Source organism: Cytobacillus horneckiae, assembly GCF_002835735.1.
In the GTDB taxonomy this organism is placed as follows: Bacteria; Bacillota; Bacilli; order Bacillales; family Cytobacillaceae; genus Cytobacillus; species Cytobacillus horneckiae.
The window spans coordinates 1-41,892 of sequence record NZ_PISD01000042.1 but is presented as its reverse complement, the minus strand read 5'-3'; the positions used below and the strand labels follow the sequence as shown (position 1 = coordinate 41,892).

Below are 41,892 nucleotides of genomic sequence, written 5' to 3'. Positions count from 1 at the left end.
TGGTTCTTTAATTGGTTCTTTGCTAGGTTGTTTAGCTGGTTCTTTAATTGGTTCTTTTTCTGGCTCCTCGCCAGCACCTTTACCAGCACCAGGGCCTTCACCAGCACCAGGACCTTCGCCAGCGCCAGGACCTTCACCAGCACCAGGGCCTTCACCAGCACCAGGACCTTCACCAGCACCAGGACCTTCGCCAGCGCCAGGACCTTCACCAGCACCAGGACCTTCACCAGCACCAGGACCTTCACCAGCACCAGGTCCACCGCCAGCACCAGGACCTTCACCAGCACCAGGGCCGCCGCCAGCACCAGGACCGCCGCCAGCACCAGGTCCACCGCCAGCACCAGGGCCTTCACCAGCACCAGGTCCACCGCCAGCACCAAATTTTTGTGCTGTGTATGAATATGTGATTGATTCAAATGTACGATTATCGACTGCACCAGTTGGATTCAATCCATGTTGTTTTTGAAAGTATTTAACGCCGCGAACAGTTGCCTCGTTATAATGTCCAGTTATTTTACCTTCATAGCTGCCAAGTGATTTTAACATCCCTTGAACAACATATACATCAGGACCGTGTGCACCTTTTCCAAAGGCAAATCCTTGAGGAGCCATTGCCAAAATCAACATGAATGTTAATAATAGCGCAATACTAATTTTTTTAACCGTATTTTTATGCATTTGACCACATCCTTAAGCTTGTTTTTATTTGACAAACTTAATATCTCCAATATTTTAATATCTTCATTATGTTAATTTATCCCATTGGTATGTATGGTTATAAAAAAGAACCCCCTTGAGATTTCAAGGGGGAGTTCACATCTTGTCATATTTATTAATCAGCTACATTTTCAGCAAATTGTTTTTCCCTCCACATAAAGGTAATGCTAAGGCCAATAAACATAATGACTGCTGCAAAAAGGTATGGATAATGAATGTTTAAATCGAAAAGTATACCTGCTGCAGCTGGGCCGGCAATATTTCCTAGACTTGTATAGGTAGAGTTCATACCAGCTACAAATCCTTGTTCTTTTCCAGCTGATCTGGATAGGAAAGTGGTTAGGGCAGGGCGAAGTAAATCGAATGCCAAGAAAATAAGACAAGTGACAAGCAAAACCATCCAGAAGCCTGAAATGACAGTAGATGCAGCGGCTAGTATAACTCCTGTAATTAAACAGATTTGAATCAGTTTCTTTTCTCCTAGCTTATCGACCATTTTACCGAACATAAACACTTGGAAAACTACACCGAAAATAGAGCTAATTGTAATTATTAACGCAATATCCTTTGGAGTAAAGCCGAATTTATGATCAGAAAATAAACTGAAAACAGTCTCGTATGCAGATAAACCAAAAGCAAGGACGAAGACAATAATGAAAGCAATAAAATATAACGGGTTAAAGGAGCGTTTTAAATCTCCAAAAAAGTTGCTTTGCTTGGAGTTGCTCGATAGTTCTTCCATTTGTTCCTTTGTTAACGGCTCTTTCAATATAAATAAAGAAAGAATACAAGCTAAAAAGGCAATTCCAGCTGCGAAGAAAAATGGCAGGCGGATGCCAAACTCTGCAATAAAGCCGCCGATTCCTGGTCCGATAATAAATCCGGTGCTAATGGCTGCCGAAACATACCCCATTGCTTTCGGGCGTTCTTTAATTGTCGTTATATCAGCAACATATGCTGTCACTCCCGGCATAATAAATGCTGCGCTCATACCGCCAAGAATTCTTGCAAAATAAAGCACAGAAACATGAGTGCCAAGGCCGAAAATTAATTCTGATACAGCGAAAAGAAATAATCCGAAAGTAATTATTTTTTTTCGTCCGTACCTATCCACCCAACGGCCAGCGAAAGGGGAGGTAATTAATTGGGCAACTGCAAATACAGCAACAAGATAGCCCATTGTACTGCCTGATAAGTGCATAATATTCATAAACGACGGCATAACAGGGATAATCAACCCAATACCTAAAAAGGCAATGAAAATATTGCTTAAAAGGATAATTAATACCATCTTTTGTTCTTTAATTGGTTTTTGTACCATAAATAAACACCTCTTTTTCGTCTATCAATGATGTGAAATACCCCTCCAAAACACCCGCCAAGAGGCATTCAGTTTTTCTAACAGCCGATGTTCATCATTTCCGTAAACAAGCTCAATCAAAATGGAATCGACGACACCTAAAAAAGCATATGTGGGTATTTTTGCAGAAGGTGCGATGATTAACTTTGCATCCATCCATTCCTGAAACTTATTTTCTAAAATACCCTGGACTTTTTCTTCAATATCAATGACTTCCATATCAATATCTTTTTGAAGATGGGCCGGTGGAAAAAAGGAGATGCGCAGCCAAAATTTCAGCTGTTCATTTTTTTGAAAAAGATCTATAACAAGCTGCAAAAACCCGTATAAGTCTTTTTCAGGATGAGAAGAATCGATGCTGCTGAAGTATTCCAGTTTAGAAGAAAGTTCCGTTTCCTTCGCATCATGTAACACTTGAAGAAAAAGGTCATCTTTTCCTTTAAAGTGCGCATAAATGGATTGTTTTTTCATGCCAACGTCTTCTGCTATTTGAGAGAGGGAAGCTCCTTCATACCCATGGATTGTAAAAAATTTTAGAGCTGCCTCTTTTATTTCATCACTTTTCAAGAATTATCACCTCTACCTCTTTAACGAACGTTCGTCAGTTATCTTAGCAAATCTTAGCTGTAAAGGCAAGAAGATTTTATATCCATCACGTAGGTTGAAAATGGTAAAGCTTCTAAGGGTTAGATAAACTTCAGAACCAAGTATTTCTGGCTCAAATATTACTGTTATATTAGAAGGATTTATTTATACATTGCTCATTGGTTGAAGGTTTCCCTTTACAATATATTGAAATATTACCTTGACAGATATTTTACTATTGTGATAAATTAATTTTAGTACTCTAATACATTAGCGAGATAAAGTTATTTTAAAAAATAAAGGTGGTATTCGTCGTGAAAAGAAAATTTGCATTTAAACTTATATCAGTTTTTATCATTTCTCTTTTGGCAGCATGTTCTAGTACTTCTGCAGGAGAGTCAGAATCAGATCAAAAAACAATTGTAATCGGTATAGATGATAAATTTGCACCGATGGGTTTTAGAGATGAAAATAATGAAATTGTCGGATTTGATATTGATTTAGCTAAAGCGGTCATTGAAAAAATGGGCGCTACTCCAAAATTCCAGCCCATCGATTGGAAAACAAAAGAATCTGAATTAAGCAGTGGACGCATTGACTTAATCTGGAATGGCTACACCATAACAGATGAAAGAAAAGAAAAGGTACTATTCACAAAACCATACTTAAGCAATGCACAAGTTGCTGTAACAAAGGCTGATTCAGAGTTAACCGAATTACATGATTTAGAGGGGAAGGTTGTTGGATTGCAGTCATTGTCATCCGCAGCAGATGCATTAAATGCAAATGACATTAGCAAGAATGTAAAAGAGATTACGGAGTTCTCTGATAATGTGCTTGCTTTAAGTGATTTGAAGAGCGGGCGATTAGATGCAGTTATTATTGATGAAGTCGTAATAGATTATTATATGACAAAAGAAAAAGATACATTTAAAATACTTGATGAATCACTCGCACCTGAAGAGTACGGAATTGGTGTGAAAAAAGGCAATGAACAATTATTAAATGAGCTGCAGTCGGCACTTGATGCATTGATAGAGGATGGTACGGCTGGTGAGATTTCAAAAAAATGGTTCGGTGAAGATCGCTTATTAAAGTAAAGCGGCGAAAAGCAAAGCAGGATTTCTTAAGGAAACCTGTTTTGCTTTTTCATTAATAGTAGAATATTCGTTTAGCCTATTGGAAATTAGTAAAAATATTGCACAAGGAAAACAAAGGCACACGCCTAACTAGGCGTATTTCCGGTTTTTCTAAGAGGAGCTTTCTTATGTCTTTTGATTATATCCTTTCAGTTCTAAAACCAATGCTTGAAGGCGCACAGGTGACTATTCTTTTATTCCTGATTGCGATTGTTATATCGATACCCTTTGGCTTCTTGCTGACACTTGCTTCCAGAAGCAATATTAGAATGATCTCCTGGATGGCTCAAGGATATATTTATATCATGCGTGGGACGCCGTTGCTATTACAGCTATTATTCATCTGTTTCGGTTTGCCGATGCTGCCGGTTGTTGGAGAATATTTGGTCCTTGACCGCTTTGTAGCCGCGTGTCTCGGATTTATTTTAAATTATGCTGCCTATTTCGCAGAGATATTCAGAGGGGGGCTATTGTCCATAGATAAAGGCCAATATGAAGCATCGCAAGTGCTAGGCATGAATAGATGGCAGACATTAACGCGCATTATCATTCCACAAATGTTCAGAGTGGCGTTGCCCGCTGTTGCAAATGAATCGGTTACTTTAGTGAAGGATACCGCTTTGCTATATGCTGTCGCTGTTCCAGAACTATTGCACTTTGCGCAAACCGCAGTTAATAGAGATTTTACCATCCTTCCCTTTTTCTTAGCGGCCATTATTTATTTACTAATGACGCTTATACTTTCATTATTCTTTAAATTCCTCGAACGCAGATTTAAGTTCGAATAGTTGGAGCGGTGTTCATGTCAATCATTACGGTATCAAATTTGAAAAAGTCATACGGCGATTTAGAAGTCTTAAAAGGAATCAATTTTAATGTGGATAAAAATGATGTAGTAGCAATCATCGGTCCTTCAGGATCTGGAAAGAGCACGATGCTTCGCAGTCTTATTCATTTAGAAGAAATAAATGATGGAACTATTTCTATTGATGGACAAGAGCTTGTGAAGAATGGAGTATATGCGAAAGCGCACGATTTAAAGCAGATTACTAGCAAAATGGGGATGGTGTTTCAGCATTTTAACCTTTTTCCGCATTTGACAGTGAAGGAGAACTTAGAGATAGCTCCAAAAATGGCGAAAAAAGAAGCAATAAAAGTGATTCAGCAGCGCAGCGAGGAGCTTTTACACAAGGTAGGTCTAACGAGTTGGGCTAAGTCATATCCGGCAAAGCTGTCAGGTGGGCAAAAACAGAGAGTGGCCATTGCAAGAGCATTGATGATGGATCCTGAAATTTTATTATTTGATGAACCGACCTCAGCGCTAGACCCTGAATTAACTGGTGAAGTTCTCCAGGTCATGAAAGACCTCGCCCAGGAAAAAATGACGATGATTGTTGTGACGCATGAAATGGGTTTTGCCAAAGAAGTAGCAACAAAGGCGATTTTTATGGATAATGGGGAAATCGTTGAGTCAGGCGAGCCTGGAGCTTTATTTACGAACCCTCAGTTTGACCGGACAAAGGCATTTTTGCAAAGAAGTTTAAGCAGTTAAATATCTGCACTTAATCACATTGGCCACGTTTGAAAAAGGAATCTCAAAAAGAGATTCCTTTTTCATTAAACATCAAAAAATTCTTTAGCTTTTGCAATAAACTCTGTTTCTTCTTCAGGAACATCTTCTTCATAGAAAATGGCATCGACTGGGCAAACGGCTTCGCATGCACCGCAGTCAATACAGATAGTAGGATCGATTAAATATTGATCCTCCCCTTTTTCAATACAATCAACTGGGCAAGAATCCAAACAATCTGCAGCTTGTTCTTCAATACACGGTGATGTGATGACATAGGACATAATTTCTCCCTCCAATCATTATGATTTCCGGCTAAAGATGATGCAACCAATCAATTAATTTTGCTTCTTCTAAGGCTATAAATTAGATATTTATATATGTTTTCCTCCCAAATTTGATAATTAAACCAATATTTAAAATATTCTAGTGAAATTAATAAATAATTAGGTTTATGTCTATTCAACATAAGCCTATGAAACATATCCTATTTTGTATGATTGAAAAGTCTGCAAGAGAAGAATGATCTGGAATATTTACAACCTATAATTATTAATACCGCTATGATGTACCACGGACACAAAGCACAAATAATTAATTACAAACCAACAACAGTCGTAGACTTGAATGAGGGTTTATTCATGTCAAGCGTACGGAATGAACAATTTTAATAGAGGTTTCAGCCTCCATCAACACCGGCTTCTGTGCCAAGCCGGTAGCTAAGTATGATAATTCCTGATTGATTCTATTTGGGATTTACGCTTTCATTTTTTGCCTATATATGTTCATTCAAACAAATATTTGATTAAAACCTTTGACAAACACCTTGTTAGTTTCATAGACTAAAAGTAAGTCAATCAAATGGATGTTTGAATGGGGTGCAAAAATGGTTCAAAAATTGAAGAAAGAAAACGATGTTTGTGAAACATTTTGCTATGATGAAGAAAAAGTAAATCGGGTGCAGCCTAGAATAGATGAAGTTAGTGGATTAGAGCAATTGTTTAAAGCGCTATCAGATGCCACGCGCATAAAAATCGCTTATGCACTAACAATAGAGGAAGAACTGTGTGTATGCGATGTGGCGAACATTATCGGTTCTTCGACAGCTACAGCTTCTCATCATTTAAGATTGTTAAAAAATATTGGCCTGGCTAAATTTCGTAAGGAAGGGAAGCTTGCCTTTTATTCTTTAGATGATGAACATGTGAAGCAATTGATTCAAGTAGCTTATACCCATCACAAGGAGGGTGTGCGAACTTGAGTAGTGAAGCAGAAAAAAATGACTATCGTATAGAGGGATTCTCTTGTGCGAATTGTGCAGGAAAGTTCGAGAAAAATGTATGCAAACTTCCAGGCGTGAAGGAAGCAAAGGTGAATTTTGGCGCATCAAAATTATCTGTTATCGGAGAGGCTTCTGTAGCAGAGTTAGAAAAAGCAGGGGCATTTGAGAATTTAAAAGTTATTCCTGATAAAAAAAGAGAGGCAAAGGTCTATCGCGTGGAAGGCTTCTCCTGTGCCAATTGTGCAGGAAAGTTTGAGCGGAATGTAAATGGCCTTCCTGGTGTAGAGGAAGCAAAGGTAAATTTCGGTGCATCAAAAATCTCAGTTGTAGGTCAGGTATCTATCGCAGATTTGGAAAAGGCTGGTGCTTTTGAAAACTTGAAAGTCCATTCCGAAAAAAATAATGAGCCTACTGAGAGTGAAGCAAAAGATGAGAAAATACCTTTTTATAAAAAATATCAAACACTGCTTTTTGCTGGCTTATTCGTTTTATTAGGATACCTATCATGGTTTGTGAACGGCGAAGATAATCTCATTACCATTCTTCTCTTCTTAGCAACGATATTAATAGGCGGAATTCAGCTTTTAAAAATTGGTTTGCAAAATCTTATTAGGCTTGACTTTGATATGAAAACATTGATGACAGTTGCTGTTATCGGTGGAGCTATTATTGGTGAATGGGGAGAAGTGGCGGTAGTAGTCATTTTATTCGCAATCAGTGAAGAGCTAGAACGGTTTTCAATGGACAGTGCACGGAACTCTATCCGTTCATTAATGCAGATTGCTCCTAAAGAAGCACTTGTTAGAAGAAATGGACATGAACAAATGATTCATGTAGAAGATATTGAAGTCGGCGACATTATGATTGTTAAACCGGGACAGAAGATTGCCATGGATGGCGTGATTGTAAGCGGTCATTCTGCAGTTAATCAGGCGTCGATTACTGGTGAGTCTGTTCCTGTAGAAAAGAAAATGGATGATGAAGTATATGCTGGAACGCTAAATGAAGAAGGGTTTCTTGAAGTGGAAATTACTAAGCTTGTCGGTGATACAACGATTTCGAAAATCATCCACTTAGTTGAAGAGGCGCAAGGTGAACGTGCCCCTGCCCAAGCTTTTATTGATAAGTTTGCCAAATACTATACACCTATTATTATGGCAGTTGCAGCACTTGTCGCGATCTTGCCGCCATTATTCTTTGCTGGAAGCTGGGAAGCATGGATTTACCAAGGCCTTGCCGTTCTTGTTGTTGGCTGTCCATGTGCATTGGTCATCTCCACACCAATTGCCATCGTATCAGCAATCGGCAATGCAGCTAAAAAAGGCGTACTCATAAAAGGCGGCATTTATCTAGAAGAAATGGGTTCTATTAAAGCCATTGCTTTTGATAAAACGGGTACATTAACGAAAGGTGTCCCTGCTGTTACAGATTACGAAGTAATAGGTGAAAGCAATGATGACCGAAACATTCTTTCATTTATTTCCGCATTGGAAAATCGTTCGCAGCATCCACTTGCTTCAGCAATATTAAAAAAAGCAGACGATGAACATATTGATTATAAAAATATCTTAGTTGAAAATTTTTCATCGCTGACAGGTAAGGGAATTAAAGGAGAAATTGAAGGAATACCTTATTTTATAGGCAGTCCTAAACTTTTCAATGAACTCGGAATTAATAATAAGCGTATAGAAAATAGAGTGATGGAACTTCAGCAGCAAGGGAAAACAGCTATGGTATTTGGCACAGATCAAGTAATTATCGCTGTAATAGCAGTCGCTGATGAAGTCCGCGAATCGAGTAAAGAGGCGATAGAAAAGCTTCATGCACTCGGAGTGAAAAAAACAATCATGCTGACTGGTGATAATAACGCAACAGCTAATGTCATCGGCCGCTATGTCGGAGTATCGGATATTCAAGGTGAATTAATGCCAGAAGACAAGTTAACCAGTGTAAAGCAGCTCCGTGAAAAATACAGCCATGTAGCAATGGTCGGAGACGGTGTCAACGATGCCCCGGCACTTGCTGCATCAAATGTAGGCATAGCGATGGGCGGTGCCGGAACCGATACGGCATTGGAAACAGCAGATGTAGCATTGATGGGCGATGATCTAAGAAAGCTGCCATTTACAATAAAGCTAAGCCGAAAATCACTTAGAATTATCATTGCCAATATTACATTTTCATTAGCAATAAAACTTTTTGCCTTACTATTGGTCATCCCTGGATGGCTGACACTATGGATTGCGATTCTTGCTGACATAGGCGCCACGCTCATTGTTGCTTTAAACAGCATGAGATTAATGCGAGTAAAGGAATAATAATAGTATACAAAGCCGCCTGCTCTCAGGAAAGAGTAGTGCGGCTCTTTGTTTTGGCTGATGAAAGGAATGGCTTACGCTCCTTAGCTTTATTTTTACCTCAGTTGGTCTATCAAAAATAAGTTGTAGTAAAAATAGGGAAGGACAGCTAATAAAAACTGTCCTTGCTTATGCTTTTATTTCATCATAGATGAATTTAAAGTCTGCTTTAGTAAATATCTTCGGTACTGGATAAAGCGGGTTTGCCTCTGCAAATGCGCGGTCAACCATCTTTGGTATATGATGATCTTCAATTACCGATAGCTTTTCTGGAATATTCATTTTAGAATTTAATCGTTTTATTTCTTCAGTAAACTTGATAGCTTTTTCTTTAATTGTGTGATGTTCATCGGTTATCTTAATTAGATCAGCAAGTTCAGCTAATCTCTTATAAGCGGTTTCACCATAATAATCTAATACGTAAGGCAGGATGACCGCATTTGCCAGTCCATGCGGCACGGAATAGAATCCTCCTAATGTATGGGCGATGGCATGCACATTGCCCACATAGGCTCTTGTAAATGCAAGGCCAGCAAGATAGGAGGCTTTCAACATGTTGGCTCTTGCTTCCAAGTGATCACCTTGGGTATAAGCGGTATACAGATTCTCAAAGATAAGCACAATAGCATCTTTTGCATATTTTTCTGTTTCTTTTGTATTGCTTTTACCAATATAGGCCTCTACCGCATGAGTGAGGGCGTCCATTCCAGTTGTTGCAGTGATATGCGGAGGCAAACCAGTTGTCAGCGCGCAATCAAGCACGGCATAGGCTGGTATTAATGATAGGTCCATGATTGCATACTTTTCATTTGTGATCGGGTTCGATACAACAGCGGCCAGTGTTCCTTCACTGCCGGTACCGGCTGTTGTCGGTACGGCGAAAAGCGGTGGAAGGTTCTTGCGTATCTTAAAAAGTCCTTTCATATCCGGGATGCTAACATTTGGCTTCGCTATACGTGCACCAATTCCTTTCGCACAATCCATTGCCGATCCGCCGCCAAAGGCAATGATGGCCTGACAATTTGATTCTATATAGAGTGAGCGGCCTTCTTCAATATTTTCAATCGTCGGGTTTGGGACTGTTTTATTATAAATAAAGTAATCAATCCCTTCTTCATCCAAACCTGCTAGTAAAGGCTTGAATAAACCTATTTCCGTTAATCCTTCATCTGTTACAATAAGTACTTTTTCGATAGTTTCTTCTTTAATGATTTTAGGTAGCAGCATGGAGCTGTCCTTTCCTTCTAAAAGCTTTGGGGTGTTCCAATTTAGAAGATTTATCCCGATCCGCATACCAGCTTGAATGCTGCGATAATAGAAGTTTTTCATATTATTAATCTCCTTTTATTCTTGTTTCTAAAGGGATTATTCGTGATGTATAGAATCAATTATATGATGAATAGAACGTAAAAGACGGAGAAAGAATGAAAACCTTAACCTTATAAATAAAAAAAACACTCCTCCAATTTAATATTGATGAGAAAGAAGAGGATGGCATGCTCTATGTATTTGAAGATGAACCTGTTCAACTAAAAACGATTAATGCTACAAAATTCTATGAAAAAAAAATCCCCTTAAACATTAGAAAGGGGATTTTGCTGTTTACTTAACAAATTGTTTAATCAGCTCTTTATTTTTTTGTTTGAAAATTTCATTATGTGAGGAGACCATCCCAGATTGATGAGCTTCAGGTTCTATAAATTTCTTTGCTTTGTTGACGGCGTTGGCAGCATCTTGAAAAGCGCCTGCTATTAAATGCACCTTGCCTTCATGCATCAAAATATCGCCGGCAGCATAAAGGCCGGGAACAGAGGATTCGCTTCTGGCGTTTCCGTCGATATAAAAGTCATCAACCATGCTGATGTCCAGTTCACAATTATTTAAAAGCGCGGAATCGCGTTCATAGCCATGATTGATGACTACATCATCAATTTTTAATTCTGTCACTTCGCCTGTTTGATGATTGGTCAGCTCCACACTGGCAATCTTCTCATGATTGTCAGAAGCAATCAATTTAGAAATGGATGTATTATAAAAACATTCCGCTGTGCTGCTTTCCAGTTGCTGTACTTGAGATTCGTGACCGTTCAAAGCGTCTTTTCGATAAGTTAAATACACCTTTTTAGCAAATGGCACTAGTTCATTTGCCCAATCAATCGCCGAATTCCCGCCGCCCGAGATGATGACAGTTTTATCTGTAAATCGTTTTAATGATTTGACTGTATAGTGCAGGTTTGATACTTCATATTTTTCCGCACCCTCGATTTGCAGCTTTTGCGGCTTCAAAATCCCGCCTCCTACAGCGACAATAATCGTTTTAGAGAAATGCGATTGGCCAGATTCTGTATGTAATATGAAGGAATCATCCTCATTTTTTGATATTTTAACGACTTTTTCATTTAATACAATTGTAGGGTCAAATGTCAGGCCTTGGGTAATGAGTTGTTCAATCAGCTTTTCGCCTGGCACTGGAGTTAGACCGCCTACATCCCAAATCATTTTTTCGGGATAGACATGAATTTTGCCACCAAGCTGAGGCTGATATTCAATGAGCTTAGTCTTCATTGATCTTAGGCCGCTATAGAAGGCAGAGTATAATCCCGCCGGACCGCCGCCAATTATCGTCACATCATACAACTCATGCTGTTCCATTACTATTTCCCCCTAATCGTGCAATTGATTATCATTCTCATTTAAGAATACAACTTTTCAATTAGAAACACAATATGTTTTGCAAACTTTATATTGGCAGATTTATAAAAAGGGCAATAATAGCGCTGGCAGCACCTATTATTGCCCTTCATATTACTCCCTTACCCTAACAACTAATAGCATCATAAATGATATAGCTACGATGGCAATGACCCATAACCAAGCCATTATCATATTGCCGGAATCAATCGCGATATAAATAGCAATTGGCAAAGTCTGCGTCTCACCAGGAATATTCCCGGCGAACATAAGTGTTGCACCGAATTCTCCGAGGGCGCGCGCAAAGCTCAAAATACTTCCAGTAATTAAGGCTTTTGAAGCGAGAGGAATGGAAATAAGGTAGAAAATTTTCCAATCGCTTGCTCCGTCAACGCGTGCGGCATTTTCAATATCCTTGTCTACACTTAAGAAGCCCGACTTAGCGGATTGATACATGAGCGGGAAAGCAACTACAATGGCAGCAATGACAGCTGCCCACCATGTGAAAATAATCGGGCGGTCAAATAACCAGGTAATCGCTTGTCCCGCCCAACTGTTTTTTCCAAAAATGACAATTAGAAAGAAACCAACGACTGTTGGCGGAAGGACCATTGGCAGCATTAGGATGGTCTCTGCAATCGCCTTTCCTTTAAACTGCTTTCTTGCGAAGAACCGGCCTGCCATTGTTCCAGTTACAACCACGATGATACCCGCAATAACAGCAATCTTTAGAGAAACCCATATAGGACTAACAAACTGTTCGGAAACGAGATTATTGAGCAGTAAATCCATAATTCTCAAACACCTTTATTGCTTTATCACTTCTTAAATACTTATAGAACTTATGCGCTTCTTGGTAATTTTTAGAGTCCTTGATGACACCTACAGGATAGATAATGGGTGCATGTGTGTCAGGCTCAGCTGTGGCGACAATTTTTACCTTATCTGATACAAGCGCATCTGTTTTATAGACAATGCCAGCACGTACATTTCCTGTTTCAACATAGGATAAAACCTGTCTAACATCCTTAGCAAAGACCATTTTAGATTCGATTTGGTGCCATATCTTCATATTTTCCAAAGCTTCTTGGCCGTATGCACCAGCTGGAACGGTTTCCGGAGTTCCGATCGATATTTTCTCCACTTCATCCTTTACAAGATCTGCAAAATTTTCAACAGTAGAATCATCTTCAGGCACAACAAGGACAAGTTCATTTCCTAATAAATCGCTGCCGTCTTCCTCAGCGATATTGCCTTCTTCGACAAGTAAATCATATTTATCTTCTGCAGCAGAGAAGAACAAATCGACTGGTGCTCCTTGAGAGATTTGCTGTTGCAGCGACCCGGAGCCAGCAAAGTTAAAACTTAATTTTACTTCTGGATTTTCATCTTCATATGAAGCTTGAATATCTTCCAATGCATCCTTTAAGCTGGCAGCTGCAGAAATGGTTAACTCCACATTTTGTTTTTCTGCATCCGTCGAATTTTCAGTTGATGAACAGGCAGCAGTAAAAACAAGGCAAAATAAAATGATGATACTTAACTTCATATTTTTTAACATGATTGTTCCCCTTTTGTATCTTATGATTAATTATAACTAGTTATATATTAATATAATTAGTTAGAAAGTTAAATTGTTTTTTCAACTAAAGAATCGTTTTTTCTGTTTCACTATCAAATAGATGAAACTTTCGGAAGTGCGCAGATAGAAGAAGACGTGATCCTACTTTATTGTTATAATCAGGATCTGTTTTGATGGCGATTGATTGACCTGCCATACTTGCGTTAATAATAGATTCCGACCCAAGGCGTTCAATTGATTCAATTGTAGCGTAAAACTGCGGTGCGGCTTCATTTATTGATATATCTTCTGGACGCAGGCCCACGGGTGACTTGTCCGCTTGAAGGAAGCTCCACCGTGTTAAGCGAAACCTTATCTTTAAATCCGTCTATTCTAAGTCCTTCTGCAGTAGCTGTTGCGGGAATTAGGTTCATTGCAGGCGAACCGATGAAGCTTGCAACAAACATATTTTCCGGCTTTTCGTACACATCCTTAGGGGTGCCGATTTGCTGAATTTCTCCTTTATTAAGGACAACGATTCTGCTGGCCATTGTCATTGCCTCTGTTTGGTCATGGGTCACGTAGATTGTTGTAGTCTGGAGTTTTTCGTGAAGCTTATTAATTTCTGCACGCATTTGCACTCTAAGTTTTGCATCAAGGTTTGAAAGGGGTTCATCCATTAGGAAAACCTTTGCATCTCTTACAATGGCTCTTCCTAATGCAACACGCTGCTTTTGTCCGCCGGATAATTCAGCAGGCTTACGATTAAGAAAGGATTGCAGTCCAATAATATTAGCTGCTTTTTTGACGCGCTCAGCAATTTCATGTTTGGTAAGCCTTCTCATCTTTAATCCAAATGCCATGTTTTGATATACTGTCATATGAGGGTATAATGCATAGTTTTGAAAGACCATGGCGATGTCACGATCTTTTGAAGAAACATGATTCATTTTTGTTCCATCGATATAGAGATCGCCATCGGAGATATCTTCCAGACCTGCAATCATTTTTAAAATAGTAGATTTTCCGCATCCGGACGGTCCGACTAGTACAATGAATTCTTTATCTTTAATATTCAAATTAAAATCTTTAACAGCTTTTTCGCCTTGATTGTAGATTTTACTCATGTTTTGAAGCATTAGGTTAGCCATTAATTGTTCATCCTTATATCTTTAATATAATTATATATAACTTATTATAATTAAAGATAACTAAAAATGTTAAGTGCTTTCCAAAAAAAATTGGAGTGATATGATGAGTGACAATTCTTCTTATACAATAGAGGAGGTATCGCAATTATTACGGGTATCCAAATTAACGGTTTACGATTTAATTAAGAAAGGTGATCTGCCTGCTTATCGAGTAGGTAGACAAATGAGAGTCGATCACGATGACATAGAGAAGTATAAATCTAAAAATAAGACGGGTGCACGCAATGAACGGAACCCTCCAAAAGAACAAGGGCAAACTGCTCGCCAAACAAGTCAAATCATAATAAGCGGACAAGATATCGCCTTAGATATGTTAAGCAAGCATGTTGAAAATCATACGAGCTTTTCGACATTAAGGCTTTATAACGGGAGTCTTAACAGTTTGATGTCCATGTACAATGGGGAATGTGATGTTGTTAGTGTTCATTTATATGATGGAGAAACAGGTGAATACAATACGCCATATGTAAAAAGAATACTAGTGAGCCAGCCCTTTATTCAAATGAATCTCGTTCAAAGACAAGCGGGAATCTATGTGCAAAAAGGAAATCCTCATCAAATAAACAGCATGAAGGATTTGAGCAAGGTAAATATTAAAATGGTCAATCGTGAAATCGGTTCTGGAGCCAGGATTCTTTTAGACGAGCAATTAAAAAAACAAGGGATTCGTCCTCAATCGCTTAATGGATATGACAATATTTTAACAAGCCACTATTCTGTGGCATCAGCAGTTGCCGGCGGGCAGGCAGATGTAGGGATAGGAATAGAAAATGTAACGAAAATGGTAAATGTAGATTTTATTCCGCTCATTATGGAGCAATATGATCTAATCATATTAAAAGAAAACGAAAAACTCGTAGAAGCAATCAAAGAAACGGTGAAATCGAAGGAGTATCAAACTCAACTCAAGCAGTTTTATGGTTATGATTTGAGCTTAAGCGGGAAGATTATATTTGATTCATAAGAAAAGGGCATGACTGATTATCATGTCCTCTTTTTGTATAGTTATTTTATGCTATTGGAACAAATGACAATATTAGGCGCATCATCTTTCTTCAAATCATACCTTCTGCTTATCATTTTGACAGTGCGATTATATCAGAGCCATCATAATGAGAGCTTCTTGGTGAATGGAGAAATATGCCTACACCGTAGTGTCTTTCTAGGCTGGTCTGAATAAAATCTTCTAGAAAGGTGAGGTGTAGGCAGAACACTTTCGTTCTTATTGCGCTGTATACCCACCATCAAGAACAACCGCTTGACCAGTGACACCGCCTGCTAAATCACTTGCAAGGAACATGGCATAATCTGCAATTTCCTTCACATCCAATAACCGCTTTTGCGGTACGAGTGGATAAATAACTTCTTCCAGCACATTCTCTAGTGGGACACCCCTCGTAACTGAAAGATCTTTTAATTGATTACGTACGAGCGGTGTATCGACATAGCCAGGGCATAGTGCATTAACTGTAATTCCATCAGCGGCACTTTCTAAAGCTGCGACTTTTGTTAATCCGATTACTCCATGCTTTGCACTATTATAAGCGGCTTTGTTGGCGAATCCAATTAATCCATTGATTGAAGAAATATTTAAAATCCTGCCGAAGCCTTGTTCTCTCATAATAGGTAATACATTTTTAATTGCTATAAATGGTGCTGTTAACATGATCTTAATCATTAACTCGAATTTCTCAGTTGGAAATTCTTCAAGTGGTGCTACATGCTGCAAACCAGCATTGTTTATAAAAATATCAATCATACCATAATGTTCTTTTGCTTTATTGATTAAGTTTATAATTTCTGCTTCCTTCGTAACATCGGCCTTCATGCCAATTACATCTAATCCTTGTTGTGATAATTGGAAAGCAGCATCGGTTACTTCTTTTTCATTTAAATCTGATAGTACAACCTTCGCTCCATTTTCTGCAAAGATTTTTCCTATTTCATACCCAATGCCTCTAGCTGAACCAGTAATAATTGTAACTTTATTAGATACCATTAATCATACCTCCAAAAAAGTATAATGGCTCATTAGGAAATTAAAGGAATAAAAAAGATGAGAAGCTAAAAAGGGGAGTGGGGAGATATATCGAGGAAAAGTTTATCATATAAAAATAATTTTCGCAATTATTTAATTGTTGGCATGGGATTTGCATTAAGATGGATGAGCAACTAAAAGGAGTGATGAAAATGATTAGAAATATAACAATTATAGGTTCAGGTGTCATGGGAACGGGTATCGCTCAGTCATTTGCATTGAATGGCTATCGAGTGACTTTAAATGATATCTCACAAGAGTATTTGGCAAAGGCAGATATAAGAATTCAGGCAGATATGGAAACAATGATAGATGAAGAATCAATATCCTTATTACAAAAGGAACAGGCTTTGCAAAATATCAAATATGAAATAGATATAGAAAAGGCATTGGAGTTGTCTGATTTTATTATAGAAGCGATTCCTGAAGTGTTAGAAATGAAATGGAAACTTTATAGTAAAATAGAAAAATTAATAAGCAAGGATACGATTATTGCTTCAAACACATCCACTTTTCCGATTTCACGGTTAGCTGAAAACGCTTCATTTGCAAATAGAATGGTCATTACTCATTTTTTTAATCCGGCCCATTTAGTGCCTTTGGTCGAAATTGTGAAGCATGAAAAAACGGAAGAAAGTATTCTAGCAAAAACAATTGAATTGATGCGTAGCATTGGAAAGAAACCTGTTGTAGTGAAAAAGGAAATCTCCGGCTTTATAGCGAATAGGCTTCAGACCGCACTGATGAGGGAGGCTTTCTATTTGCTAAATGAAGGAGTTGCGAGTGCAGAAGATATTGATACTGCTGTGACAGCAGGCCCAGGCTTTCGCTGGGCATTTACAGGTCCAATTGAAATAGCGGATTTCGGAGGATTGGATACATGGCAAAGAGTATTTGATAATGTGGCGCCAGAACTTGATAAAGCGGTTTCAGCACCAAATATAATAAAAGCATTGGTCGCTCAAAATAAGTTAGGTGCCAAAAGCGGAGAGGGCATTTTTCACTATGGTGAAGAAACGGTATCGAATAAATTAAATGACAGAGATCGTTCTTATATTCAGTTAAATCAAATAAAGAAAAAAGATAGATGAAAACATAAACTGCAGCCATTTTAAAAGGAAATCCTTTTAAAGTGGCTTTTTTTCTTTAACAGACAATTTGCGACAAGTCTAGCTAAATGAAAATAGCAAAATACTGTTTATGATATAATGAAGCGATGAAATTATAGCAATCTTCGAAAATTAATATAAAATATTTTGCTGAATAACAAGTAAATGGAGGGGGCGTATTACATTTGTCGGAAAGTCAACCAACTTCCACGCAGTTGCATTTATTAAAGACGATGATTGAGAGCTTGCCATTCGGTGTGATTGTAATTAATAGGGAAAAAGAAGTACTCATTTGCAATCAGCGCCTCCTTTGGATGCTTGAAGGGGACTTGCAGGAGTTTTATGAGCTAATTGAGCATAATACCCTCCACAGTACAAATATTAAGCTTCGGATTAATGATAAACAAATGATTGTCAGGTATGAAAAATTAATCGGCTATGAAGAAGCTGATTATATGTATCTTTGCTCTTCTCCTGAAATGGATGCAACAGAGTTTTTGAAAAAAGAACACGACGATAACGAAATTCTTATTCAGGATATTTTAGAGTATGCCTATGACGGGCTAGTAATTGTAGATGCAGACGGATATGTTCTCATTCTTACACAAGCATATGCCGATTTCTTAAAGGTTGATCAAAAAAGTTCAATCGGGAAACATGTGACTGAGGTTATAGAAAACACAAGAATGCACATTGTTGTGAAGACAGGGAAGCAAGAAACAGCGTCATTGCAGAAAGTGAACGATGGTTACATGATCGCGACCCGCTCTCCTATTTTCAAAGGAGGAAAAGTGGTAGGGGCAGTCGGAAAGCTGCTGTTTAAAAATGTTGGTCAATTTTCGGCATTATTTAAAAGGCTGAATACTTTGGAGATAGAGCTAAAGAAGTATAAAGGCGATTTTCGTGAAAGCAACAAGTCTTCCTATACATTTGATCAGTTAATAGGTGATTATTCTGGCTTTAAAAAGATAAAGGAAAGTGCTATGAGAGTTGCAGAAAATGATTCCAATGTATTACTGCTTGGAGAAAGCGGCACAGGGAAAGAGCTTTTTGCACATGCCATTCACCATGCGAGTAAACGGTCAATGGGTGTTTTCGTTAAGGTGAATTGTGCAGCCATTCCATCAGAACTAATTGAATCAGAACTTTTTGGCTATGAGGAAGGCTCCTTTACTGGAGCGAAAAAGGGCGGAAAGGCTGGAAAGTTTGAAACGGCTGACGGTGGAACGATTTTTTTAGATGAAATTGGGGAATTGCCTATTCATATGCAAGTAAAGTTGCTAAGAGTTCTTCAGGAGAAGGAAGTCGAGCGGGTGGGTTCTTCTAATAGCATTGCAGTCGATGTGAGAATTATAGCAGCAACGAATAGAAATTTGGATGAGATGGTTGAGAAGGGTGAGTTTCGCCTTGATTTATATTATCGCCTTAAAGTAATGGAAATTCTTATCCCGTCCTTGAATGATAGAAAGCAAGATATTGAGCTTTTAGCTGCACATTTTATTAAAAAATATGAGCAAATCATGTCAAAGCCAGTGAAAGGGATAGATGAGAGAGCGATTCATTTATTAAAAAACCTATAGCTGGCCAGGGAATATACGGGAATTAGAGAACATTATAGAAAGAGCTATGAATATTGTGGAGATCGATCAATGGATTAATGCAGAACTTTTGCCTGACGGGATTAGAGGCAGAGTAGAACCAACGCTGACCCGTCCGTTGTCGGAAATAATGGAGGATACAGAAAGGCAAACGATTTTTAATTGTCTGGAAGCGGTGGATGGCAAGAGGACTGAGGCAGCCAAGCGGCTAGGAATTAGTCGAACAACTTTATATGAAAAGATGAATAAATATGGCCTTTTAAAAGAATAATTGCTGCACTTTTGCTAATATATGATATTCGCTGGAAATAACAAGTTTCATTAATGAAGGTAACAAACAGTCAGGTTTTCGGACCTCTGTTCGTTACTTTTTTTATATCATGTTCGGATTTCAGAACGAAATTAAATTGGATTGTATCGATATGTTCGGAAATCCATACATAATTTTTGGTTTGCTGATGCAGTGCAAGGATAACTGAACAAATTTTATGAAAAATCAATCATAATTTGCTGATATCATGCATTAATCAGAGAATAAGTAGGTTGGCATAAAGCTTGCAATATAGATTATGGCAAGGCTCATTTTGGAAACGTATGATCAGGATAGTTGAAGATTTGAAGTAAATGAAAACGGTTACTTAGAAAGGGGAGCTAGAAAAATAAAGGGGACGATTTTTTTTAGGGGAGAAAATCATCATATGTGTTCACTGCAGATCATCCATTCTGGGGAGATGAAGATGATTTGTAAAAAAAATGATGAATAAGGGGGTATTTATTTGATTATTGAGATTTTTGCAATTATATTAGCTTTAGGACTATTAATCTTTCTTGCCTATCGCGGTTATCCAGTTATTATTATTGCTCCGATCGTTACTTTATTAGCAGTAGTTATTTCCGGAGGTTTATTACTGCCCAGCTATACAGAAACTTATATGACAAATGCAGCAAATTATATTAAATCGTTCTTTCCTATTTTTCTATTGGGGGCAATCTTTGGAAAAGTAATGGAAATGACGGGAGCAGCTGCTTCGATAGCAAGAACCATTGTTAATTCACTAGGTTCTAAGCATGCAATTTTAGCGGTTGTACTGGCATGTTCAGCGCTAACATATGGAGGGGTTTCCTTATTTGTTGTTGCTTTTGCAGTGTATCCATTTGCTGCAGCCATTTTTAAAGAAGCGGATATACCAAAAAGGTTGATTCCCGGTGCGATTGCATTAGGTGCATTTACTTATACAATGGATGCGCTTCCAGGTACACCTCAGATTCAGAATATTATACCAACGAACTATTTTGGCACAGATGCATATGCAGCTCCAGTAGTCGGGATTATTGGCGCAATTATGGTGTTTGTTGGCGGTATGCTTTGGCTTGAACGAAGACGCAAGCAAGCAATCGCAAAGGGAGAGGGATATGGAACCGGCCATAAAAATGAACCGGAGCAAGTTGATGAAAAAACGCTTCCAAGCTTCTGGCTATCCATTCTTCCGCTTGTGATTGTCATTGCGTTAAACTTCATATTCAGCCGCACAAATTGGTCGGCTAAGTTTTGGTATGATTCAACAACTTTAGCGGATCAATATAATATTGCAGATGCGAGCACGGTTGCTTCTTCATGGTCATTAATATCAGCTTTGACAATCGGAATAATTATAGCGATGCTGTTGAATGTGAGAAAAATTAAAGCTAACCTTGCGACTGGTTTAACTGCAGCAGCAATGGGATCATTGTTGGCGATCTTTAATACAGCTTCTGAAGTAGGCTTTGGAAATGTTGTGAAAACATTGCCAGGGTTTTCAGCAATTCAAGATTGGGTGTTTAATGCAAGCAATAATCCATTAGTATCCGAAGCGATTGCAGTAAATGTTTTATCAGGAGTAACAGGTTCAGCATCAGGTGGTTTATCAATTGCACTGGAAGTGATGGGTGCACAATATTTGCAAATGGCAAATGCGCTGGGCATTTCTCCGGAATTGCTTCATCGTATCGCATCAATGGCTTCAGGCGGAATGGATACATTACCGCATAATGGAGCGGTTATTACGTTGTTAGCAATAACAGGATTAACGCACCGCCAGTCTTATGGTGACATTTTTGCTTTAACCATTTTAAAAACTGTAACTGTATTTGTACTTGCGTTTGCAATTTCTTTATTTATCTAAGCTTTAAGGAGTATTCCTTAAAATTATAGAGGAATACTCCTGTTCATCAAGCACAAGAGAGGAGAATAATAGAATGAGAAAAGTCATTACATCTTTAGAAGAAGTAGTTAAGCAAATTCAAGATGGTTCATCCATTGTAGTAGGCGGCTTCGGGCTATGCGGGATTCCTGAGCACCTTATTATGAAATTACAGGAACAGGGGACAAAGGATTTAACTATTTATAGTAATAACTGTGGTGTAGATGAATGGGGCCTTGGGCTATTGTTGCAAAATAAACAAATAAAGAAAATGGTCGCGTCATATGTTGGCGAAAACAAGTTATTTGAAAAACAGTTTTTGAATGGAGAATTAGAGGTTGAACTTGTTCCGCAAGGCACATTAGCAGAAAGGCTACGTGCAGGAGGAGCAGGCATTCCTGCATTTTATACTTCAACAGGTGTTGGTACAGAGGTTGCAACTGGAAAAGAGCATAAGGAATTCAATGGAAAAACCTTTATTATGGAAGAAGGCATTGTTGCGGATTATGCCTTTGTAAAAGCGTGGAAGGCTGATCCATTTGGCAATCTAGTTTATAGAAAAACTGCTCGTAATTTTAATCCAGTCGTAGCAACTGCAGGGAAAATTACCATTGCAGAGGTAGAAGAACTAGTAGGAATTGGCGAAATCGAACCTGATGAAATACATACACCTGGCGTTTATGTTCAACATGTATTTGCTGGAAAAGATTATGAAAAAAGAATTGAAAGATTAACAACGAGCAAAAAGGCATAAGGAGGAATAGTGTAATGAGTAATGGAAGAGATAAAATTCTTAGCCGTGCAGTAAAAGAAATCGAAGATGGAATGTGTGTAAATCTTGGAATCGGTATGCCTACACTTATTGCAGATATGATTCCTGCGGATGTAAATGTAATGCTGCAATCAGAAAATGGCCTGCTTGGAATTGGTAGTTATCCAGATGCTGATGATGTTGACCCTGATTTAATTAATGCTGGCAAAGAAACAGTCACTGCTAAATCAGGAGCTTCCTTCTTCGATAGTGCAGAATCATTTGCTATGATCCGAGGCGGACATATCGATTTAGCGATTTTAGGTGGGATGGAAGTTTCTGAATCTGGCGATTTAGCCAACTGGATGATTCCTGGGAAAATGATTAAAGGCATGGGCGGAGCGATGGATTTAGTTCAAGGCGCAAAGAAAATTGTTGTGATTATGGACCATGTAAATAAACATGGAGAGTCTAAAGTAAAGAAAAACTGTACGCTTCCGCTGACCGGTGAAGCCGTCGTTCACATTCTGATTACAGATATGGCCGTTTTTGAATTTACAGAACAAGGAATGAAATTAATAGAATTACAGGATGGCGTTACATTAGAGGAATTAAGAAATGCGACGGAGGCAACCTTCATTGTGCCTGAACAGTTGCAATAGATTATCGGGTCTGCCGATTTATGAAAAAAAGATGAGATTCGGCAGTAATCATTTCTGCTAAATCTCATCTTTTTTATTAATCCTTCTTTAACTTCGCTGCCAGGTAATTACCTAGTGACTGCAAGCCTTGAACAAGGATGATTAATAGAATAACAGTGATATACATTACGTCGACTTCATACCGCAAATGTCCATATCGATAAGCAAGGTCTCCAAGACCGCCGCCTCCAACTAAACCAGCCATAGCTGTAGCACCAATCAAACCGATTGTTGCAATCGTTAAGCCTAGTACAATGGAAGAACGGGATTCCCTGATTAAAACATACCAGATAATATGGCGCGTCTTAATGCCCATTGCTTCATAAGCTTCAATGACGCCGCGGTCCACTTCTAATAGTGCTGATTCCATTAATCTTGCAATATAGGGAGCAGTATAGACGACGAGCGGAACAATGACTCCTTTTACACCTATAGATGTACCGACTATGAATTTAGTAAACGGCAGAATAAAGAATAATAGAATAATAAATGGGACGGAACGTATCACGTTAATAATGACGTTTAATACATTATATACATATTTATTTCCTAACGCTTTGCCGGGTCTTGTTAACACAAGCAGGACACCTAATGGCAGTCCAATTAAAATAGATATAGCTAGAGAAATACCAACCATTTGAAATGTTTGAATGGTGGAGGTCCAGAGATCAGCTCCCCATAAGTCAAGAAACTCGTTGATTGTCTCCACTGATCTTCACTCCTTCCACATGAACATCCTGTTCTTTTAAAAATTGAACCGCATTTTTTATTTCAGATGACTCCCCTTTTAAATGAACGAGTAGCTGTCCAAATGATTCATCTTTTAAGCGGGTGATGCTGCCTGATAATATATTCGGGAAAATATCAAACTTTTTGCTAACTAAGGCAAGCGCTGGTTCGCCTGATGACTCACCAAAGAATGACAGTGTGGCGACATGTCCCGTTTTATTCAGATTAGTAAGCATTTCATCCGGTATATCATGCGAGAAAAGGCTATTAACAAACCGCTTCGTTGTTGAATGCTGGGGTGAAGTGAAAATATCTTTTGTTTTGCCTTCTTCAATTACTTCACCATTCTCCATGACTGCCACCTTATCGCAAATACGCTGGATGACGTTCATTTCATGTGTGATTAGTAAAATCGTAATGCCCAGCTCTTTATTAATTTTTAATAAAAGATCAAGTATTGCTTCAGTTGTATCGGGATCGAGCGCACTTGTCGCTTCATCACTGAGCAGAACTTCCGGTTCATGTGACAATGCACGTGCAATCGCTACCCGCTGTTTTTGACCACCAGATAGCTCCGAAGGATAAGCATTTTTCTTTTCATTTAACCCCACAATATTTAAATATTTTTCCACCCGCTCTTTTACTACCGTTTTATTCAATCCTGTTAATTTAAGCGGAAGGGCGATATTGTCATAGACCGTTGCTGTTTTAAGCAAATTAAATCCTTGGAAGATCATTCCGATATTACTTCTCGCTTCGCGAAGCTTCCTAGGGGATAATGCTGTTAATTCTACATCTTTCACTTTTACAGAGCCTTGGTCAGGGGCTTCTAAAAGGTTTACACAGCGGATTAACGTACTCTTCCCAGCACCGCTATATCCGATGACACCGTAAATCTCGCCTTGTTTGACTGATAGCGAAACATCTTTTAGAGCATGTATGGGACCTTGTTTTCCTGTAAAAGTTTTAGTGATGCCTGTTAGTTCAATCATGCTTCAATCTCCCTCCGTTAAGCGAATGTCTTCTTTTATGAAAAAAATCACCAAGAAACAATGACTGATCCTTCAAATGTTTCCTCTACAAATTTTTCGATTTCTTCACTGCGATAAAGGTCGGCAAGCTTTTGAATAATCTCATCATCTTTATCCTCTGTTCTTACCGCCGCATGATTCACGTATGGAGAATCTTTAGGCTCAATGAAAACAGCATCCTTTGATGGCACAAAGCCAGCTTCGATAGCAAAGTTTGTATTGATAGCGGCTGCATCCAGCTCTTCTAATTGACGGGCAATCTGTGCTGAGTCAAGTTCAATAAATTCGTAATCTCCATTGTTTTTGACAATATCTCTTACTGTAGAATTAATCCCTTTTTCCGGGTCTAACTCAATTAAGCCAGCTTTTTCAAATAATAGCAGAGCGCGTCCGCTGTTTGTTGGATCACTTGGCAGGCCGATCTTAGCACCTTTTTTTAATTCAGCGATATCTTTCACTTCTAATGAGTAAATCCCCATTGGGAATGAAACTGTATCAAATGATTTCACTAAATCTAAGTTTCTATCTTCAATAAATGCATTAAAGTAAGGTTCTGTTTGGAAAATATTTAAGTCAATTTCTTTCTCAGCTAGGGCTACGTTCGGCATTACATAATCCGTGAAGACTTTAGGCTCGATATTTAAACCTTCTTCTTTGCCAAGCTCAATTACTTTTTCGAGTATTTGCTCATGCGGTCCAGCTGTTACACCGACAACTAACTTTTCGTCAGCATATAATCCGCCGCTTTCTGAATCTGCCTCTTCGCTACCGCAGGCAGCAAGTACTGTTAATGTAGCAAACAATACACTAGTCAATAACCATTTTTTCATGATGTTCTCTCCCTTTTTTCTGTATATTTAGCTAGCTTTTGTTAGGTTTAGCTTTTCTACCATCATCATTGCATCAAATACTGCTTCTTTCGTAATTTCTCTCTTCATAAAATGAATAGATTCATGGGGAAGAATTGCTTTTTCAATTATTGCAGATAAAAGTTCTTTATTTTCATTTGCTATGTTTAATTGACTTAAGCTGGTTGGAAGCACCCATGTTTGATAATAATCTAGAAGTTTTATTAATTCCTCCTGCTTATCCTCTAACGCTAATTGAACAAGTATGCCATAGGCGACTAATTCCCCGTGAAGAAGGGATTTCACCTCTTTTGCTTCTGTAAGGCCGTTATGAATGGAGTGAGCACCAGCAATTCTGCCTGCTTTTTCACCAAATCCGCCCACCATGCCACCTGTCATGAAGATCGCTTCTATTACTCTAGTTAACTCATTTGTAACTATTCCCTTGTTGACAGAGTCAAGTGCAGATTGGCCATCCTTTAGCAAGACATCGCGACAAATGATTGCTGAAAATTGAGAAACCTTGACAGGCACTGGCAATTCCTCTTCTGTGAAAAATGCTTCAATTAACGCATCGGCTTCATAAAATTTTGCTAACGTATCACCGATTCCAGCCTTTAAATATTGCACAGGCGCTTCGGCAATGATGGCAGGTTCAACGAGTACGAGCGTAGTAGCTAACGGAAACTCTGTATAATGCGTGAAAGCGCCATTCCTATCATAAAAAACACTCAATGGTGTCCAGGCGGCACAAGTAGCAGCAATAGACGGAATTAAAATGGATTTAATATCTGCTTGTACAGCAGTTGCTTTAGTAATATCAAGTGCAGTACCGCCGCCAATTCCTAATACAGCATCTATCCCATTGCTTTTTAGTTTATTTGCTAGCTGATTGACCTTTTCCAATGTCGTATGACCTTCAACAAAGGTTAAATTTGACTCTTCCAACCTAGTAATTTCTTCTGGTAAATATGGCTTTGTAGCTTGCCATGATTTTCTTCCAGAAATGATATGTAGGTTTTTAATTTGCAGCTCTGCGATGAACTCTGGTAGCTCTCCTAGAATGCCTTCGCCAATTCTATAATGTCCAGGAGCGCCTTTCACGATTGATGTCGGCATATTTTTCTTCCTCTTTTCTGTTTGGGGAATTATGTTAACAAAACAAAAATGCCTCTCAAAATAGAGAGGCATAAATATATCTGAATAATTAAGTACCTCTCTTATTTTTCAAAATACATTCGTATTTTGCAGGATTTAGCACCTGTTCATAAATTAAATTATGAATGGTTGCCGGGCGTCACAGGGCCAGTCCCTCAGCCTCTCTCAATAAGAGAATAATTTTATTAAATTTTTATATTCATAATATTACTGTTATATTAAAAAGTCAATCATATTTTTCAATTTGATCACTTGGAGGTTTAATACAAGGTGATTAATGATGATGTTCACTATGTGATGTTGGTTCCGCTTCTTTTTGATCGGTAATACTTGCCGTTTGTGATATGCCGATGGTACAGATAATAAAAATGCTAAGTAAAAAGGAAAGGTAGAATGGGAGCGACCGGCTTTTTAGGACATTCTTGACTTTTAGTTCCTTGCTTAACAAAAGCATCATTGAAAGAATGCTTAATAAGTATATTATATCCATCGCTATAACCATTAAAGTAATCTCTGCAGGTGCGAGCATGATTCCCAGCATGGCACCCATCATTGCCCCCATCAAACTTGATGCCTGGGCCTCAACTACTCCATTTGTGCCAAAGGGCAGTCCGATAAGCACAGCGATGGCTGCGCTTATAACGACGGCAAAAATAGTGGATAAAGCCATCTGTGGAATCCATAATGCCATTAATAACCCAATCGTTAAGCTGCTTGTCATCCCAACTACCATTGGAATACATTTTGAAAACGACTTCTTAACATCTACATGATTTTTCTTAGAGCTAATAAAGAAATACACACTATAAGCAAGAACCATTAAAAGACTGATGATTAACAACATGTATAAAACCTCCTCTTTTTAATCGTCCCTTACATTTATATTTGAAAATTGGATTTATATTCCGTATTGAATAAATCGTAGCTTCAATAGGGGGAATGCGAGGAATAAATCAAGTTTATTCGGCTGAATCGGTGAAAAAGAGTGAGCATCAGCGGAATAAATAAATTTTCGTCACAGCGTTATAACATAGCAAAACATCTATATGCTCGAGGTAAGATTGGTGATCAGCATAAGAAAACCATAAAGATTTACTAATAGGTGTTGAACGCAAATAGTTGGACAACTTTTTGATGTTATTTTTGAAATAATTGGAACTTTTTTCGTGCCCCATTCGTACTTATTAATGAACAGGGGGGAGAGGTTTGGGAAGAGCTTATAAAGCTAAGCGGATATTTTTAGCTTTAAGTATTGGCGTTGGGTTTATTTCGGCAATAGGGGTGTTCTTTATACCGCAAAAGATTGCGGAAATATTTTATCATGACGCAAGCATTTGGATGATACTTGTGCCGAAATCTGCCCATTTGATGTATGGTATTGGATTTTTCTTTATTACAGTTGCGCTGCTTGCAATAGCACTATTAAACTTGAAAAAGCAATCATTTATTTTAGGTGCCGGATTGGTTTTATTAAGCATTATTCCTTTCTATTTAGGCAGTCAAGGCTACATAATATTTTCACATGAATCAATTTCATTTTCTTATCCTCTATCAACAGATAAGTATGAATACGGCTGGCAAGACTTAAAGGAAATTAACTATTTTGAACCGACAGGCAATGAAAGAGGTCAATATGTCTTTACCTTCCATGATCAAAATGAATTGTCTTTAGAGGACAATCTATATTTTAGTGATCTTATCGCTCCACTATTTGCCAAGCTTGATTCTATTAATTTGAAAATTGAGAGAGCGGCTAACTAAACAGGCGGAGAAGAATTTCGTTCTTCTCCTAGAATCTTATTCTTTTTGCTGCCATCGCTGTAATTTTTTTAAAAGAGTAGTGTGATGGACTCCTAATTCTTTAGCTGCTTTTCTTTTTGACATGTTTCTTTGTATTGCTTCATCAATTATCATTCTTTCATAGTTTTCGATTTGAGCCTTTAGCGTTTTTGGTGTTTGTTGTCGTGATGTGTGGTAAATATGAGGAGGCAGATGCTTTGGTTGAATAATTCTTTCTGGGATAGAAACAATCAGGCTTTCAATGATGTTTTTTAGCTCTCGTATATTCCCTGGCCAGTGATAGGATTGAAGAACACTTTTAGTTGTTGGGAGAAGCTCTTTCTCTATCCGGTATTGTTCTTTAAAGTTGAGAAAGAAATGATCGATAAAAACATCGATATCTTCAATTCTTTCCTTTAATGGCGGAATATCTAGTGTAACAACAGCAATTCGATAAAATAAGTCCTCGCGAAAATCTCCAACTTTCATTTTAAGCTCTAAATCTTGATTAGTAGCAGAAATGATGCGAATATCAACAGGTTTGGCAAGCGTACCGCCGATTCTTTGAATTTTCTTCTCCTGCAGCACACGCAGTAACTTAACTTGAAGGGAAAGCGGCATTTCCCCAATTTCGTCCAATAAAAAAGTACCTCCATCTGCAAGTTCAAGCAAGCCCATTTTTCCTTCCTTTTTAGAGCCTGTAAATGCGCCGCCTTCATAGCCAAATAATTCAGATTCAAGTAGCTGCTCAGGGATTGCCGCGCAGTTCACTTTTATAAATGGTTTTTTCCTTCTATTGCTCATATGGTGTATTAAATTTGCAATTTCTTCTTTTCCTGCTCCTGAGGGACCAGTGATAAGAATACTTGTAGGAAAAGGAGCAATCTGTTCCACTTTTTGAACGATTCTTTTCATTTGCATACTTGAATAAAAGAATTGAGATTGCTGTTCGTCCATAAAATCAAATGTAAAGCGATGGTTGTTAAGTTTTGTTATATTCTCTACTCTTTCTAGCTCGTCTTTTAGTTGATTGAGTTTGGTTATGTCTCTAACGCTCGCTACAACCAATTCGATTTGTCCGTCCTCATCGAAAACCGGCATGCCAGTTACCATGGCATCCTTTTTGCCGCCGAGCTTTTGCATAATGCTGACCGTTTCTTTTTGCTCAAGTACAAGGAGGGAGGCGGACTGATTGATATAGCCTTCCTTAACTAAATCCCCCATATAGCGCCCTACCAGTTCTTTCCGATTGAAGCCGGAAAGCCTTTCATAAGCCGCATTAACATAAAGAGTGAATCCTTTAGGGTCAACTAAATAGATGCCATCTGGAACATACTCAAGTACGGTAATCAATTGGTCTATTGTTCTTGTGGTGGGATTTAAGTTTAATAGATTCATTTCACTGGCTCCTTTATAGTGGTGAAATTTTTCTATTGCAGTTGAATTATGTAACCGCTTTCTATTGAGGATTATACCTAATAGTATCATATATCTATGAAAAAATTCACCAGAATTTACTATCGAAGGTTGATAAAGATAAGTTATAAAGGCGTTGGCATAGCAATTGCATATTGTTTGGTATGAAAGGAGGGAAAAAGCATGAGTGTGGATAAGAAAAGGCAGCTTATTGATGGAGAATGGATATTCTCGAACCGGTTTTATCCATTGGAAAATCCTTATAATGGTGAAATCATTGCTGAAATATGCAGAGCAGATGAGAGTGATGTGCAAAAGGCAATTTCATCTGCATACAGGGCTCAAGAAGTCATGAGAGAAATGCCGGCATTTAAACGGTCAGAGATTTTGTATAAAGTGTCTGAAATACTAGAGTTCAGAAAAGAAGAGTTCGCTAAATTAATTGTATTAGAATCTGGAAAGCCAATAAATGCAGCTAGAGGAGAGATGCAGAGAACTGTAGAGACCTATCGTTTAGCAGCAGAAGAAGCGAAGCGTTTATACGGAGAAACAATCCCGATGGATGCTTCTGCGGGAGGGACAGGACGTATCGGGTTGACATGGCAGGAGCCATTAGGGGTTGTTGTTGCAATCACTCCATTTAATTTTCCTTTCAATTTGGTTGCACACAAACTTGGACCGGCTTTTGCAGCAGGAAATACGGTTGTTTTGAAGCCTGCCGAGCAAACGCCTTTAGGATCAATAGCAATTGCTGAAGTATTTATGGAAGCGGGTCTGCCTAAAGGAGCACTACAAGTTGTTACTGGCTATGGAGAAGAATTGAGTGATGCACTGATCGCTGATGAACGCGTACGAAAAGTGACCTTTACTGGCAGCGCTGCGGTAGGAAAGCTGATTAAAAGTAAGGTGGGTTTAAGAAAATGCACTTTGGAGCTTGGTTCAAATGCTGCGGTTATTATTGAGCCGGATATAGATATTGCAAAAATTGTTCCCCGCTGTGTAGAAACAGCCTACTCATTTTCTGGCCAGCTATGTATTTCTCTACAAAGAATTTATGTACAGCAATCAATCTATCGGTCATTTGTTGAGGCTTTTGTAGAGCAGTCAAAATTGTTAAAGCTTGGAGACCCGAATGAAGAAACAACAGATATAAGCGTACTTATTCATGAAAAGGAAGCTGCCCGTGTTAAGGGATGGATTGATGATGCGCTGGAGGCTGGTGCTGAGGTTGCTTGCGGCGGTGAAGGTGAAGGCGCTATGCTCGAGCCGACCGTTTTATTAAATGTGAATAACGAGATGGCTGTTTCTTGTATGGAAACCTTTGCTCCGATTGTCTCAATCGTTCCTTATGAAAATTTACAAGCAGCAATTGATATGGCTAATCATTCTAACTTTGGATTGAATCTAGGGATTTACACATCTAATATTTTTAATGCCTTCGATGCAGCGAGACAGCTTAAGGCCGGCGGCGTCATTATCAATGATGCACCGACATTCCGTGTTGATCATATGCCGTACGGCGGTATAAAAGATAGTGGTTATGGTAGAGAAGGTGTCCATTATGCAGTTCAGGAAATGACTGAAACGAAATTTGTATCAATTAATACAAAACTATAAACATTAGGAGGTACTAAGATGGCTAATATTATTAAGCCAAGACCTAAATTATATGTAATGGATAATGGCAGAATGAGAATGGATAAAAATTATATGGTGGCGATGCATAATCCTGCCAATATTGATGAACCAAATAAGCCAGCCACCTTCGTTGAATTCCCTATCTATACTGTTCTCATTGATCATCCAGAAGGAAAAATATTATTTGATACAGCCTGCAACCCTAATTCCATGGGGGAAAAAGGAAGATGGGAAGAAATGACTCAAAAAACGTTCCCTTGGCAGGCAGATGAAGAATGTTATTTACATCATCGATTAGAACAGTTAAATGTCCGACCGGAAGATATTAAATTTGTTGTCGCCTCACATCTCCACTTGGATCATGCCGGCTGTCTGGAAATGTTTACGAATGCGAAGATTATTGTGCATGAAGACGAATTAAACGGAACGCTTCGTTCTTATGCGAATCACGATAAAAATGGCGCATATATTTGGGCGGATATTGATGCCTGGATTAAGAATCACCTCCAATGGAAAACGATTGGAAGAGAAGAAGATAATCTGGAATTGGTTGAAGGAGTAAAAATTTTAAACTTTGGCAGCGGTCATGCTTGGGGGCTTCTAGGGCTTCATATTGATATGCCTGAAACGGGAGGAATTATTCTTGCCTCTGATGCAGTATACTCTGCAGAAAATTATGGTCCGCCTATAAAGATTCCGGGAATTATTTATGATTCATTAGGGTATGTCAAAGCAGTTGAAAAAATTAAAAAGATACAAAAGGAAACAAACTCGCAAGTCTGGTTTGGGCATGACCCGGTACAGTTTAATGAGTTTGTTAAATCTACTAAAGGCTACTATGAATAAGGAGGTGTGAGTATGAAAGTAAAATCAGCCGTGCTTCAAGTGATGGGTGCCTCAAGGCCGTATAAAGAGAGCAAGCCGCTGGTTATTCAGGAATTAGAGTTAGATGACCCTGGTCGTGGGGAAGTATTGGTTGAAATAAAGGCTGCGGGATTATGTCATTCTGATTTATCAGTGATAAATGGTAGCAGGCCAAGACCGCTGCCTATGGCTTTAGGACACGAAGCAGCAGGAGTAGTTGTAAAAACTGGTTCAGGAGTAACCAATTATAAGACTGGAGATCATGTGATATGTATTTTCGTTCCTACATGCGGACACTGTTTGCCATGTCAGGAGGGCAGACCTGCACTTTGTGAGGAGGGAGCAAAATCCAATAGCGAGGGAACTTTGTTAAACGGGGAACGCCGCCTCCATGCTGGCCATGAATACATTTATCACCATGTTGGTGTTTGTGCCTTCTCTGATTATGTTGTAGTATCTGAGCATTCTCTCGTTAAAGTAGACCCTGATATTCCATTTGAAAAGGTTGCATTATTTGGTTGTGCCGTTTTAACAGGCGTTGGTGCAGTCGTAAATACTGCTAATGTAAGAATGGGCAGCTCTGTCGCAGTTGTTGGACTGGGTGGAGTAGGTTTAAGTGCTTTGCTTGGAGCGGTTGCTTCAGGGGCAAGGGATATAATTGCAGTTGATATCAATCCAGAAAAGCTTCACTTTGCAAAAGAGCTTGGAGCCACACATATTTTTAATTCAAAAGATAAAGATTGTATAGAGAGAATTAAAGAAATAACTTCCGGCGGAGTAGAATATGCCTTTGAAACCGCTGGGGCAGTACCTGCAATGAAGGTAGCCTATAAAATTACAAGACGAGGCGGAACGACTGTTACGACCGGATTGCCCCATCCTGAGCATGAGTTTTCTTTTCCTCAAGTCACATTAACGGCTGAGGAAAGGGTATTAAAAGGGTCTTACTTAGGAAGCTGTGTCCCCTCAAGGGATATTCCTCGATTTATTGAATTATATAAACAGGGTCGCTTGCCGGTCGATCGGTTATTAAGTGGTATGATTCCATTAGAAGAAATTAACGAGGGTTTCGACAAGCTAGCAGCAGGAGAAATCAATCGTATGATGGTTATTCCGTAAAATTCTTAAATTAGCTTCTCCACACTTTTGTGCGAGAAGCTTTTATTTTTTTGCAAACATTTGTTAACAATAGAACATAATAACCACCTAATGATAAAATATCCATAAATGTTTAATCCTTTACAAACAGGGGAGAATGAGATGAAATTTACATATTAGGCCAATAATAAAAGAAGATGCGCCATCATTAAATGAATTAAGGAGGCAGCCATCAATTGTAGACCAAACAATGGCATTGCCATCTGAAGGAGTGAGTGATACTAAGGCTTATATTGCCGCTTTTAGTATAGATGATCATGCGTATGTTGCCGAAATAGAAGGCAAAGTGGTAGGAATAGCTATCCTTGAGGAATATATCAATCGCCATTCATGAACAATATCAAAAGCAAGGCATTGGTAGTAAGCTGCTCGATTGTTTGTTAGAGCTTGCGGATAGGCATTTAAGGTTAATTAGAATAGAATTAGATGTTACAGCTAGGAATGAACGAGCATTGCATCTGTATGAACGAAAGGGATTTAAAAAGGAAGGTCTGCTTGAAAAGGTTCACTATAGTCAAGGGGCGTTACAGGATGTAATCATCATGGGGAGAGTACAAAACTTTTAGTCATTTTAAAGGGATTTCTTATATAAAAATAGAAGAAAAGATTTGTATATCAGAAAATAGCTCATTTCCTTTTTCGCTGAAAAAACAATAATCAAAGGAGAACAACTGCTTTGAACGACTTGATAATTGAACAGTTAAAATCGTACTTTAAAGGAATCGATCCAGCTGAACTGAAGATAGAGCAGATGGAATACGAAGAGAATGTTTATGATATTTTATTTGAGGAATGGGGCGAGTCTGTCGGGTCCGTACGGTTTGATGAATTGGGGATTGCTGAATTCTTTATTTATACAGACGAAATTGACACCTTGCCTGGAAAGGCTTCAAAGTTTGATATGATTATGCAGGCAGAGGGCTTTATTGATAGGTTCTATAATAAGGAATTTAAAAATGGGCTGTATTTATCAGCTTATATTGATTTAGGTGAGTACCATATTGTTCTTTACAATCGCAAGGATGAACGGCTGGATAAGGAGCTTCCAGATTCGGGTATCAGTTTTACGATGCTGTCAAACGGTCTTATTAGTGCTGTTGAGCGGGAAAAGTTAGGATATGATATTCATTACCCTGATCAAAGCATCACTTCGAATCAGGCAAAGGAGATATACTATAATCAGCTGCAGCTTGAGCCGGTTATTGCAAAATATGCAAAAGATACATATCTTTATGGCGATAATTGTTATCACTATGTATATGAATTGGAAGACCATATCATTGAAGTAGATACTGCCGGGAACATTCATACAACTGAGGTACTAGGCATTGGGCGCAGTATTATAGATAAACTCCCGAATGTAACAAATTATACTGATATATATACTCTCGCTGGGTTAACTGAAGAGCATATGAAAGTGGCAGAGGTGAAGAAGGGCAATCAAAGAATGGAAGTTTGGAGCCGATTGCCTAAGGAAAGCCTGCGTGTTAGTGATGAAGATTTAACGGACGATGAATTGGATATACCAGAAGCAATAAAGTTAGTCTTCTATAACGATGGGAGATTAATAAAGCTTATGGGCCAGGAATATCATCAAAGCGATGATGTGATTTCTTATGAAGAAGCATTAAATCGAGCAATTTCGCTTTTAGCAGCGATTTCCATACAGCCGTTAAACCATTTTCGTTTACAAAAGAATCTACAGCTTCCTGCTTTGGGAGAAGATGACGGGGCTGCTGAAGTAGATTCTTATTTTTTTACATTTATACGCTATGAACGGGGTGTACGTGTTACTGATGCAACGGTCACTGTAGAGGTAGATGCGACAGGCATCGTTAAGCATGCTGACGCAGACCCTGAAGTACTAAACGATTTTTCCAATATAGATCTTCATGAGGAAGTTTCTTTATCGGAAGCAAGAAAAATGATAAAAGAAGCCTTGTTTATGGATTTATCATGGGTAAAAGACCATCATGCACAGCGTTATACGCTATCCTATTTGCCTTCCTATCCGATGACAACCGGGCATATTAAAATGATTCATACGAAAACGGGTGAACCATGGGTGATAGATACGTCATGCATGGATCAATATTAGGGGCGGCCTTCCAAAGGAGGGGCGTCTTTTTTTGCTTAAATACAGATTAGTGATTGTCAAAATTTTTTATTGACATTAAGTAAACAAAATCATAATATGTTTAGTATATTACAAACAAAATTAAGGGTTGATTGATAATGAAACTATCTGAAATGTTTTGGAATGCAACACAGACTGAGCTGAAGCAGGGTTATATAGAGCAGGAAAATCATTTTATTTGTCTTTTATGCGGCAAGGCAACAGAAAAGGGAATTATTTATGGCAAGGACGGCATATTTTATGAAGCTGAAAAGTTTATAGTGAAACATTTGGAAGATGATCATGAATCTGTGTTCACATACTTAATTCATTTAGATAAAAAATTAACAGGATTAACCGACCACCAAAATCGATTATTGCGCTTATTTTATGAAGGCAGAACAGATGCAGAAATACAGAAGGAACTTGATATCGGCAGCTCTTCGACGATTCGCAATCATCGTTTTGTATTAAAGGAAAAAGAGCGTCAGGCGAAGCTGTTTTTAACAATGATGGATTTATTGAAAGAAAAGGATAAGCACCATCCTGCATTTATTGATATTCACCAAACAGCGAGAATGATTGATGACCGTTACAATGTAACACAGGCGGAGAAGGACGAAATGCTTCAAAAATTTTTTGGTGATGGAAAACTGACCAGATTTCCTTCAAAGGAAAAACAGCGTTTAGTTATTTTAAGGGAAGTGCTTGAGCGATTTCAGCCGGAGAAAAGATACAAAGAAAAAGAAGTGAACGATCTATTAAGCCAAGTATATGAGGACTATGCTTTGCTGCGGCGATATTTAATTGATTATGGCTTTATTGATCGAACCCAGGATGGAAGTATGTATTGGAGAAAAGGATAGGAAGGGAGCGACAGGAAAATGAATCGAAAGAAAGAATTAAAACAAATGTATAAAGAAACAAAAGTAGAGTCAGGAGTATATGAAATTAGAAATATGCGAAACGATAAAAGGTTTATCGCCAGCACCCCAAACTTAAAAACATTAAATGGTAAGAAGTTCACATTGAAAAACGGTACCTTTATAAATAAAGCGCTGCAGGAAGATTGGAATAGCCATGGTGAAGATTCGTTTGAATTTACAGTGTTAGAGGTGCTAAAAAAGAAAGAGGAAGGCTATTTCAATGAGAAGTCGGAGCTTGAAAAGCTTGAGGAAAAGTGGCTTGAAAAATTGCAGCCTTATGGAGAGAATGGGTATAATTGACATGTGGCTCTAATGTAGTATTAAAAATAGGCGCATTGTTCTAAAAAAAAGCTTGCAATGTTTTTCAATGCGTTGTAAGATGTTTACACTAATACTGAGAGGGTGGCCATATAAGATGATTTTATAATCCTATTTAAAAACAACATTCGTAAATATTACGGTGTCATTTTGAATGGGATTAGTCTGAAATCATTTAGGGAAAATGCAACGTGGGTTTTCTCTGTTTTATGGCGTAGACTGCCTCCTATCCAAAGTGACGGATAGGAGGTTTTTTTACTTTCTATCGACAGTAAAGAAAGTGAAGGTGAGTCATTATGACAGGAGAACAAAGAAAGAAACTGATCATATTAATGATCAATATGTTTATTACAATAGGAAGTTTCGGAATTGTCATTCCCATTCTGCCTGCTTACTTGGCATCAATCAATCAAGGAGGAACCGCTGCAGGCTTAATGATTGCCATCTTTGCAGGAGCGCAGCTTGTGTTTTCTCCTGTTGCTGGTAAGTGGGCGGATCAGTATGGTCGAAGGAAAATGATTATATACGGATTGATCCTTTTGACCGCATCAATGTTTATTTTCTATGGATTTAATTCTATTTGGATGCTGTATGTTTCAAGGGTAATTGGAGGGATTGGTGCCGCATTGCTCGTCCCGGCAATTTTTGCTTATGTGGCAGATATTACGACACTGGAGCAGAGAGCGAAAGGGAATAGCTTTGTTTCTGCAGCCATGTCATTAGGGGTTGTCGTAGGTCCTGGTATTGGCGGCTTTTTAGCGGAATATGGCTTGAAAATGCCATTTCTTATTTCTGCTCTTGTTTCACTAGTGGCGGTGTTCTTTTCAATAGCCGTCCTCAAGGAAAGCCGGTCTGAAGAACAAATGGCAACAATGCAGATTGCTGATGAAGAGCCAATGGTGAAGAAAATCGCCCGTTCAGTCAAAATGCCATACTTTGTCCCTTTAATTATTACACTTGTGATGAGTTTTGGCTTGATGTCCTATGAGTCAGTTTTAGGTCTATTTGTGGATCATCAATTTAATGCTACACCGAAAGATATTGCGATAATGATTACAACGACAGGAGTAATTAGTGTGATTGTTCAGCTGTTTATTGTTGATCGCCTAGTGACAAAATTTGGTGAAGGCACAATTTTAAATATCTTTATCGCATTAGCAGCGGCAGGGTTTTTACTGTCATTGTTTGCAGCCAGCTATGTGTTGTTCTTTGGGGTGACATTAATCATCTTCTTAGCTACCTCTATATTACGGCCTGTACTGAATACATTAATATCAAAACTGGCAGGTAATGAACAGGGCTTTGCGATGGGGATGAATAATATGTACATGAGTATAGGAAATGTATTAGGACCAACCATTGCCGGCATCCTTTATGATGTAGACATGACCTATCCGTTTATATTAGGCCTTGTATTCTTGGTGATTACGTTATTTACAAGCATAAACTGGCAAAGAAAATCGTTGCGTGGAAAGACAGCGGTAAAGATGCAGCGCTCCTAAATACGGTTAATGTAATTTTTATCAAACATTACAATTTTTGGATTGAAATGATTCCGAATTGATGTTAATGTAAAGATAACTATAAATGAACGGAGGTTTCCTGATGATTATTCGCAGACTAAGATTCCAAAATTTGAACCAGTAATTTCATATGGTCAAATCTCTGTCTGTGTACAGAGTAACGGGATTGGTCTGCCTTATTATATAAGGAAACCTAATACTACAAATATATATATTGTAGAGAAGGGGAGACGTGTCTCTCCTTTTTTGCTGTATAAAAAAGCAGCTTGCAAGCCATGAAGCCCCTGTTAACAGAGGTCTATTTCGCTTTCATTTATGTGTAATTTCTACACGTCATGCAGCTGATCCCAATTACTCCAAAAACACAGGCCGAGTCTGTGTTTTTTTATTTGCCAAAAACACAGAAAAATTATGTTATGGAGGATATAAATTATGAAAAAACAAGCGATACTCGTAGGAGTGAATGTGAATCGAAATCAAGAGGATTTTGAGTACAATATGATGGAGCTGGAGAATTTAGCCAATGCCTGTGAGATAGAAGTTCGGGGCCAAGTGACACAAAACTTGCCACATATGAACAGAACTCAATATGTTGGGTCAGGAAAGGTAGAGGAAATACGTCTATTTGTTGAGGAAGCTGAGGCAAATCTAGTTATTGCAGATGATGAACTTTCTCCGTCCCAAATAAGAAATTTAGAATCAGAGCTAGATTGTGAAGTGATCGATCGGACGATGTTAATATTGGAGATTTTCTCTAATCGAGCAAAAACAAAGGAATCTAAAATGCAGGTTGAAGCAGCTCGATTGAAATATATGCTGCCTCGATTAGTCGGAATGAGGGAGGATCTTGGCAGACAAGGCGGGGGTGTTGGTTTAAATAATAGAGGATCAGGGGAGACGAAAATCGAGCTGGATCGCAGGAAGATTGAAGAAAAGATATCCGCATTGAATAAAGAACTGCTTAAGTTTTCCGAGCATAGAAGAACACAAAGAAAACAAAGAAAGAAAAATAATATGCCTGTTGTTTCATTAGTCGGCTATACAAACGCAGGAAAGTCCACACTAATGAACAGCATGCTCGACACCTTTCAAGATGACAGCGATAAAAAAGTATTTGAAAAGGATATGCTATTTGCCACATTAGAAACATCGGTGAGAAAAGTAAATATAAGGGATGGAATGCGCATCCTCTTGACAGATACAGTTGGCTTTATTAATAAATTGCCGCATCATCTTGTAAAGGCTTTTCGTTCCACATTAGAAGAAGTGATAGAAGCGGATTTGCTACTTCATGTGATTGATTCGTCCAATCCACATCATGAGGAACAAAAGAAACTGACAGAGGAAATATTGAATCAGTTAGGAGCAAACGGGATTCCTGTTATCTATGTTTATAATAAAGCAGATTTATGCGGACTACAGATGCCATCTGTACAGGACAATTGCATACAAATATCTGCGAAAAGGAAAATGGGCTTAGAGGAATTAACAAACATGTTATCAGCTCGTCTATTTGCAGACATGCATAAATGTGAGTTCCTTGTACCTTATACTAAAGGTGAGATTGTTTCGTATTTTACTGAAAATAGTCATGTCCTTTTTACTGACTATAAAGAAGAAGGCACTCAATTAATTGTGGAATGTAGCGGGTTGGATGCAGAAAAATATGAGCAGTATCGTGTTTCTCAAAACTAAGAAATAATTTAGGAGAAGCTTGTGCCAAATGAGGCACGAGCTTTTTCCTATTTAGGCAATTTTTAAACCATATGGGTTGATTTTTCCAGTCATTTGGTTTAGGTTAGGGAAATATGGGTAAATGGATTTAGTGGGTAAATGCAATTATTTTCTACATAATAACTAATCTATGTTCATTCCGTTATAATAAAAAATCTGTTTTATTAACATAATTTTTCCGTTTTATCCCCACAATAGAATAGAATGTAACGGATATTTCTTAGCATCATATATGGAGTTAAGCTTAGAAAGAGAAAGGAATATTCTATGAAAAAAATATCAAATGTCTTTTGGATTTCTGTTGCCATTGTTCTTATCTTTGTTTTGATAGGAGTGTTTATGCCATCCGGGTTTGAGGAGGCAACAGCAAATTTGCAGAGCTTTTTAACCGATACGTTTGGTTGGTATTATTTAATTTTAGTAACTATACTTGTGGCTTTTTGTATTTTTCTTATTTTTAGCCCTGTAGGTGCAATAAAACTTGGAAAACAGGATGAAAAGCCGGAGTTCTCTACGGTATCATGGTTCGCTATGCTTTTCAGTGCTGGAATGGGTATTGGTCTTGTTTTTTGGGGTGCTGCAGAGCCAGTATCTCATTTTATGGCACCTCCCCTTGCAGAAAGCGGAACGGATCCAGCATATAGAGAGGCAATGAGGTATACCTTCTTTCACTGGGGTATTCATGCATGGGCAATTTATGGCCTGGTAGCGCTCGTTTTAGCTTATTTTCAATTTAGAAAAGATGAGCCAGGTCTAATATCAGCTACTTTAAAGCCGATATTTGGTAAGGAAAGAATGGAAGGAAAGCTCGGTACACTTATTGATGTACTTGCTGTTTTTGCAACTGTTGTAGGGGTAGCAACTACATTAGGATTCGGGGCCTCTCAAATTAATGGTGGGCTCACCTATTTGTGGGGGATTCCAGACAGTTTTGGCGTACAGGTCATCATCGTAATTATTGTGACCATTTTATTCTTGATCTCTGCCTGGAGCGGTTTGAGTAAAGGGATACAATATTTAAGCAACACAAATATGATTTTAGCTGTTATTTTAGTATTATTGACTTTCGTTTTAGGGCCAACCATCTTGATTCTTAACATGTTTACTGACACAATCGGTGGTTATATTCAGAACATCATCCAAATGAGCTTTAGAATTTCCCCGTTAAATGATGATCATCGGTCATGGATCAACGATTGGACAATATTCTATTGGGCGTGGTGGATCTCATGGTCTCCATTTGTAGGGATATTTATTGCAAGGGTTTCGAGGGGCAGAACAATCAGGGAATTCGTTTCAGGAGTACTCCTTCTTCCAGCATTAGTAAGTTTCTTTTGGTTCACAGTCTTTGGTACTTCTGCAATTGAAGTGCAAAAAGGCGGAGGTTTTGATTTAAGCCAGCTGCCAACAGAACAGGTTCTATTTGCAGTTTTTAGTGATTTTCCATGGTCGCTACTATTATCTATCATCGCGATGTTCCTTGTAGCAATATTTTTTATCACCTCTGCCGATTCAGCGACATTTGTACTGGGGATGCAAACAACATACGGTTCACTTACACCGCCAAATTCTGTGAAAATAACTTGGGGTGTTGCCCAGTCTATCGTCGCATTAATTCTTCTTTATAGTGGAGGCCTGCAGGGACTGCAGAATGCGTTAATAATAGCGGCATTCCCATTCTCATTTATTATTGTACTCATGTTGGTATCGCTCTATCGATCATTAGCAAAAGAGAAAAAGGAATTGGGGCTATATATTAGACCGAAGCCAAGGAATAAACAACAAAAATAATATAAAAAGATGC

General features: G+C 38.4%; 39 protein-coding genes, 1 pseudogene and 1 riboswitch. Of the genes and pseudogenes, 24 read left to right on the top strand and 16 right to left on the bottom strand.

Annotated features, from left to right (window positions below; all coding sequences use genetic code 11):
- The 3 genes from CWS20_RS18635 to CWS20_RS18625 all read right to left on the bottom strand — a co-directional run.
- The coding region (locus tag CWS20_RS18635) for a peptidoglycan-binding domain-containing protein (protein ID WP_142385400.1) at nucleotides 1–678 on the bottom strand (678 nt) is incomplete at its 3' end.
- A gap of 154 nt (nucleotides 679–832) precedes the next feature.
- Nucleotides 833–2,038, bottom strand: a complete 1,206-nt coding sequence (locus CWS20_RS18630; RefSeq protein ID WP_066190192.1) for an MFS transporter — start codon at nucleotides 2,036–2,038, stop codon at nucleotides 833–835.
- A 24-nt stretch (nucleotides 2,039–2,062) separates the two neighbouring features.
- Nucleotides 2,063–2,644 carry a TetR/AcrR family transcriptional regulator gene (locus CWS20_RS18625; protein ID WP_066190194.1) on the bottom strand — a complete coding sequence of 194 codons (582 nt, stop codon included), beginning with the start codon at nucleotides 2,642–2,644 and terminating at the stop codon, nucleotides 2,063–2,065.
- A gap of 332 nt (nucleotides 2,645–2,976) precedes the next feature.
- Between CWS20_RS18625 and CWS20_RS18620 the strand changes: the two genes are divergently transcribed.
- The 3 genes from CWS20_RS18620 to CWS20_RS18610 all read left to right on the top strand — a co-directional run bounded on the left by CWS20_RS18620 (nucleotide 2,977) and on the right by CWS20_RS18610 (nucleotide 5,353).
- The gene (locus CWS20_RS18620; protein WP_083957153.1) at nucleotides 2,977–3,762 is read left to right on the top strand and encodes an amino acid ABC transporter substrate-binding protein; all 786 of its coding nucleotides are present in this window, start codon (nucleotides 2,977–2,979) and stop codon (nucleotides 3,760–3,762) included.
- A gap of 167 nt (nucleotides 3,763–3,929) precedes the next feature.
- Entirely contained in the window at nucleotides 3,930–4,589 is a 660-nt protein-coding gene (locus tag CWS20_RS18615) for an amino acid ABC transporter permease (RefSeq protein WP_066190200.1), read from the top strand.
- A 14-nt stretch (nucleotides 4,590–4,603) separates the two neighbouring features.
- The gene (locus CWS20_RS18610) at nucleotides 4,604–5,353 is read left to right on the top strand and encodes an amino acid ABC transporter ATP-binding protein (protein ID WP_066190202.1); all 750 of its coding nucleotides are present in this window, start codon (nucleotides 4,604–4,606) and stop codon (nucleotides 5,351–5,353) included.
- Nucleotides 5,354–5,418: 65 nt separating this feature from the next.
- On the opposite strand, the gene CWS20_RS18605 is transcribed toward CWS20_RS18610, so the two are convergent.
- Entirely contained in the window at nucleotides 5,419–5,655 is a 237-nt protein-coding gene (locus tag CWS20_RS18605; protein ID WP_066190206.1) for a ferredoxin family protein, read from the bottom strand.
- 602 nt (nucleotides 5,656–6,257) lie between these two features.
- Between CWS20_RS18605 and CWS20_RS18600 the strand changes: the two genes are divergently transcribed.
- Nucleotides 6,258–6,632: an ArsR/SmtB family transcription factor gene (locus CWS20_RS18600; protein ID WP_066190209.1), complete on the top strand. Its 375-nt coding sequence runs from the start codon at nucleotides 6,258–6,260 to the stop codon at nucleotides 6,630–6,632.
- The gene (locus tag CWS20_RS18595) at nucleotides 6,629–8,971 is read left to right on the top strand and encodes a heavy metal translocating P-type ATPase (RefSeq protein ID WP_066190212.1); all 2,343 of its coding nucleotides are present in this window, start codon (nucleotides 6,629–6,631) and stop codon (nucleotides 8,969–8,971) included. Before CWS20_RS18600 ends, CWS20_RS18595 begins: the two co-directional genes overlap by 4 nt.
- Before the next feature lie 168 nt (nucleotides 8,972–9,139).
- On the opposite strand, the gene CWS20_RS18590 is transcribed toward CWS20_RS18595, so the two are convergent.
- From CWS20_RS18590 to CWS20_RS18565, 5 genes and pseudogenes are all read right to left on the bottom strand, one after another.
- Entirely contained in the window at nucleotides 9,140–10,339 is a 1,200-nt protein-coding gene (locus CWS20_RS18590; protein WP_066190215.1) for an iron-containing alcohol dehydrogenase, read from the bottom strand.
- Nucleotides 10,340–10,612: 273 nt separating this feature from the next.
- On the bottom strand, nucleotides 10,613–11,662 hold the full coding sequence (locus CWS20_RS18585; protein ID WP_066190218.1) for an NAD(P)/FAD-dependent oxidoreductase: 1,050 nt from the start codon (nucleotides 11,660–11,662) through the stop codon (nucleotides 10,613–10,615).
- A 153-nt stretch (nucleotides 11,663–11,815) separates the two neighbouring features.
- On the bottom strand, nucleotides 11,816–12,493 hold the full coding sequence (modB, locus tag CWS20_RS18580) for a molybdate ABC transporter permease subunit (RefSeq protein ID WP_066190220.1): 678 nt from the start codon (nucleotides 12,491–12,493) through the stop codon (nucleotides 11,816–11,818).
- Nucleotides 12,474–13,262, bottom strand: coding sequence for a molybdate ABC transporter substrate-binding protein (modA, locus tag CWS20_RS18575; protein WP_066190223.1), 789 nt, complete (start codon nucleotides 13,260–13,262; stop codon nucleotides 12,474–12,476). The genes modB and modA overlap by 20 nt, the downstream gene beginning before the upstream one ends.
- Before the next feature lie 85 nt (nucleotides 13,263–13,347).
- Nucleotides 13,348–14,413 (bottom strand): annotated as a pseudogene (locus CWS20_RS18565) (ABC transporter ATP-binding protein).
- A 103-nt stretch (nucleotides 14,414–14,516) separates the two neighbouring features.
- Between CWS20_RS18565 and CWS20_RS18560 the strand changes: the two are divergent.
- Nucleotides 14,517–15,437, top strand: a complete 921-nt coding sequence (locus CWS20_RS18560; protein ID WP_066190226.1) for a substrate-binding domain-containing protein — start codon at nucleotides 14,517–14,519, stop codon at nucleotides 15,435–15,437.
- 258 nt (nucleotides 15,438–15,695) lie between these two features.
- Here the strand turns inward: CWS20_RS18560 and CWS20_RS18555 are convergent, their stop codons facing one another.
- Complete coding sequence (locus CWS20_RS18555) at nucleotides 15,696–16,472, bottom strand: 3-hydroxybutyrate dehydrogenase (RefSeq protein ID WP_066190228.1); 777 nt, start codon at nucleotides 16,470–16,472, stop codon at nucleotides 15,696–15,698.
- A gap of 191 nt (nucleotides 16,473–16,663) precedes the next feature.
- Here CWS20_RS18555 and CWS20_RS18550 point away from each other — a divergent pair, with 191 nt between their 5' ends.
- The 6 genes from CWS20_RS18550 to CWS20_RS18530 all read left to right on the top strand — a co-directional run bounded on the left by CWS20_RS18550 (nucleotide 16,664) and on the right by CWS20_RS18530 (nucleotide 22,811).
- Nucleotides 16,664–17,602, top strand: a complete 939-nt coding sequence (locus CWS20_RS18550) for a 3-hydroxyacyl-CoA dehydrogenase family protein (RefSeq protein ID WP_066190230.1) — start codon at nucleotides 16,664–16,666, stop codon at nucleotides 17,600–17,602.
- 203 nt (nucleotides 17,603–17,805) lie between these two features.
- A complete protein-coding gene (locus CWS20_RS18545) occupies nucleotides 17,806–19,200 on the top strand; it encodes a sigma-54 interaction domain-containing protein (protein ID WP_241504216.1) in 1,395 nt (464 codons plus the stop codon).
- 46 nt (nucleotides 19,201–19,246) lie between these two features.
- Complete coding sequence (locus CWS20_RS28775; RefSeq protein ID WP_241504215.1) at nucleotides 19,247–19,489, top strand: helix-turn-helix domain-containing protein; 243 nt, start codon at nucleotides 19,247–19,249, stop codon at nucleotides 19,487–19,489.
- A gap of 505 nt (nucleotides 19,490–19,994) precedes the next feature.
- Nucleotides 19,995–21,380, top strand: coding sequence for a GntP family permease (locus CWS20_RS18540; RefSeq protein ID WP_066190233.1), 1,386 nt, complete (start codon nucleotides 19,995–19,997; stop codon nucleotides 21,378–21,380).
- 73 nt (nucleotides 21,381–21,453) lie between these two features.
- Complete coding sequence (locus tag CWS20_RS18535; protein WP_066190235.1) at nucleotides 21,454–22,152, top strand: CoA transferase subunit A; 699 nt, start codon at nucleotides 21,454–21,456, stop codon at nucleotides 22,150–22,152.
- A 14-nt stretch (nucleotides 22,153–22,166) separates the two neighbouring features.
- Entirely contained in the window at nucleotides 22,167–22,811 is a 645-nt protein-coding gene (locus tag CWS20_RS18530) for a 3-oxoacid CoA-transferase subunit B (RefSeq protein WP_066190239.1), read from the top strand.
- 76 nt (nucleotides 22,812–22,887) lie between these two features.
- Here the strand turns inward: CWS20_RS18530 and CWS20_RS18525 are convergent, their stop codons facing one another.
- The 5 genes from CWS20_RS18525 to CWS20_RS18505 form a co-directional block, all read right to left on the bottom strand.
- Nucleotides 22,888–23,559 carry a methionine ABC transporter permease gene (locus CWS20_RS18525; protein ID WP_180321488.1) on the bottom strand — a complete coding sequence of 224 codons (672 nt, stop codon included), beginning with the start codon at nucleotides 23,557–23,559 and terminating at the stop codon, nucleotides 22,888–22,890.
- Nucleotides 23,534–24,571, bottom strand: a complete 1,038-nt coding sequence (locus tag CWS20_RS18520) for a methionine ABC transporter ATP-binding protein (protein ID WP_066190241.1) — start codon at nucleotides 24,569–24,571, stop codon at nucleotides 23,534–23,536. The genes CWS20_RS18525 and CWS20_RS18520 overlap by 26 nt, the downstream gene beginning before the upstream one ends.
- A 47-nt stretch (nucleotides 24,572–24,618) precedes the next feature.
- A complete protein-coding gene (locus CWS20_RS18515; RefSeq protein ID WP_066190245.1) occupies nucleotides 24,619–25,440 on the bottom strand; it encodes a MetQ/NlpA family ABC transporter substrate-binding protein in 822 nt (273 codons plus the stop codon).
- A 27-nt stretch (nucleotides 25,441–25,467) separates the two neighbouring features.
- The gene (locus CWS20_RS18510) at nucleotides 25,468–26,577 is read right to left on the bottom strand and encodes an iron-containing alcohol dehydrogenase family protein (RefSeq protein ID WP_066190247.1); all 1,110 of its coding nucleotides are present in this window, start codon (nucleotides 26,575–26,577) and stop codon (nucleotides 25,468–25,470) included.
- Nucleotides 26,578–26,675: 98 nt separating this feature from the next.
- Nucleotides 26,676–26,791: riboswitch (SAM riboswitch) on the bottom strand.
- A 99-nt stretch (nucleotides 26,792–26,890) separates the two neighbouring features.
- Nucleotides 26,891–27,460, bottom strand: coding sequence for a hypothetical protein (locus CWS20_RS18505; RefSeq protein WP_066190248.1), 570 nt, complete (start codon nucleotides 27,458–27,460; stop codon nucleotides 26,891–26,893).
- A 362-nt stretch (nucleotides 27,461–27,822) separates the two neighbouring features.
- Between CWS20_RS18505 and CWS20_RS18500 the strand changes: the two genes are divergently transcribed.
- Complete coding sequence (locus tag CWS20_RS18500; protein ID WP_066190250.1) at nucleotides 27,823–28,377, top strand: hypothetical protein; 555 nt, start codon at nucleotides 27,823–27,825, stop codon at nucleotides 28,375–28,377.
- 36 nt (nucleotides 28,378–28,413) lie between these two features.
- On the opposite strand, the gene CWS20_RS18495 is transcribed toward CWS20_RS18500, so the two are convergent.
- Nucleotides 28,414–29,793 (bottom strand): sigma-54 interaction domain-containing protein, encoded by a 1,380-nt coding sequence (locus CWS20_RS18495; protein ID WP_066190253.1) that lies wholly within the window; start codon nucleotides 29,791–29,793, stop codon nucleotides 28,414–28,416.
- 201 nt (nucleotides 29,794–29,994) lie between these two features.
- Between CWS20_RS18495 and CWS20_RS18490 the strand changes: the two genes are divergently transcribed.
- The 11 genes from CWS20_RS18490 to CWS20_RS18450 all read left to right on the top strand — a co-directional run bounded on the left by CWS20_RS18490 (nucleotide 29,995) and on the right by CWS20_RS18450 (nucleotide 41,879).
- Nucleotides 29,995–31,428 carry an aldehyde dehydrogenase family protein gene (locus CWS20_RS18490; protein ID WP_066190255.1) on the top strand — a complete coding sequence of 478 codons (1,434 nt, stop codon included), beginning with the start codon at nucleotides 29,995–29,997 and terminating at the stop codon, nucleotides 31,426–31,428.
- Nucleotides 31,429–31,446: 18 nt separating this feature from the next.
- Nucleotides 31,447–32,295 (top strand): AhlS family quorum-quenching N-acyl homoserine lactonase, encoded by an 849-nt coding sequence (gene ahlS / locus CWS20_RS18485; RefSeq protein ID WP_066190261.1) that lies wholly within the window; start codon nucleotides 31,447–31,449, stop codon nucleotides 32,293–32,295.
- Nucleotides 32,296–32,307: 12 nt separating this feature from the next.
- The gene (locus CWS20_RS18480; protein WP_066190264.1) at nucleotides 32,308–33,432 is read left to right on the top strand and encodes a zinc-dependent alcohol dehydrogenase family protein; all 1,125 of its coding nucleotides are present in this window, start codon (nucleotides 32,308–32,310) and stop codon (nucleotides 33,430–33,432) included.
- 229 nt (nucleotides 33,433–33,661) lie between these two features.
- Nucleotides 33,662–33,805 (top strand): hypothetical protein, encoded by a 144-nt coding sequence (locus tag CWS20_RS28100; RefSeq protein ID WP_157090479.1) that lies wholly within the window; start codon nucleotides 33,662–33,664, stop codon nucleotides 33,803–33,805.
- Nucleotides 33,777–34,037, top strand: a complete 261-nt coding sequence (locus CWS20_RS18475) for a GNAT family N-acetyltransferase (RefSeq protein ID WP_066190266.1) — start codon at nucleotides 33,777–33,779, stop codon at nucleotides 34,035–34,037. Before CWS20_RS28100 ends, CWS20_RS18475 begins: the two co-directional genes overlap by 29 nt.
- A gap of 110 nt (nucleotides 34,038–34,147) precedes the next feature.
- Entirely contained in the window at nucleotides 34,148–35,569 is a 1,422-nt protein-coding gene (locus tag CWS20_RS18470) for a YcdB/YcdC domain-containing protein (RefSeq protein ID WP_066190269.1), read from the top strand.
- A 137-nt stretch (nucleotides 35,570–35,706) separates the two neighbouring features.
- Nucleotides 35,707–36,453, top strand: coding sequence for a DUF2087 domain-containing protein (locus tag CWS20_RS18465; RefSeq protein ID WP_066190272.1), 747 nt, complete (start codon nucleotides 35,707–35,709; stop codon nucleotides 36,451–36,453).
- Nucleotides 36,454–36,471: 18 nt separating this feature from the next.
- Entirely contained in the window at nucleotides 36,472–36,813 is a 342-nt protein-coding gene (locus tag CWS20_RS28495; RefSeq protein WP_066190276.1) for a GIY-YIG nuclease family protein, read from the top strand.
- Nucleotides 36,814–37,127: 314 nt separating this feature from the next.
- Complete coding sequence (locus CWS20_RS18460) at nucleotides 37,128–38,333, top strand: MFS transporter (RefSeq protein WP_066190279.1); 1,206 nt, start codon at nucleotides 37,128–37,130, stop codon at nucleotides 38,331–38,333.
- 453 nt (nucleotides 38,334–38,786) lie between these two features.
- Nucleotides 38,787–40,049: a GTPase HflX gene (gene hflX, locus CWS20_RS18455; protein WP_066190282.1), complete on the top strand. Its 1,263-nt coding sequence runs from the start codon at nucleotides 38,787–38,789 to the stop codon at nucleotides 40,047–40,049.
- A gap of 306 nt (nucleotides 40,050–40,355) precedes the next feature.
- Entirely contained in the window at nucleotides 40,356–41,879 is a 1,524-nt protein-coding gene (locus CWS20_RS18450; protein ID WP_066190285.1) for a glycine betaine uptake BCCT transporter, read from the top strand.
- Nucleotides 41,880–41,892: the final 13 nt, after the last annotated feature.

Bases quoted from the DNA above. Each gene is read 5' to 3' on its own strand.
- ahlS (WP_066190261.1), top strand. From the start codon at position 31,447: ATGGCTAATATTATTAAGCCAAGACCTAAATTATATGTAATGGATAAT.
- CWS20_RS28775 (WP_241504215.1), top strand. From the start codon at position 19,247: ATGAATATTGTGGAGATCGATCAATGGATTAATGCAGAACTTTTGCCT.
- CWS20_RS18495 (WP_066190253.1), bottom strand. From the start codon at position 29,793: ATGAATCTATTAAACTTAAATCCCACCACAAGAACAATAGACCAATTG.
- CWS20_RS18490 (WP_066190255.1), top strand. From the start codon at position 29,995: ATGAGTGTGGATAAGAAAAGGCAGCTTATTGATGGAGAATGGATATTC.
- CWS20_RS18510 (WP_066190247.1), bottom strand. From the start codon at position 26,577: ATGCCGACATCAATCGTGAAAGGCGCTCCTGGACATTATAGAATTGGC.
- CWS20_RS18465 (WP_066190272.1), top strand. From the start codon at position 35,707: ATGAAACTATCTGAAATGTTTTGGAATGCAACACAGACTGAGCTGAAG.
- CWS20_RS28495 (WP_066190276.1), top strand. From the start codon at position 36,472: ATGAATCGAAAGAAAGAATTAAAACAAATGTATAAAGAAACAAAAGTA.
- CWS20_RS18515 (WP_066190245.1), bottom strand. From the start codon at position 25,440: ATGAAAAAATGGTTATTGACTAGTGTATTGTTTGCTACATTAACAGTA.
- CWS20_RS18585 (WP_066190218.1), bottom strand. From the start codon at position 11,662: ATGGAACAGCATGAGTTGTATGATGTGACGATAATTGGCGGCGGTCCG.
- modB (WP_066190220.1), bottom strand. From the start codon at position 12,493: ATGGATTTACTGCTCAATAATCTCGTTTCCGAACAGTTTGTTAGTCCT.
- CWS20_RS18615 (WP_066190200.1), top strand. From the start codon at position 3,930: ATGTCTTTTGATTATATCCTTTCAGTTCTAAAACCAATGCTTGAAGGC.
- CWS20_RS18535 (WP_066190235.1), top strand. From the start codon at position 21,454: ATGAGAAAAGTCATTACATCTTTAGAAGAAGTAGTTAAGCAAATTCAA.
- CWS20_RS18460 (WP_066190279.1), top strand. From the start codon at position 37,128: ATGACAGGAGAACAAAGAAAGAAACTGATCATATTAATGATCAATATG.
- CWS20_RS18505 (WP_066190248.1), bottom strand. From the start codon at position 27,460: ATGTTGTTAATCATCAGTCTTTTAATGGTTCTTGCTTATAGTGTGTAT.
- CWS20_RS18610 (WP_066190202.1), top strand. From the start codon at position 4,604: ATGTCAATCATTACGGTATCAAATTTGAAAAAGTCATACGGCGATTTA.
- CWS20_RS18480 (WP_066190264.1), top strand. From the start codon at position 32,308: ATGAAAGTAAAATCAGCCGTGCTTCAAGTGATGGGTGCCTCAAGGCCG.
- CWS20_RS18550 (WP_066190230.1), top strand. From the start codon at position 16,664: ATGATTAGAAATATAACAATTATAGGTTCAGGTGTCATGGGAACGGGT.
- CWS20_RS28100 (WP_157090479.1), top strand. From the start codon at position 33,662: ATGGCATTGCCATCTGAAGGAGTGAGTGATACTAAGGCTTATATTGCC.
- CWS20_RS18630 (WP_066190192.1), bottom strand. From the start codon at position 2,038: ATGGTACAAAAACCAATTAAAGAACAAAAGATGGTATTAATTATCCTT.
- modA (WP_066190223.1), bottom strand. From the start codon at position 13,262: ATGTTAAAAAATATGAAGTTAAGTATCATCATTTTATTTTGCCTTGTT.
- CWS20_RS18530 (WP_066190239.1), top strand. From the start codon at position 22,167: ATGAGTAATGGAAGAGATAAAATTCTTAGCCGTGCAGTAAAAGAAATC.
- CWS20_RS18560 (WP_066190226.1), top strand. From the start codon at position 14,517: ATGAGTGACAATTCTTCTTATACAATAGAGGAGGTATCGCAATTATTA.
- hflX (WP_066190282.1), top strand. From the start codon at position 38,787: ATGAAAAAACAAGCGATACTCGTAGGAGTGAATGTGAATCGAAATCAA.
- CWS20_RS18600 (WP_066190209.1), top strand. From the start codon at position 6,258: ATGGTTCAAAAATTGAAGAAAGAAAACGATGTTTGTGAAACATTTTGC.
- CWS20_RS18555 (WP_066190228.1), bottom strand. From the start codon at position 16,472: ATGGTATCTAATAAAGTTACAATTATTACTGGTTCAGCTAGAGGCATT.
- CWS20_RS18520 (WP_066190241.1), bottom strand. From the start codon at position 24,571: ATGATTGAACTAACAGGCATCACTAAAACTTTTACAGGAAAACAAGGT.
- CWS20_RS18590 (WP_066190215.1), bottom strand. From the start codon at position 10,339: ATGAAAAACTTCTATTATCGCAGCATTCAAGCTGGTATGCGGATCGGG.
- CWS20_RS18605 (WP_066190206.1), bottom strand. From the start codon at position 5,655: ATGTCCTATGTCATCACATCACCGTGTATTGAAGAACAAGCTGCAGAT.
- CWS20_RS18450 (WP_066190285.1), top strand. From the start codon at position 40,356: ATGAAAAAAATATCAAATGTCTTTTGGATTTCTGTTGCCATTGTTCTT.